The organism is Kitasatospora sp. SC0581 (genome assembly GCF_048159585.1).
Classification (GTDB): domain Bacteria; phylum Actinomycetota; class Actinomycetes; order Streptomycetales; family Streptomycetaceae; genus Kitasatospora.
Window position 1 is genome coordinate 508,313 of the sequence record NZ_JBLRWA010000002.1, and the last position, 55,895, is coordinate 564,207.

51 protein-coding genes and 1 tRNA gene (2 of these 52 running past the window's edge) are annotated in these 55,895 nt (G+C 71.7%); 18 read left to right on the top strand and 34 right to left on the bottom strand.

Going from position 1 to position 55,895, the window contains the following annotated elements; translation table 11 throughout:
• Both ACLWS4_RS05425 and ACLWS4_RS05430 read left to right on the top strand, forming a co-directional pair.
• On the top strand, window positions 1–565 hold the 3' portion of the coding sequence (locus ACLWS4_RS05425; protein WP_380743654.1) for a helix-turn-helix domain-containing protein. It extends 302 nt beyond the left edge of the window; the window shows 565 of its 867 coding nt (coding positions 303–867); its start codon lies off the left edge, out of view; the stop codon is at window positions 563–565.
• A gap of 50 nt (window positions 566–615) precedes the next feature.
• Window positions 616–2,073: an aldehyde dehydrogenase family protein gene (locus tag ACLWS4_RS05430; protein ID WP_416873472.1), complete on the top strand. Its 1,458-nt coding sequence runs from the start codon at window positions 616–618 to the stop codon at window positions 2,071–2,073.
• Window positions 2,074–2,128: 55 nt separating this feature from the next.
• Here ACLWS4_RS05430 and ACLWS4_RS05435 read toward each other — a convergent pair whose 3' ends face one another.
• The 5 genes from ACLWS4_RS05435 to ACLWS4_RS05455 form a co-directional block, all read right to left on the bottom strand.
• Window positions 2,129–2,698: a Uma2 family endonuclease gene (locus tag ACLWS4_RS05435; RefSeq protein ID WP_416873473.1), complete on the bottom strand. Its 570-nt coding sequence runs from the start codon at window positions 2,696–2,698 to the stop codon at window positions 2,129–2,131.
• 76 nt (window positions 2,699–2,774) lie between these two features.
• The gene (locus tag ACLWS4_RS05440) at window positions 2,775–4,610 is read right to left on the bottom strand and encodes a bifunctional metallophosphatase/5'-nucleotidase (RefSeq protein ID WP_049651205.1); all 1,836 of its coding nucleotides are present in this window, start codon (window positions 4,608–4,610) and stop codon (window positions 2,775–2,777) included.
• A 272-nt stretch (window positions 4,611–4,882) separates the two neighbouring features.
• A complete protein-coding gene (locus ACLWS4_RS05445) occupies window positions 4,883–5,437 on the bottom strand; it encodes a hypothetical protein (protein WP_380778190.1) in 555 nt (184 codons plus the stop codon).
• A complete protein-coding gene (locus ACLWS4_RS05450) occupies window positions 5,424–7,079 on the bottom strand; it encodes a VWA domain-containing protein (RefSeq protein WP_416873474.1) in 1,656 nt (551 codons plus the stop codon). Before ACLWS4_RS05450 ends, ACLWS4_RS05445 begins: the two co-directional genes overlap by 14 nt.
• The gene (locus tag ACLWS4_RS05455) at window positions 7,076–8,164 is read right to left on the bottom strand and encodes a hypothetical protein (RefSeq protein ID WP_416873475.1); all 1,089 of its coding nucleotides are present in this window, start codon (window positions 8,162–8,164) and stop codon (window positions 7,076–7,078) included. Before ACLWS4_RS05455 ends, ACLWS4_RS05450 begins: the two co-directional genes overlap by 4 nt.
• A 334-nt stretch (window positions 8,165–8,498) precedes the next feature.
• On the opposite strand from ACLWS4_RS05455, the gene pyk reads away from it, so the two are divergent.
• The gene (pyk, locus tag ACLWS4_RS05460) at window positions 8,499–9,929 is read left to right on the top strand and encodes a pyruvate kinase (protein WP_049651553.1); all 1,431 of its coding nucleotides are present in this window, start codon (window positions 8,499–8,501) and stop codon (window positions 9,927–9,929) included.
• A 155-nt stretch (window positions 9,930–10,084) separates the two neighbouring features.
• Here pyk and ACLWS4_RS05465 read toward each other — a convergent pair whose 3' ends face one another.
• The 3 genes from ACLWS4_RS05465 to ACLWS4_RS05475 all read right to left on the bottom strand — a co-directional run bounded on the left by ACLWS4_RS05465 (window position 10,085) and on the right by ACLWS4_RS05475 (window position 11,847).
• Window positions 10,085–10,858 carry a helix-turn-helix domain-containing protein gene (locus ACLWS4_RS05465; RefSeq protein ID WP_416873476.1) on the bottom strand — a complete coding sequence of 258 codons (774 nt, stop codon included), beginning with the start codon at window positions 10,856–10,858 and terminating at the stop codon, window positions 10,085–10,087.
• A 7-nt stretch (window positions 10,859–10,865) separates the two neighbouring features.
• Entirely contained in the window at window positions 10,866–11,654 is a 789-nt protein-coding gene (locus ACLWS4_RS05470) for a helix-turn-helix domain-containing protein (RefSeq protein WP_416873553.1), read from the bottom strand.
• Window positions 11,655–11,773: 119 nt separating this feature from the next.
• Window positions 11,774–11,847: transfer RNA gene (locus ACLWS4_RS05475), tRNA-Leu, on the bottom strand.
• Window positions 11,848–11,947: 100 nt separating this feature from the next.
• On the opposite strand from ACLWS4_RS05475, the gene ACLWS4_RS05480 reads away from it, so the two are divergent.
• Window positions 11,948–12,604: an ANTAR domain-containing response regulator gene (locus ACLWS4_RS05480; RefSeq protein ID WP_049651556.1), complete on the top strand. Its 657-nt coding sequence runs from the start codon at window positions 11,948–11,950 to the stop codon at window positions 12,602–12,604.
• A 59-nt stretch (window positions 12,605–12,663) separates the two neighbouring features.
• Here ACLWS4_RS05480 and ACLWS4_RS05485 read toward each other — a convergent pair whose 3' ends face one another.
• The 6 genes from ACLWS4_RS05485 to ACLWS4_RS05510 form a co-directional block, all read right to left on the bottom strand.
• Complete coding sequence (locus tag ACLWS4_RS05485) at window positions 12,664–13,380, bottom strand: ABC transporter ATP-binding protein (protein ID WP_049651557.1); 717 nt, start codon at window positions 13,378–13,380, stop codon at window positions 12,664–12,666.
• Window positions 13,377–14,189 (bottom strand): ABC transporter ATP-binding protein, encoded by an 813-nt coding sequence (locus ACLWS4_RS05490; protein WP_049651563.1) that lies wholly within the window; start codon window positions 14,187–14,189, stop codon window positions 13,377–13,379. Before ACLWS4_RS05490 ends, ACLWS4_RS05485 begins: the two co-directional genes overlap by 4 nt.
• Before the next feature lie 8 nt (window positions 14,190–14,197).
• The gene (locus tag ACLWS4_RS05495) at window positions 14,198–16,129 is read right to left on the bottom strand and encodes a branched-chain amino acid ABC transporter permease (RefSeq protein ID WP_388044157.1); all 1,932 of its coding nucleotides are present in this window, start codon (window positions 16,127–16,129) and stop codon (window positions 14,198–14,200) included.
• Between the two features lie 5 nt (window positions 16,130–16,134).
• The gene (locus ACLWS4_RS05500; RefSeq protein ID WP_049651559.1) at window positions 16,135–17,064 is read right to left on the bottom strand and encodes a branched-chain amino acid ABC transporter permease; all 930 of its coding nucleotides are present in this window, start codon (window positions 17,062–17,064) and stop codon (window positions 16,135–16,137) included.
• 177 nt (window positions 17,065–17,241) lie between these two features.
• The gene (locus ACLWS4_RS05505; protein WP_049651560.1) at window positions 17,242–18,468 is read right to left on the bottom strand and encodes a branched-chain amino acid ABC transporter substrate-binding protein; all 1,227 of its coding nucleotides are present in this window, start codon (window positions 18,466–18,468) and stop codon (window positions 17,242–17,244) included.
• A 601-nt stretch (window positions 18,469–19,069) separates the two neighbouring features.
• Window positions 19,070–19,582, bottom strand: a complete 513-nt coding sequence (locus tag ACLWS4_RS05510; RefSeq protein ID WP_416873477.1) for a PaaI family thioesterase — start codon at window positions 19,580–19,582, stop codon at window positions 19,070–19,072.
• Between the two features lie 224 nt (window positions 19,583–19,806).
• Here ACLWS4_RS05510 and polA point away from each other — a divergent pair, with 224 nt between their 5' ends.
• The gene (gene polA / locus ACLWS4_RS05515; RefSeq protein ID WP_416873554.1) at window positions 19,807–22,494 is read left to right on the top strand and encodes a DNA polymerase I; all 2,688 of its coding nucleotides are present in this window, start codon (window positions 19,807–19,809) and stop codon (window positions 22,492–22,494) included.
• Window positions 22,495–22,558: 64 nt separating this feature from the next.
• On the opposite strand, the gene ACLWS4_RS05520 is transcribed toward polA, so the two are convergent.
• Window positions 22,559–23,551, bottom strand: a complete 993-nt coding sequence (locus tag ACLWS4_RS05520) for an Lrp/AsnC family transcriptional regulator (RefSeq protein ID WP_049651562.1) — start codon at window positions 23,549–23,551, stop codon at window positions 22,559–22,561.
• A 204-nt stretch (window positions 23,552–23,755) separates the two neighbouring features.
• On the opposite strand from ACLWS4_RS05520, the gene ACLWS4_RS05525 reads away from it, so the two are divergent.
• Entirely contained in the window at window positions 23,756–25,336 is a 1,581-nt protein-coding gene (locus tag ACLWS4_RS05525; RefSeq protein ID WP_416873555.1) for an MFS transporter, read from the top strand.
• Window positions 25,337–25,523: 187 nt separating this feature from the next.
• On the opposite strand, the gene ACLWS4_RS05530 is transcribed toward ACLWS4_RS05525, so the two are convergent.
• The 6 genes from ACLWS4_RS05530 to ACLWS4_RS05555 form a co-directional block, all read right to left on the bottom strand.
• A complete protein-coding gene (locus tag ACLWS4_RS05530) occupies window positions 25,524–26,255 on the bottom strand; it encodes a hypothetical protein (protein ID WP_416873478.1) in 732 nt (243 codons plus the stop codon).
• 24 nt (window positions 26,256–26,279) lie between these two features.
• Window positions 26,280–26,966 (bottom strand): pentapeptide repeat-containing protein, encoded by a 687-nt coding sequence (locus ACLWS4_RS05535; RefSeq protein ID WP_416873479.1) that lies wholly within the window; start codon window positions 26,964–26,966, stop codon window positions 26,280–26,282.
• Between the two features lie 96 nt (window positions 26,967–27,062).
• A complete protein-coding gene (gene amcA, locus ACLWS4_RS05540; RefSeq protein WP_416873556.1) occupies window positions 27,063–27,284 on the bottom strand; it encodes a multiple cyclophane-containing RiPP AmcA in 222 nt (73 codons plus the stop codon).
• Window positions 27,239–28,477 carry a cyclophane-forming radical SAM peptide maturase AmcB gene (gene amcB / locus ACLWS4_RS05545; RefSeq protein ID WP_416873480.1) on the bottom strand — a complete coding sequence of 413 codons (1,239 nt, stop codon included), beginning with the start codon at window positions 28,475–28,477 and terminating at the stop codon, window positions 27,239–27,241. The genes amcA and amcB overlap by 46 nt, the downstream gene beginning before the upstream one ends.
• Window positions 28,478–28,564: 87 nt before the next feature.
• A complete protein-coding gene (locus tag ACLWS4_RS05550; protein WP_416873481.1) occupies window positions 28,565–29,116 on the bottom strand; it encodes a hypothetical protein in 552 nt (183 codons plus the stop codon).
• A gap of 12 nt (window positions 29,117–29,128) precedes the next feature.
• Window positions 29,129–29,548, bottom strand: coding sequence for an ATP-binding protein (locus ACLWS4_RS05555; protein ID WP_416873482.1), 420 nt, complete (start codon window positions 29,546–29,548; stop codon window positions 29,129–29,131).
• Window positions 29,549–29,839: 291 nt separating this feature from the next.
• Here ACLWS4_RS05555 and ACLWS4_RS05560 point away from each other — a divergent pair, with 291 nt between their 5' ends.
• A complete protein-coding gene (locus tag ACLWS4_RS05560; protein ID WP_416873483.1) occupies window positions 29,840–30,718 on the top strand; it encodes a glycosyltransferase family 2 protein in 879 nt (292 codons plus the stop codon).
• 291 nt (window positions 30,719–31,009) lie between these two features.
• On the opposite strand, the gene ACLWS4_RS05565 is transcribed toward ACLWS4_RS05560, so the two are convergent.
• Entirely contained in the window at window positions 31,010–31,789 is a 780-nt protein-coding gene (locus ACLWS4_RS05565; RefSeq protein ID WP_074000970.1) for a GntR family transcriptional regulator, read from the bottom strand.
• 17 nt (window positions 31,790–31,806) lie between these two features.
• On the opposite strand from ACLWS4_RS05565, the gene ACLWS4_RS05570 reads away from it, so the two are divergent.
• Window positions 31,807–32,268 (top strand): NUDIX hydrolase, encoded by a 462-nt coding sequence (locus ACLWS4_RS05570; protein WP_416873557.1) that lies wholly within the window; start codon window positions 31,807–31,809, stop codon window positions 32,266–32,268.
• Between the two features lie 207 nt (window positions 32,269–32,475).
• Here the strand turns inward: ACLWS4_RS05570 and ACLWS4_RS05575 are convergent, their stop codons facing one another.
• Entirely contained in the window at window positions 32,476–33,144 is a 669-nt protein-coding gene (locus tag ACLWS4_RS05575) for an HAD family hydrolase (protein ID WP_416873484.1), read from the bottom strand.
• Window positions 33,145–33,375: 231 nt separating this feature from the next.
• On the opposite strand from ACLWS4_RS05575, the gene ACLWS4_RS05580 reads away from it, so the two are divergent.
• Complete coding sequence (locus tag ACLWS4_RS05580; RefSeq protein ID WP_416873485.1) at window positions 33,376–34,575, top strand: hypothetical protein; 1,200 nt, start codon at window positions 33,376–33,378, stop codon at window positions 34,573–34,575.
• Window positions 34,576–34,593: 18 nt separating this feature from the next.
• Here ACLWS4_RS05580 and hrpB read toward each other — a convergent pair whose 3' ends face one another.
• On the bottom strand, window positions 34,594–37,110 hold the full coding sequence (gene hrpB, locus ACLWS4_RS05585; protein ID WP_416873486.1) for an ATP-dependent helicase HrpB: 2,517 nt from the start codon (window positions 37,108–37,110) through the stop codon (window positions 34,594–34,596).
• 4 nt (window positions 37,111–37,114) lie between these two features.
• Window positions 37,115–37,990, bottom strand: a complete 876-nt coding sequence (locus tag ACLWS4_RS05590; RefSeq protein WP_117487384.1) for a class I SAM-dependent methyltransferase — start codon at window positions 37,988–37,990, stop codon at window positions 37,115–37,117.
• Between the two features lie 414 nt (window positions 37,991–38,404).
• Between ACLWS4_RS05590 and rpsA the strand changes: the two genes are divergently transcribed.
• Both rpsA and ACLWS4_RS05600 read left to right on the top strand, forming a co-directional pair.
• Complete coding sequence (rpsA, locus tag ACLWS4_RS05595) at window positions 38,405–39,895, top strand: 30S ribosomal protein S1 (RefSeq protein WP_049653883.1); 1,491 nt, start codon at window positions 38,405–38,407, stop codon at window positions 39,893–39,895.
• Between the two features lie 235 nt (window positions 39,896–40,130).
• Window positions 40,131–42,431, top strand: coding sequence for an MMPL family transporter (locus ACLWS4_RS05600; RefSeq protein WP_416873487.1), 2,301 nt, complete (start codon window positions 40,131–40,133; stop codon window positions 42,429–42,431).
• Here the strand turns inward: ACLWS4_RS05600 and ACLWS4_RS05605 are convergent.
• Window positions 42,414–42,845 carry a MarR family winged helix-turn-helix transcriptional regulator gene (locus ACLWS4_RS05605; RefSeq protein WP_117487382.1) on the bottom strand — a complete coding sequence of 144 codons (432 nt, stop codon included), beginning with the start codon at window positions 42,843–42,845 and terminating at the stop codon, window positions 42,414–42,416. The genes ACLWS4_RS05600 and ACLWS4_RS05605 overlap by 18 nt on opposite strands.
• A gap of 62 nt (window positions 42,846–42,907) precedes the next feature.
• Here ACLWS4_RS05605 and ACLWS4_RS05610 point away from each other — a divergent pair, with 62 nt between their 5' ends.
• From ACLWS4_RS05610 to ACLWS4_RS05620, 3 genes are all read left to right on the top strand, one after another.
• Complete coding sequence (locus ACLWS4_RS05610) at window positions 42,908–43,549, top strand: MBL fold metallo-hydrolase (RefSeq protein WP_416873488.1); 642 nt, start codon at window positions 42,908–42,910, stop codon at window positions 43,547–43,549.
• 145 nt (window positions 43,550–43,694) lie between these two features.
• Window positions 43,695–44,294, top strand: a complete 600-nt coding sequence (coaE, locus tag ACLWS4_RS05615; protein ID WP_049659638.1) for a dephospho-CoA kinase — start codon at window positions 43,695–43,697, stop codon at window positions 44,292–44,294.
• A 121-nt stretch (window positions 44,295–44,415) separates the two neighbouring features.
• Window positions 44,416–45,015, top strand: coding sequence for a GNAT family N-acetyltransferase (locus tag ACLWS4_RS05620; RefSeq protein ID WP_416873489.1), 600 nt, complete (start codon window positions 44,416–44,418; stop codon window positions 45,013–45,015).
• Window positions 45,016–45,056: 41 nt separating this feature from the next.
• Here ACLWS4_RS05620 and ACLWS4_RS05625 read toward each other — a convergent pair whose 3' ends face one another.
• Window positions 45,057–45,803 carry a glutamine amidotransferase-related protein gene (locus ACLWS4_RS05625; protein ID WP_416873490.1) on the bottom strand — a complete coding sequence of 249 codons (747 nt, stop codon included), beginning with the start codon at window positions 45,801–45,803 and terminating at the stop codon, window positions 45,057–45,059.
• 70 nt (window positions 45,804–45,873) lie between these two features.
• Between ACLWS4_RS05625 and ACLWS4_RS05630 the strand changes: the two genes are divergently transcribed.
• The 3 genes from ACLWS4_RS05630 (at window position 45,874) to ACLWS4_RS05640 (ending at window position 48,169) form a co-directional block, all read left to right on the top strand.
• Window positions 45,874–46,773, top strand: a complete 900-nt coding sequence (locus ACLWS4_RS05630; protein ID WP_416873491.1) for a LysR family transcriptional regulator — start codon at window positions 45,874–45,876, stop codon at window positions 46,771–46,773.
• Between the two features lie 60 nt (window positions 46,774–46,833).
• Window positions 46,834–47,394, top strand: coding sequence for a GNAT family N-acetyltransferase (locus tag ACLWS4_RS05635; RefSeq protein WP_416873492.1), 561 nt, complete (start codon window positions 46,834–46,836; stop codon window positions 47,392–47,394).
• A gap of 217 nt (window positions 47,395–47,611) precedes the next feature.
• A complete protein-coding gene (locus ACLWS4_RS05640) occupies window positions 47,612–48,169 on the top strand; it encodes a hypothetical protein (RefSeq protein WP_380738762.1) in 558 nt (185 codons plus the stop codon).
• Between the two features lie 89 nt (window positions 48,170–48,258).
• Here ACLWS4_RS05640 and ACLWS4_RS05645 read toward each other — a convergent pair whose 3' ends face one another.
• From ACLWS4_RS05645 to ACLWS4_RS05655, 3 genes are all read right to left on the bottom strand, one after another.
• Window positions 48,259–49,023, bottom strand: a complete 765-nt coding sequence (locus ACLWS4_RS05645; RefSeq protein WP_380738760.1) for a hypothetical protein — start codon at window positions 49,021–49,023, stop codon at window positions 48,259–48,261.
• Window positions 49,024–49,611: 588 nt separating this feature from the next.
• Window positions 49,612–50,871, bottom strand: a complete 1,260-nt coding sequence (locus ACLWS4_RS05650; RefSeq protein WP_380738758.1) for an alpha/beta hydrolase — start codon at window positions 50,869–50,871, stop codon at window positions 49,612–49,614.
• A 36-nt stretch (window positions 50,872–50,907) separates the two neighbouring features.
• Window positions 50,908–51,627, bottom strand: coding sequence for a class I SAM-dependent methyltransferase (locus ACLWS4_RS05655; protein ID WP_416873493.1), 720 nt, complete (start codon window positions 51,625–51,627; stop codon window positions 50,908–50,910).
• Between the two features lie 321 nt (window positions 51,628–51,948).
• Between ACLWS4_RS05655 and ACLWS4_RS05660 the strand changes: the two genes are divergently transcribed.
• Window positions 51,949–52,740, top strand: coding sequence for a hypothetical protein (locus ACLWS4_RS05660; protein WP_416873494.1), 792 nt, complete (start codon window positions 51,949–51,951; stop codon window positions 52,738–52,740).
• A 50-nt stretch (window positions 52,741–52,790) separates the two neighbouring features.
• On the opposite strand, the gene ACLWS4_RS05665 is transcribed toward ACLWS4_RS05660, so the two are convergent.
• From ACLWS4_RS05665 to ACLWS4_RS05680, 4 genes are all read right to left on the bottom strand, one after another.
• Complete coding sequence (locus ACLWS4_RS05665; RefSeq protein WP_416873495.1) at window positions 52,791–53,975, bottom strand: methyltransferase domain-containing protein; 1,185 nt, start codon at window positions 53,973–53,975, stop codon at window positions 52,791–52,793.
• Between the two features lie 368 nt (window positions 53,976–54,343).
• A complete protein-coding gene (locus ACLWS4_RS05670; protein ID WP_416873496.1) occupies window positions 54,344–55,192 on the bottom strand; it encodes a helix-turn-helix domain-containing protein in 849 nt (282 codons plus the stop codon).
• A gap of 29 nt (window positions 55,193–55,221) precedes the next feature.
• Window positions 55,222–55,749 (bottom strand): DUF6879 family protein, encoded by a 528-nt coding sequence (locus tag ACLWS4_RS05675; RefSeq protein WP_416873497.1) that lies wholly within the window; start codon window positions 55,747–55,749, stop codon window positions 55,222–55,224.
• Window positions 55,703–55,895, bottom strand: the 3' portion of a protein-coding gene (locus tag ACLWS4_RS05680) for a hypothetical protein (RefSeq protein WP_380738746.1). 89 nt of this gene lie beyond the right edge of the window; 193 of the gene's 282 nt are visible here — the last part of the coding sequence; its start codon lies beyond the right edge, outside the window; its stop codon occupies window positions 55,703–55,705. The genes ACLWS4_RS05675 and ACLWS4_RS05680 overlap by 47 nt, the downstream gene beginning before the upstream one ends.

The following is a 55,895-nucleotide window of genomic DNA, read 5'->3' on the forward strand; positions in this document are numbered from 1 at the left end:
CTGGTTCCAGAACTACCTGGGACTGGAGGAGGCCGCGGCCGAGATCCGCAGCTACGAGGTCCAGTTCGTCCACGGGCTGCTCCAGACCGCCGACTACGCCCGGGCCGTGGTCACCGCCGGCTGCCACGCCACCGGGCCGGAGGAGATCGAGCGCCGGGTCGACGTACGGCTCAAGCGGCAGGCGGTGCTGACCGGCGAGCGGGCGCCGCGGCTGGTCGCGGTACTGGACGAGGCCGCGCTGCGCCGGCCCTGGGGCGGCGCGGAGCTGATGCGCGGCCAGCTGGACCGGCTGCTGGAGCTGAGCGAACTGCCCAATGTCCGGCTCCAGGTGCTGCCGCTGGGCAACGCCGGGCTGAGCGCCGAGAGCGGGGCGTTCACCGTCCTGGGCTTCGCCGAGGCCGAGCTGTCGGACGTGGTGTACCTGGAGCAGTTCACCACCGCGCTCTACCTGGACAAGCCCGCCGAGGTGGCCGAGTACCGGCACGCGATGGACGACCTGGTCGCCGACAGCCTGAGCCCGGCAATGACCCGTGACCTGCTCCATTCCGTGCGCCAGGAACTGTAATACGTCAGTACGATGATTCCCCATCAGGTCGGGTGCATGAGAGGGATCAGATGTCGTACTTCTCCGAGTTGGCCCTGCAGTACATCGATGGTGAGTGGCGCAGCGGCAGCGGCTCCTGGGACATCGTCGACGTCGACCCCTACACCGGTGACAAGCTCGCCACCATCACCGTCGCCACCGTCGCCGAGGTCGACCTGGCCTACCGCGCCGCCGAGCGCGCCCAGAAGCAGTGGGCCGCCACCAACCCCTACCAGCGGCGGACGGTCTTCGAGCGCGCGCTGCGGCTGCTGGAGGAGTGGGAGCCGGAGATCGTCCAGGCGATCATGGCGGAACTCGGCGGCACCGCGCTGAAGGCGGGCTTCGAACTGTCGCTGGTCAAGGACGTCCTGCGGGAGTGCCTGCACCAGTCGGTGGCCCCCGAGGGTCGGCTGCTGACCTCGCCCGCCCAGGGCCGGGAGAACCGCCTCTACCGGCTGCCGGTCGGCGTGGTCGGCGTGATCAGCCCGTTCAACTTCCCGCTGTTCCTGGCGCTCAAGGCCGTCGCCCCGGCGCTCGCGCTCGGCAACGGCGTCGTCCTCAAGCCGCACCAGGAGACCCCGGTGGTCGGCGGCGGGCTGATCGCCAAGCTCTTCGAGGACGCGGGGCTCCCGCCCGGCCTGCTGAACGTGGTGATCACCGACATCGCCGAGATCGGCGACAGCTTCCTGGAGCACCCGGTGCCCAAGGTGATCTCCTTCACCGGCTCCGACAAGGTCGGCCGGCACGTCGCCACCGTCGCCGCCGGGCACTTCAAGCGCACCGTCCTGGAACTCGGCGGCAACAGCGCGCTGATCGTCCTGGACGACGCCGACGTGGACCACGCCGTCGACGCCGCGGTGTTCAGCCGCTTCGTCCACCAGGGACAGGTCTGCATGGCCGCCAACCGGGTGCTGGTGGACCGGTCCGTCGAGGCCGAGTTCACCGAGAAGTTCGTCGCCAAGGTCGCCTCGCTCACCGTCGGCGACCCGCGGGACCCGGCCACCCACATCGGCCCGCTGATCAACCCCGTCCAGGCCGACGGCCTGCGCGCCCAGGTCGACCAGGCCGTCGCGGCCGGCGCCACCGCGCTGCTGCGCGGCGACACGGTCGGCAGCCTGATGGAGCCGGTGGTCCTCACCGGCCTCGCCGAGGACGCGCCGATCCTGCGGACCGAACTCTTCGGCCCGGTCGTCCTGCTGGTGCCCTTCGACGGCGAGGACGAGGCCGTCCGGCTCGCCAACGCCACGCCCTTCGGCCTCAGCGGCGCGGTGCACACCGGGAACACCGAGCGCGGCGTGAAGCTCGCCCAGCGGATCGAGACCGGCATGATCCACGTCAACGGCGGCACCATAGCCGACGAGCCGGGCGTGCCCTTCGGCGGCGAGAAGAACTCCGGCGTCGGCCGCCTCAACGGCGAGTCCACGGTGGACGCCTTCACCACCCTGAAGTGGATCTCCGTCCAGCACGAGCGCGCGGTCTTCCCCTTCTGACCGGGGGTTCGGACGCGAGGGCCTCCCGGCGGCTGCCGCCGGGAGGCCCGTGGTGTCAGGCGGGGTAGCGGAGCAGGGCGTCGGTGGCGAGCTCGAAGCCGAAGGGGGCCGGGACCGGGACCGGGTCGCCGAACTTGCCGTTCCAGCGCCAGCGGTAGCCGCTGCCGGACGGCTCGGCGTAGAGCGTCAGGTCGCCCTCGCGCGGGTCGATCAGCAGGTACAGCGGGATGGCCATCAGTGGGTAGTCGCGGACCTTGCCGACCAGGTCGTTCTCCGGGTTCGACGGGGAGACGATCTCCACCGCGATGGCCGCCTGCTCGGCGGGGACCTGGTTCCCGCCCTCCTCCAGCGCCGAGAGGGGGATGTAGGTCAGGTCGGGGTTGCGGAGCTTGCCGACGTTCGGGGAGGCGAGGTCGGTGTTCTCGCTCGGCATCGTTTCGGCGGGGCGGTGGGCGTCGAACTGCTCGCGGACGAGCAGCAGGTTGCGCTGGTGGATCACCGAGGGGCCGGCCATCATGATGATCTCGTCGCCGGAGATCTCGATCTTCCACCCGGTCGGAGGCGTCAGGCTCTCCGCGTAGGCCAGCAGCCTCGCGTGGCGCTCGGGGATCTGGAACTCGCTCATGGCGCCATTCTTCCACCGGACAGGCCGAAAGGCCGTCGCCGGACGGGGCGACGGCCTTTCGCTCGGGGAGTGCGGATCAGAAGACCGGCTGGCCGGCGCGGACCAGGCGCCAGGAGTCGGTGAAGAAGTCGGCGGGGTCGATGACGCCCTTGGCCTTCACCCAGGCGATCATGGTGTTGCGGATCTCGTCGGAGTTCGACCAGACCATCTTGGCCTTGGCGACGTGCGGGAAGTTGCCGCCGCCGTTGGCACGGTAGTTGTTGACGGCCAGGACGAACTCCGCGGCCGGGTCGATCGGCTTGCCCTGGAAGGACAGGTTGACGATCCGCGAGCCCTTCGGCTGGGCGATGTCGATGTCGTAGCTCAGGCCGTAGAGCGAGTCGTAGTTGTAGTCCGGGGTGGCCTCGGCGCCGGTCAGCTTGTCCTTGTCGACCGGGGCGCCCGGGGCGAGCTGGTTGTAGTACTTGACCGAGTACTCCAGGTAGTCCTTGAGCTGGGCGCCCGTCAGGATGCGGGCCTCCAGGGTGTTCTCGTAGATGTAGAGGCCCGCGGCGTCGCGCAGCTTCACCTGGCCGGACGGGATCAGGGCGGTGCGGTTGAACGGGGCGGCCTGGGCCAGCACCGGGAGGTTGGCGTACTGCCCGCCCGCCAGCGCGGCCTTGACGGCGTCGGCCTGGACCCGGCCGATCAGGTCGATGATCGGGGTGGCCTTGAAGGGGGCGTCGGCGATCGACAGCGCGATCTTGCTGGTGCCGATGTTCTGGTTGACGTACGCGACGACCTTCTTGTGCTGCCCGGCGATCGCGTCGGTGATCTCCGGGTTCTCCGGCACGGTGTTGGAGTTCAGCAGCCGGGAGGAGACCGAGGCGACCTTCCAGGCGCCGCCGGTGAACTCGACCTCGAAGTCGAAGCAGGTCAGCCGCTGGCCGTAGCAGAGCGGCTCGGAGAGGACGACCGTGCGGCCGGTCTTCTTGTTGACGACCAGGCGCTGCGGGACCTCCTTGTGGGCGTGGCCCACCAGCACCGCGTCGATGTCCGGGACGGTCTCCGCCAGCGCGACCGAGACGTTCTCGGCCCACGGCAGCTGGTCGCCCCAGGTGGTCGCCTCGTCGCAGCCGGAGTGCGCCGAGACCACGATGACGTCCGCGCCCGCGGCCTTCATCTTCGGCACCCAGGTGGCGGCGGTCTCCACGATGCCCGGGAAGACCATCTTGCCGCTGACGTTGGCCTTGTCCCAGATCGCGATGCCCGGGTTGGTCAGGCCGAGGATGCCGACCCGCACCGGACGGCCGCCGCCCAGGCGCAGCTCCTTGATCACGTACGGCTTGAAGGCCGGCTTCTCGTTCTTCGCGTTCAGCGCGTTGGCGCCCAGCAGCGGGAACTCCAGCTGCTCCTCGTAGGCCTTCAGGAGCGGGATGCCGTAGTTGAACTCGTGGTTGCCGAGCGCGGCGGCGTCGTACTCCATGAGGTTCATGGCGACAGCCATCGGGTGGTCCGGCACGGTGTTGGCCTCGGTGTCGATCGACTCGATCCGGGCGTAGTAGTAGGACAGCTGGGTGCCCTGGATGGTGTCGCCGGAGTCGATCAGCAGGCAGCGGTCCCAGCCCTTCTCCTCGCGCACCTGGTTGGCCAGCGTGGAGATCTTGGCGAGGCCGACCGCGTTGTGGGCCTTGTCGGTGTACTCGGCGTCGGTGAAGTAGTCCCAGTTGAGCACCCGGCCGTGCAGGTCGGTGGTGCCCATGACGGTGAAGGCCTGCGTGCGCGGCTTGCGCTGCTGGCCCTTGGCGGCCGCCGCGTCCGGCTGGGCGGCCGCGGCGGAGGGGGCGGCGGCCAGGGCGGCGCCGCCGGCCAGGGCTGCGCCGGCGGCGGTGGCGGCGGACCGGGTGACGAAGTCACGGCGGTTCAGGGTCATGGACGACTCTCCCGAGTGGGACGACGGCGGATGGACCGTCAACTGGTGTTCGTGAACAAAAGTGTGCGTGCACGCGTCGACGCGCGTAGAGGGACGCGCGTAGAAGTGTGCCGTGCGAGCCGGGGTGCTGAATAGCCCCCTGACCTGTCCAGGAGGTGAGATCTTGGCGACTCGTTCGTGACGGGCGTGGGGGAGACGTGGGGTGGTACGGAGGCGCGGAGGTCTGAGGTGCGGAGGTGCGGGGTGGCCGGCGCGGGCCGGCCGACGCCCGGTCAGGCCAGCTCGCCCGCCAACCGGTCGACCTCGCGGCCCAGTTGGACCGCCGGGTCCGGATCGTCCGGCCCCGCCCAGGGCTGCCAGGTCCGCGCCCGCAGGTAGCCGGCCACCGCGACCGGCAGCCGGTCCCGGACGATCCGCTCCGCCACCGGGCCCGGGCCGGCCGCGCGCAGCGCCGCCAGCAGGCCGTCCACCCCGGCGGAGGGCGGCAGCGGCACGGTGTCCAGGTAGGCGGCCAGCGCCACCAGCTCCGGGTCGGGCGCGGGGGCGGGCTCCGGTGCGGGGACCGGCTCCGGCTTGGGGGCCGGAGGAGCGGAGACCTCGGGCGGCTGCGGCTCCGGCCGCGGCGGGAGCGGCGGCCGGGGCTTCGGGGCGGGCGTCAGCAGCGCGCCCACCCCGTACAGCCCCGCCACGACCCCCGGCCACCAGACCCCGCCCAGCCCGGCGAAGTGCAGCCCCAGGCCGACCGCGCCGCCCGCGCAGCCGACCAGGTTGCGGGCCGACTCCAGGTAGCGCAGCGCCCGGGGGCCGAACCCGTTACTGGTAGCCACGGATCTCCTCGAACACCCCGTCCAGCGAGCCCGTCCCGTCGAACAGCTTGCCGCCGCTCAGGTCCGCGATCCCCTGGAGCTGGTTCACCGCCGCCTCCCCGAACCTGATCGGGAACACCGGGATCGCCTTCTCCCCGGCCGGCAGCGCGTCGTGGAAGCGCTTGAAGTCGCCGTCCGTCGCACCGGCGTTGCTCTCCCCGTCGGTCATCAGCACGATCGAGGTGAACCGGTCGTCGCCGGCCGCGGCCTGCTGGCGCTCGATCACCCGGTACGCCTCCTCCAGCGAGGAGTACACCGCCGTCCCGCCGGAGGCGGCCAGCGACTGCACGTCCGCGTCGATCGAGGCCAGCTCCGCCTCCGGGCCCGGAGTCCCGCCGGTGGCCGGCACCACGTGGGTCCTGGTCCACTTCACCGCGGAGGCGAAGGAGAGCAGCGTGATCTCCTCGCGGTCCCGGAAGCGGCGCACCCCGCGGGTGTCGTCCGACCCGGTCAGCCGGCCCAGCGCGCTCTTCAGCGCGGCGATCCGCGAGCCCTCCATCGAGCCCGAGGTGTCCAGCACGTACACCGTCCGGGACGGGCGGCGCAGCTCGTTCTGGTACGAGGCCAGCAGGCCGTCCGCGACCGCCCTGGTGCCCGGGAACGGCAGCTCCCGGCGGCGGTCCGCGGGCAGCCCGGCGGCCGGGGCCGCGCCCGCCGTCACCGGGCGGCGCAGCGTCAGCTCGGAGATGCGCTTCTGCACGTCCTCCTTGAGCAGGTACGTGGTCAGCCGCTGGAAGGAGTCGCGCTGCTCCTGCGCGGCGGAGGACATCAGCGAGAGCGGGTAGTCCGCCGACACCACGCCGTCCACCGGCCGCACCACGGTCAGCTGCTGCTGCGGCGACAGCGTCCGGTTCAGCGACAGCAGCACCGACTCGTAGTTCACCAGCGCGCCCACCACGCCCGACTCGGCCCGGGTGTACGCCTGCGCCAGCCAGCCGGACGAACCGGAGGTCAGCTTCTGGCCCTTGAAGAACTCCTTCAGCTGCGGGGCGGCCTTCTGCACGTCCGCGTCGGTCAGCGCCGCGCCCGCGCCGGAGAAGGCCGAAGCCACCGCGACGAGGGTGGAGAAGCCCGAGTTGGAGCGGGACGGGTCGGCCATCCCGTACGGCAGCTTGCCGGCCGAGGCCGCGGCGCCGACCTGCGCCCAGGTGACCTTCGAGCCGTCGCCCCAGCCGAGTTCGCCGAGCGCCGAGGAGCGCACCCCGATCGCCACCGGCGACACCATCACCGGGGTCTCCGAGACCAGCTTGGACTTCCCGGCCGGATCGAGCCGCAGGTACTGGTTGGACGGGAACCACACGGCGTCGTACTTGCCGTCGGCCCGGCCCGAGGCGACGGTGTCCGCGCCGTCCAGGGTGCCCGTCCAGGAGAACTGCACGGTCACCCCGGTGGCCTTCCGGGCGTCCTCCAGGACCGGTGCCAGGTCCTGGAGTTCACTGCCGGCCAGGACGCGCAGTACCCCGGGGCGGGCCGTCTCGGCGGGCGGGTCGGTGGGCTTCGGGGCGGGGTCGCCGCCGCCGGTGGAGGTGCAGGCGGTGGCCGCGGCGAGCACGGCGGCCAGCGCGGCCGTGAGCCAGCCGCGGCGTTTCGTCGGGTTGGTCACTTGGTCCCCTTCGCCGCGGCGGTCAGCTTCTGCAGGTTGTCCAGCGAGGGCAGGGTCGCCTGCTTGATCCTGGCGGCGGTCAGATCGGGTGCGAAGGTCGGTTTCTTCTCCCGCATCAGGTTCGCGAAGGCCTCCGGCTTGGCCTGCGGCCGCAGGCCGAACCGGGCCTCCAGGTTGCGCAGCACCTCGTCGTTCTGGAGGACGTCGGCGAGCTTGCGGCCGCTGTCGGTGTGGGCCACGAGGGTGTGGTCCGAGTAGACCGTGGTGTCCGGGTACAGCACCACCATGTCCCCGGTCGGCTTGTTCTGCAGCGCCAGGGTGGCGGCCTGCGACTCGTACGCGAAGATCAGCGGGTTGCCGATCCCCGCGCCGAAGTCCCGGAACGGCTCGTCGCTGCTGCTCTTCTGGATGCCCTGCAGGGCGTTCGCCGTGTGCAGGACGTCCTTGACGGCGGCGACGCCGGCGTCGTCCGACACCACCTGGTGGTTGTTGGCGACGTAGGAGAGCAGCGCGAGGTACATCGCGCCGGAGGACGAACTCTCCGGGTCGGTGGTGGTCACGAAGAGCTGGCCGGACAGCTCGGGGTGCTTGTCGGCGCCGGACAGGCCCTCCCATCTGCGGCCGCCCTTCAGGGCGTTGACGTACTCGTCCATCCGGAAGGTCCAGACGCCGCTGACGGGGTCCAGCTCGGCCAGCTTGTTGTCCTGCAGGACCTCGGCCACCGACGGGTGGGCCACGATCACCAGCGGCGAGTAGAACGGCACCAGCGGGGAGTCCTGCAGCTTCCAGATGCGCTGGATCTCCCGGGCCGGTGCCGCGCTCGCCGGGAAGGCGAAGTCCAGCCCCGGGGTCTTGGCCGCCTGGTCGCTCATCGTCCAGGAGCCGGTCGAGTCCGCCCGGACCAGCAGGCCCTGCTTCGCCAACTCGGCCTTGACCTCGTCGTTCTCGAAGAAGGCGCGCTTCTCCGAGCCGATCAGGCCGGTGACGGTGACCGTCTTGGTGTCCGGTCCGTTGTGGTCGATCAGCGCGTAGCCGACCCCGCCCAGCAGGACCAGGGCCGCGACCACCCCCAGTGCGCGTCGCATACCGAACGCCTCCCCCTCGCCCGCTCCTTCGTCCGGGTGGTGGCCCGGACGCCCGGGCCGCGACCCGGGGGTGACGAGCGTCCCGCCGGGCGGGGAGCGGGGGCGGAAGCGGCGATGAACCAGGGGTGAACAGGCCTTCACGGAATCGCATCGACATCGCGGCGGCGGGCGGCGCGGGAGGCGTGCGGAGGGAGCGCGGGAGGGGCGTGGGGAAGGGTGTTCGCACAGCGGTCCGAGGATGTGTCAGATTGTTCAACTCGCCTTACGGCAACGGTCATCCCGCAGTCCGGACCCGCGTCGAGGTTACGCGTCGGTAATGCCTAGTCTCAGCACTATGCGCCGAGCAAAAATCGTCTGTACCCTCGGGCCCGCCACCGACTCGTACGACCAGATCAAATCCCTGGTCGACGCCGGGATGGACATCGCCCGACTGAACCTCAGCCACGGCCTGCACGCCGAGCACGAGGAACGCTACCGCCGCGTCCGCAAGGCCGCCGACGAGACCGGCCGCAGCGTCGGCGTCCTCGTCGACCTTCAAGGCCCGAAGATCCGGCTCGACACCTTCGCCCACGGGCCGGTACTTCTCGAACGCGGCGACGAGTTCACCATCTCCACCGACAAGGACGTCGTGGGGGACAAGGACCGCTGCGGAACCACCTACTCCGGGCTCGCCGGGGACGTCGGCCGCGGGGAGCGCATCCTGGTCGACGACGGCCGGGTCACCCTGGAGGTCGTCGCCGTCGACGGGCCGCACGTACGGTGCCTCGTCATCGAGGGCGGCCTGGTCTCCGACCACAAGGGCCTCAACCTCCCCGGCGTCTCCGTCTCCGTCCCCGCACTCAGCGACAAGGACGTCGCCGACCTGCGGTGGGCACTGCGGACCGGGGCCGACCTCATCGCGCTCTCGTTCGTCCGCAGCGGACGGGACATCGAGGACGTCCACCGGATCATGGCGGAGGAGGGGCGGCACGTCCCGGTCATCGCCAAGATCGAGAAGCCGCAGGCGGTGGACAACCTGGAGTCCGTCGTCGACGCCTTCGACGGGATCATGGTGGCCCGCGGCGACCTGGGCGTGGAGATGCCCCTCGAACAGGTCCCGCTGGTCCAGAAGCGCGCCATCAAACTCGCCCGCCGCAACGCCAAGCCGGTCATCGTCGCGACCCAGATGCTCGACTCGATGATCAACACCTCCCGGCCGACCCGCGCCGAGGCCTCCGACGTCGCCAACGCCGTCCTCGACGGGACGGACGCGGTGATGCTCTCCGGCGAGACCTCCGTCGGCAAGTACCCCGTCGAGACGGTCAAGACCATGGCCCGGATCGTCGAGGCCGCCGAGAACGACATCCTGGCCGCCGGCCTCCCGCCGCTCACCACCGGCAACAAGCCGCGCACCCAGGGCGGCGCCGTCGCCCGCGCGGCCGCCGAGATCGGCGACTTCCTGCACGCCAAGTACCTGATCGCCTTCACCCAGTCCGGCGACACCGCCCGCCGGCTCACCCGCTACCGCTCGCCCATCCCCGTCCTCGCCTTCACCTACGAACCGGCCGTACGCAGCCAACTCGCCCTCACCTGGGGCGTGGAGACCTTCCTCGGCCCGTTCGCCCCGACCACCGACCAGATGGTCGAACAGGTCGACGCGGCCCTCCTCTCCCTCGGCCGCTGCCAGAAGGGCGACATCGTCGTCATCACCGCCGGCTCACCCCCCGGCCTGGCCGGCTCCACCAACCTCGTCCGCGTCCACCACGTGGGGACGTTGGACGCCTGAGGCCCCTCGGCGGCGCGGCCCCGCGGGGCCGCGCCGCCCCCCCGGCCCCACCCCCCGCCGGGGCCGCCTCCACCCCCCGCCGCCGCGGCCCCCCGGTGGGGAGGTGGGCCGCCGGCGGCCCCGCGGGGGCGCGGCCCCGGGGGGCCGCGCCGCCGTCAGTGCTTGGGGCCGATGCGGGCGTCCATGAGGGCGACGGAGTCCCTGCGGGCGACGGAGACGTTGAATCCTCCGTTGGACCGGGAACCGGGCTTCCAGCGGACGCCGACGGCGTCGAGGGTGGCGGTGAAGAGGCCGATAATGTCGGCTGAGGTGTTCGTGAAGAAGTAACGAGGGTACTCGTAGCGCTTCTTGACGCCGCCGACCGTTCGGGTTGCCCAATTGGTGATGCGGCAGCCGTCGGAATGGATCAGGCCGCGCAAGAACTCCCAGGGGTGGGCGTCCACGATCTCCTGCTGCCAGGGCGCGAGGGAGATGCGCCGCAGATGCTTCGGCCCTGGGCCGTGTTGGGGGAAGAGGCAGGGCCAGTGCTTGCTGGTGCTGACGACGCTGGTGCAGCCGGGGGCACGGACACGGTTGACCTTGTTGTGCGGCATGACGGCCGAGACGGCTCGCTCGCACTCGTCGATGAGGCCGGGCCACCCGTCGCAGCAGGCGATGCGGAGGGCGTAGACCTCGCGGCGGCCCGCGCTGATGCAGCCGTCGCCGAGGTAGAGACCGAGCAGGTAGGCGTAGTTCGAGGGCGGGTGAGAGGGGCCGAGCCGGCCGTCTCGGAGCGGGCACTCGGCGGTCATGCGCGGGCTGGGTACGGCGCCGGAGGCCCACTCGCGGATCGAGGACCGGGATATGCCGGTCGCTCGGCTGACCTGGCTGAAGGTCAGCCCGGACGCGTGGAGGTCGAGCGCGCGCTGCCGCGTGGCGAGGTCGTACATGTCGCCGTCAGTGCTTGGGGCCGATGTGGGCGTCCATCAGGGCGACGGAGTCCCGGCGGGCGACGGAGATGTTGACCTGGCCGGTGGGGCGGGGGATCGAGGCCTTCCACTGGACGCCGACGGTGTCGAGGGTGGCGGTGAAGAGGCCGATGATGTCGGTCGAGGTGTTGGTGAAAAAGTAGCGGGGGTACTCGTAGCGGCTGGCGACGCCGTTCTTGGTGCGGGTGGCCCAGTTGGTGATGCGGCACCCGTCGGAGTAGATCAGGCCGCGCAGGAACTCCCAGGGGTGGGCATCGACGATCTCCTGCTGCCAGGGCTCCAAGGCTATGGTGCGTTCGTGCTTCTTGCCGGGGCCGTGCTGGGGGAAGTGACAGGTCAGGTGATTCGAATAGACCTTGACGTCATGGCATCCGGTGCGTCGTATCCGGCAAGGCTTGTTGTTGGGAAGGACCTGGTGCATGGCCTGTTCGACGGATTCCATGATGCCGGGCCACTTGTCGTCGCAGGTGATCTGGAGGCTCTGGGTCCTTCGGTACTCGTTTGGGAGAAGGATGTGGCCGTCGCCGAGGTAGAGGCCCAGCAGGTAGGCATATGCGGGGCGGTTGAGCTGATCGCCATAGCAATGCATACACGCGGATCGCTTGCGGCCGGGGAGGTTGTTGCGCTTGGCGAGGTCTTGGTGCTTCCACCACGAGACCGTGCCTGTCGGGACGCCGAGACGGCGAGATACCTCGGAGTTGCGGACACCTTGGCGGAGCAGGAGAACGGCTTCCGCACGTGTGGATCGAACGGCCATACGGGTGATCTTGGGCACCATGTGCTGAACATGCAGGGGAACGCGATGGATTCCACTCGAATGAATGAAGATCACAAATGATTAGGCTGGCCTAAGTGGCTTGCGAATCGAAGGAAAAGTACCCCGGGTGGGATTCGAACCCACGCTGTCGGCGGTTTGAGCGCCGTGCCTCTCACCTCTGGGCTACCGGGGCATCCACAGATTCGAAGGTTGCCCCCCGACCCTGCTGGGTTCAAACATACCGTGTCTAGGTACCCTCGTGCATGCAGTACCCCGCCGGAACTAGGAGCCCCGTGAGCACCGCCGACGAGCAGGCGCAGCCGCTTGAGACCGATACGCCCCAGATCACCCGGATTGTGATCGCCGAGGACGAGGCGCTGATCCGTCTCGATCTGAAGGAGATGCTGGAGGAGGAGGGGTACACCGTCGTCGGTGAGGCCGGCGACGGGGAGACGGCGGTGCGCCTCGTGGAGGAGCTGAAGCCGGATCTGGCGATCTTCGACGTGAAGATGCCGGTGCTGGACGGGTTGTCCGCGGCCGAGCAGATCCACGACAAGCACCTGGCGCCGGTGCTGATGCTGACGGCGTTCTCGCAGCGGGAGCTGGTGGACCGGGCGCGGGACGCGGGGGCGATGGCGTACATCGTCAAGCCGTTCTCGAAGTCGGACCTGGTGCCGGCGATCGAGATGGCGGTGTCCCGGTACGCCGAGATGCGGGCGCTGGAGAAGGAGATCGGGGATCTCAGCCAGCGGTTGGAGACCCGGAAGCTGGTGGACCGGGCGAAGGGCGTGCTGCAGACCAAGTTCGGGCTGAACGAGCCGGCGGCCTTCCGGTGGATCCAGAAGACGTCGATGGACCGTCGGATGACGATGGCGGCGGTGGCCGAGGCGGTCATCGAGGAGGGCGAGGCCCAGGACCGCAAGAAGGCGGAAGAGGCCAAGCCCGAGTAGGCGTGCGGGAAGGGCCCGGCAGAAGAACGTTTCTGCCGGGCCCTTTCGCGTGCAGGGGCTCAGTCCTCGCCGAGGTAGGCCTTGCGGACGGACTCGTCGTGCAGGAGGTCGGCGCCCGTCCCGGAGAGGACGATGCGGCCGGTCTCCATGACGTAGCCGCGGTCGGAGAGGGAGAGGGCTGCCTGGGCGTTCTGCTCGACCAGGAGGATGGTCGTACCGGAGGACTTCAGTTCCACGATGGTGGACATGATCTTCTGCATCATCAGCGGGGAGAGCCCCATGGAGGGCTCGTCCAGCATGAGCAGCTTGGGCCGGGACATCAGGGCCCGCCCCATCGCGAGCATCTGCTGCTCGCCGCCGGAGAGCGTGCCGGCGGCCTGGCGGCGGCGTTCGCCGAGGATCGGGAACAGGGTGTAGGCCCGTTCGACGTCCGCGGTGATGCCGGCCGCGTCGGTGCGCAGGAAGGCGCCGAGGAGGAGGTTCTCCTCGATGGTCATCCGGGGGAATATGTGCCGTCCCTCGGGGGAGTGGGCGAGGCCGAGGGCGACGATCCTGTGGGCGGGGACGGCCGAGAGGTCCTGGCCGTCGAACGTGATCCGTCCGGCGGTGGGCTTGAGCAGGCCGGACAGGGTGCGCAGGGTGGTGGTCTTGCCGGCGCCGTTGGTGCCGATGAGGGTGGTGACCTCGCCCTGTTCGACGGTGAAGCTGATGCCCTTGACGGCTTCGATCTTGCCGTAGGCGACGCGGAGGTCCTCGACCTCGAGAAGTGCGGTCACTGGTCGGACTCCGTAACGGCGGGGGTGGTGCCTTCGAGCGGGGCGCCCAGGTAGGCGGTGATGACGCGTTCGTCGTTCTGGACGGTCTCGCGGTCGCCCTCGACGATCTTCTGGCCCTGGACGAGCACCGCGGTGCGGTCGCAGAGGTTGAAGATGAAGCGCATGTCGTGCTCGATGACGAGGACGGAGATCCCCTTGTCGCGGATCGCGAAGACGAGTTCCTCGGCGGCCCGGGTCTCCTGGGGGTTCATGCCGGCGGTGGGTTCGTCGAGCAGCAGCAGGCCGGGTTCGGAGGCGAGGGCGCGGGCGATCTCCAGCTTGCGCTGCTCGCCGTACGGGAGGTTGCGGGCGAGGTGGTCGGCCTTCTCGGCGAGGCCGGTGAACATCAGGAGTTCCATGGCCTTCTCGCGGCTCTCGGCCTCGGCGCGATGGTAGCCGGGGCCGCGCAGGATGGCGGAGAAGATGCCCTCCTTGGTGCGGGTGTGCCGGCCGACCAGGACGTTCTCCAGGACGGTCATGTTGGCGAACAGCCGGATGTTCTGGAAGGTGCGGGCGATGCCGGCCTGGGTGACGAGGTGGGGCTTGGGCGGCAGCAGGGTGTCGCGGTAGCGGACGGCGCCCTCGGTGGGGACGTACAGGCCGGTGAGGCAGTTGAAGAAGGTGGTCTTGCCGGCGCCGTTGGGGCCGATCAGACCGATGATCTCGCCCTCTCCGACGGTCAGGGAGACGTCGTTGACCGCGGTGAGGCCGCCGAAGCGCATGGTGACGCCGGTGACTTCGAGCAGGGGTGCGGCGGTGGTGGTGGTCATCGGGTCGGTCACGCCCCTGACTTGGTGAGTGCGGTCGGCTCGCCGGCGGCCTGGGCCGGGACGGCGGCCTCGTGGAACTCCAGCTGGCGGCGCCGGTTGGGGATGAGGCCCTCGGGGCGGACCCGCATCAGGACGATGAGGGCGGCACCGAAGGCGAGGAGCTGGTAGTCGGCGAGGAACTCGAGCTTCTTCGGGATGAGGAAGAGCAGGGTGGCGCCGGCCAGCGGGCCGCTGATGGTGCCCATGCCGCCGAGGATGACGGCGGCGAGCAGGAAGGCGGAGTTCGGCGGGAGGGCCTCGGCGAAGGTGTACTGGTCGGGGGTGACGGTGTAGCTGACGTGGGCCTGGACGGTGCCGGCCAGGCCGGCCAGCAGGGCGCCGAGGGCGAAGGCGAGCAGCTTGAGCCGGAAGCCGTTGATGCCCATGGCCTCGGCGGCGGTCTCGTCCTCGCGGATGGCGACCCAGGCGCGGCCGATGCGGGAGTTGCCGACCCGGGCGAAGACCAGCACGACCAGGGCGGTGACCAGCAGCATCAGCAGGTAGTAGTTTGAGAAGCGGCCGAGTTCGACGCCGGCCACGGTGTGCGGTTTGCCGAGGTCGAAGCCGAGGATCTGCAGGTCCGGGATGCGCGGGATGCCGTTGGAGCCGTTGGTGACCTTGGGGCCGGTGGTGCCGTTGAGGTTGAGCATGGTGATGCGGAAGATCTCGCCGAACCCGAGGGTGACGATGGCGAGGTAGTCGCCGCGCAGCCGCAGGGTGGGGGCGCCGATCAGGACGCCGAAGACCATCGAGACGACGGCGCCGGTGAGCATCGCGGCCCAGAACGGGAACTGGACGTGGATGGGCGAGGCGGGGGAGCCGGAGACCAGGGCGGCGGCGTAGGCGCCGACGCCGAGGAAGGCGACGTACCCGAGGTCGAGCAGGCCGGCCAGGCCGACGACGATGTTGAGGCCGAGGGCGACGGTGGCGAAGATCAGGATGTTGGTGGCGACCGAGGTGTACTGGTCGCTGGTCTGGGTGAACGGGAAGCCGGCGGCGGCGGCGAAGGCGGCGCCGGTGGTGACCGGGCGGTGCTTGACGGTCAGCGCGCGCAGCCGGGCGAGCAGGCCGGACCTGGTCAGGGCGGGGACGGCGAGGGCGACGAACAGCAGGTAGCCGGTGAAGAGTTCGCCGTACTCGGTGTCGATGCCGAAGGTGATCGCGAACAGTCCGGTCCCGAAGGCGAGGACGATCAGCAGCACCTCGACCCAGGAGGGGAGGGCCCGCGGCGCGGCCAGCGGGCGGTCGATCCGGCCCAGCCGCAGCCCGCTGTTGGCGAGGTGGCCGAGCTGGAGCAGCAGGACGACGGCGGCCGCGATGGCGAGGCCGCCGGACAGGGCGGTCATGACCGGGGCCACCGGCTTGTCGCCGGGGATGGCGTGGGCGCCGAACCAGGCGGCGGGGGCGACCGGGACGAGCAGGAAGAGGCGCCTGTCGAGGATCCGCAGCGGGACGGCGGTGCGGCGGTCGAGGGGCAGGCCGAGGGCGCCGAGGACGGCGAGCAGGCCGCCCGCGGCGAGCACCCAGCCGCCGGGTTCGAGGTTGGTGGTGCCGCCGAGCTCGGAGGAGATGGCGGCGACCGCGTAGACGGCGACGGTGAGGGCGCCGGTGGCGGCGTACAGGACGGCGTTGTTGCTGCGGGTGGGGGCGGCCCAGCGCAGGCCGGGGACGCCCTGGGCGGCGAGCAGCAGGACCAGGGTGAGCAGGCCGGCGGCGAGGGCGAGCCACTGGAGGCCGGCCGGGGAGCCGTAGTAGGTGAGGTCGCCGGGGAAGTCGGAGGTCCAGGTCCAGGACATGGCGGCGGAGGCGGCGGTGGCGAGGGCGCCGAGTCCGGTGACGGCGGCGGCGGCGCGGGCCGGCAGCGGGATGACCGGGGTCGTCTCGGTGTGGGTGGTGGTCATGGTGGTCACGCCCTGTCCGCGACGCGCTCGCCGAGCAGGCCCTGGGGCCGGATCAGGAGGACGAGGATGAGGAGAACGAAGGCCCAGACGTCCTTCCAGGCGCCGCCCCCGAAGAGGTGCATGCCGGGCAGGTGCTGGATGTAGCCGGTGGCGAGGGCTTCGGCGAGGCCGAGGGCGAGGCCGCCGAGCATGGCGCCGTAGATGTTGCCGATGCCGCCGAGGACGGCGGCGGTGAAGGCCTTGAGGCCGAGGATGAAGCCCATCCGGAAGTCGACCTGGCCGCTGCGCAGCCCGTACGCGACGGCGGCGACGGCGGCGAACGCGGCGCCGATGGCGAAGGCCATGACGATGATGCGGTCGGTGTCGATGCCCATCAGCTTGGCGGTGTCCGGGTCCTGGCTGGTGGCCTGCATGGCGCGCCCGGAGCGGGTGCGGGTGACGAACCAGCCGAGGGCGAGCATGCACAGCGGGGCGGCGATGATCAGGAAGAGGTCGCTGCGCTGGATGGTGACGGAGCCGAGGCTGAACGGGTCGCCGGGGATCTTGGGGAAGACCCGGGCCTTCTTGGCGTCCGGGTAGAAGGAGAAGACGAGCTGCTGGAGCAGGATGGACAGCCCGATCGCGGTGATCAGCGGGGCGAGCCGTGGGGCGTTGCGCAGCGGGCGGTAGGCGAAGCGCTCGGCGGCGACGGCGGTGAGGGTGGAGACCAGGATGCCGGCGATCAGCATGAGCGGCAGGGCCAGCCACAGGGTGGTGCCGCCGGGGAGGGCGAGGTAGGCGGTCAGGGCGCCGAAGCCGCCGACCATGACGATCTCGCCGTGGGCGAAGTTGATGAGCTGGACGATGCCGTAGACCATCGTGTAGCCGATCGCGACGAGCCCGTAGAGGGCTCCGAGGATCAGGCCGTTGGCCAGCTGCTGCGGTAGGTCGTGCACCGCTGGGCCTCCGTAGTGCGTTCGGGGTGTCCGCGTGGGTGGTGGATGTGGGTGCGCGCGGGGGCACTCGTGGCGCCCCCGCGCGTGGTGGTGGTGAAGTGGCGCCGGCGGTGCCGGTGGTGACTGGGCGTCAGTCGGTAGGGCGGTTCTTCGGCCAGTCCCTGAACCGGCCCTGGATCAGCCCTTGAAGGTGCCGGACTTCTCCACGGCCCACTTGCCGTCCTTGACGGTGTAGACGGTGAGCTGCTTGTTGGTGGTGTCGCCGAACTCGTCGAAGGAGACGGTGCCGGTCACGCCGGCGAAGCTGACCTTCTGGACGGCGTCGCGGACGGCCTTGCGGTCGGGGACCTTGCCGTTGTTGTCCTTCACGGCCTGCTTGACGCCCTGGATGATGGCCCAGGCGCTGTCGTACGAGTAGCCGCCGTAGGTCTCGTAGGCGTCCTTGTAGCCGGCCGCCTTGTAGTCGGCGATGAACTTCTTGGCGGTGTCCAGGCTCTCGACCGGCAGGCCGACGGCGGTGGCGTAGTCGCCCTGGCTCTTGGGGTTGAGCTTGATGAAGTCGCCGCTCTGGATGCCGTCGCCGCCCATCAGCGGGATGTTGACGTTGGCCTCCTTGAGCTGGAGGGAGAGCGGGCCGGCCGCGGGGTACTCGCCGCCGTAGTAGACGGCTTCGGCGCCGGAGCTCTTGACTTTGGTGACGATGGCGGCGAAGTCGCGGTCGTCGGGGTTGACGTGCTCCTCGCCGACGAGCTGGCCGCCGAGCTTGGTGAACTCGCCCTTGAAGGTGCCGGCCAGGCCCGCGCCGTAGGTCTTCTGGTCGTCGATCAGGAAGACCTTGGTCTTCTTGGCGTCGTTGTAGAGGAACTGGGCGGCGAACGGGCCCTGGACGGCATCGGTGGTGGCGGTGCGGAAGTAGGACGTGAACGGGCGCTTCTTCTCGCCGCTGGCCCACTTCTCGCCCTGGCTGAGGGCGACGCCGGTGTTGGCGGGGGAGACCTGGACCAGGCTGGCGTCGTCGAAGATCTGCTGCATCGACTGCGACACACTGGAGTTGAGCGGGCCGACGACGCCGAGGACCTTGGGGTCGCCGACCAGCTGGGTGGCGTTCTGCTGGCCGGGGGCGGGCTTGCCGGTGTCGTCGAGGGCCTTGATCTCGAACTTGACGCCGGGGACCTCGTTGGTCTCGTTGGCCTTCTTGATCGCGAGGTCGGCGGAGTTGCGGATGCCGAGGCCGAGGGCGGAGAGGTCGCCGGTGAGCGGGGAGTCGACGCCGATGACGACGGTGGTGGAGCCGGAGTTGGAGTTGCCGCCGTCGGCCTTCTTCTCTCCGCGGGAGCCGCAGGCGCTGAGGCTGAGGGCACCGATAACGGCAATGCTCACGACAACTGCTGAACGGTGACGCACGAGGGTCCCCTTCGGTTCAGGAGGCGCCCGCGCCGGAGTGGCGGGAGCCGGAGTGCGCGGAGGGCCTGGCCCAATCGAATGGCGCGGTGACTGGCCGTGACTCTAGATGCCCTTGGGCGACTCGGGCAGTACTGGGCGCAGGCTGTGATTCTCTTGTTATGAGCACACGGAGTATTTGTCTCACCATGTGGTCGTTCCGGTTCGATCGATCCCGAGATGGCGGGCGTTTACGCGCTGGTAGGGCGATGTAAGGCCCAGAAATGGGGGTTGCAGCTGGCAGCGCCGATTATCGGACGCTCGTGTCCGATGCCCTGCTTCCGACCTTGAGCGTCCGCATTGCGGACAACGGGGGCGCGGCCGAGTGGTCCCGGGGCGCCTGAAGGCCTCGGAACCGGCAATTGATCGGATTTCCTACTTGTTACGCAGCGTTACGAGCGCGGGATGTGTGCCGACCGCGCCCGGACATGTGAACGCCCCCTTGTCCAGACCAACGCCTGCCCAAGGTGGCGGAAGGTCAAACAAGGGGGCGGAAAAGGGACTTGATGTTGTCCGGAGTGAACTCCGGTCCGCTGTGCGGACGTTGTCACGCCTCGGAGTTCGGTCAGAGGTCGCGCAGCATGCAGGTCAGCCGGCAGCTGGTGATCCGCCGGCCGGTGTCGTCGGTGATCACGATCTCGTAGGTGGCGGCGGTGCGGCCCTTGAACACGGCCGTCGCCACCCCGGTCACCAGCCCGGAGGTGGCCGAGCGGTGGTGGGTGGCGTTGAGGTCCACGCCGACCGCGTAGCGGCCGGGGCCGGCGTGCAGCATCGCCCCGATCGAGCCCAGCGTCTCGGCCAGCGCCGCCGACGCGCCGCCGTGCAGCAGCCCGTACGGCTGCTGGTTGCCCTCCACCGGCATGGTGCCGACCACGCGGTCGCCGGAGGCCTCGACGATCCGGATGCCGAGCTTCTCGCCGAGGTGGCCGCCGGAGAAGGTCTGCGCGTTCACGCCGAGCTTGGCGAAGTGGTCCAGCACGTCCTGCGGGACGTTCAGGACGGGCGTGCCGTCGTGCGCGCTGTCGGGGGCGGTGCCGGGGACGGTCTCGGGGGCGGTGTCGGGGACCGCGTCGGTCATGGGGGAACTCCTGCCGCTCGGGGGTGTGCCGCCTGTGATCGTACGACCGTCCTACTCATAGGTAGCAGCGGTGGCCGGACCGGCGCGGCGTCCTTTTTGTCGGTGCCGGGCCATAGGATCGGTGGCCGGTAGTGGAATCGGCAGGAACGGACGTTGACGTGGCTACGCAGAGTACGGACAAGGGCGCGACGGGTGGCGGCGGGGCCGGCCCGCGGCCCCGGCTGATGCTGCTCGACGGGCACTCGATGGCCTACCGGGCCTTCTACGCCCTGCCCGTGGAGAACTTCAACACCTCCACCGGCCAGCCCACCAACGCGGTCTACGGCTTCGCCTCGATGCTCGCCAACACCGTCCGGGACGAGCAGCCCACCCACCTCGCCGTCGCCTTCGACCTCTCCCGGCAGACGTTCCGCTCCGTCGAGTTCCCCGACTACAAGGCCAACCGCGCCAAGACGCCGGACGAGTTCAAGAGCCAGGTCGGCCTGATCGGCGAACTGCTCGACGCCATGCACGTCCCCCGGCTGACGGCCGAGGGCTTCGAGGCCGACGACATCATCGCCACCCTGGCCACCGCCGCCGAGGCGGCCGGCTACGACGTCGACATCGTCACCGGGGACCGCGACTCGCTCCAGCTGGTCACCGACCACGTCACCGTGCTCTACCCGACCAAGGGCGTCTCCGAGCTCACCCGTTACACCCCGGAGAAGGTCGCCGAGAAGTACGGCGTCACCCCGCGCCAGTACCCGGACCTCGCCGCCCTGCGCGGCGACCCGTCCGACAACCTGCCCGGCATCCCCGGCGTCGGCGAGAAGACGGCCGCCAAGTGGGTCAACCAGTTCGGCTCCTTCGACGAACTCGTCGCCCGCGCCGACGAGGTCAAGGGCAAGATCGGCGAGAAGCTGCGCGACCACCTCGACTCGGTCAAGCGCAACCGGGTGCTCACCGAGCTGGTCCGCGACGTCGAACTCCCGCTCGGCGTCACCGACCTGGACCGCAAGCCGTTCGACAAGGACGCCGTCGGCACCCTGATGGAGTCGCTGGAGTTCCGCAACGCCAACTTCCGCGACCGCGTCTTCGGCATCGACCCGTCCACCAGCTCGGACACCGCCGAGGCCGAACTCGCCCCCGGCGTCGAGGTGGACGGCGAACTCCTCACCGACCCGGGCACCCTGGCCGCCTGGCTGGCCGAGCACGCCTCCGACGGCAAGACCACCGTCGCCCTCGCCGCCGTCTACCAGTGGGCGCTCGGCACCGGCGAGGTCACCGAAGTCGCCCTCGCCGCGGGGGAGACGGCCGCCTGGTTCGACCCGGCGCTGCTCGCCGAGGAGGACGAGCGGGCCTTCGCCGGCTGGCTCGCCGACGCCGCCGCCCCCAAGGCCCTGCACATCGCCAAGCAGGTCATGCGCGCCTTCGCCGAGCGCGGCTGGACGATCGACGGCGTCGTCGCCGACACCGCGCTCGCCGCCTACCTGATCAAGCCCGGCCGCCGCACCTTCACCCTGGAGGTGCTCGCCGAGGAGTACCTGGGCCGCTCGCTCACCCCGGCCCCCGCCACCGAGAGCGGCCAACTCTCCTTCGACGCACCGGAGGAGGACGAGACGGCCGCCGCCCGGTCGCTGATGCTCCAGGCCCGCGCCGTGCTCGACCTCGCCGCGCTCTTCGACACCCGCCTCGCCGAGGTCGGCGCCGTCGAGCTGACGCGCGACATGGAACTGCCCATCGCCGCCCTGCTCGCCCGCATGGAGCGCTACGGCATCGCCGCCGACCGCGAGTGGCTCACCCGGCTGGAGGCGCAGTTCGCCGCCGAGATCCAGCGCGTGGTGGAGGAGGCGCACGCCGCCGCCGGCCGCGAGTTCAACCTCGGCTCGCCCAAGCAGCTCCAGGAGATCCTCTTCGGCGAGCTCGCGCTCCCCAAGACCAAGAAGATCAAGACCGGCTACACCACCGACGCCGACGCGCTCACCTGGCTGGCCACCCAGACCGACAACGAACTGCCGGTCATCCTGCTGCGCCACCGCGACCAGGCCAAGCTGCGCACCACCGTCGAGGGCCTGCTCAAGACCGTCTCGCCCAAGGGCCGGATCCACACCACCTTCAACCAGATGGTCGCCGCCACCGGCCGGCTCTCCTCGCAGGACCCGAACCTGCAGAACATCCCGGTCCGCACCGAGGAGGGCCGGGCGATCCGCCGCGCCTTCATCGTCGGCGAGGGCTACGAGTCGCTGCTCACCGCCGACTACTCGCAGATCGAACTGCGGATCATGGCGCACCTGTCCGAGGACGAGGCGCTGCTGGAGGCCTTCGCCTCCGGCGAGGACCTGCACACCACCGTCGCCTCCCAGGTCTTCGAGGTGCCGGGCGCGGCGGTGGACGCCGAGATGCGCCGCAAGATCAAGGCGATGTCCTACGGCCTGGCGTACGGGCTGTCCGCGTACGGGCTCTCGCAGCAGCTCGGCATCAAGCCGACCGAGGCCCAGGGCCTGATGGACACCTACTTCGAGCGCTTCGGCGGCGTCCGGGACTACCTGCGCCGGGTCGTCGACGAGGCCCGGGCCACCGGCTACACCGAGACCCTCCTCGGCCGCCGCCGCTACCTGCCGGACCTCAACAGCGACAACCGCCAGCGCCGCGAGATGGCCGAGCGGATGGCCCTCAACGCCCCGATCCAGGGCTCGGCCGCCGACATCGTCAAGATCGCCATGCTCCGGGTCGACGAGGCGCTGCGCGCGGCCGGCCTCACCTCCCGGATGCTGCTCCAGGTGCACGACGAAATCGTGCTGGAGCTGGCCCCCGGCGAGCGCGAGCGGGTCGAGGCCGTCGTCCGCGAGCAGATGGCGGGCGCCTACCCGCTGCGCGCCCCGCTGGACGTCTCGGTCGGCGTCGGCCCGAACTGGGAGGCCGCCGCGCACTGACGGGTGGCCTTCGGGCGGGTCCGGGCGCGCGAGGCGTCCGGGCCCGTTCCTCGGTGCGCCCGCGTCAGCCCAGCGGGGGGTGGATCAGCCGTCCGTGGTGGATCAGGGACACGGACTGCTTGAGGCGGCGGACGCGGATGCTGATCTCGTAGCCCCTGATGCCCTCGATGCGGGCCAGGCGGCCGCTGAGGTAGCGGTAGAAGTCGGGGGTGTCCCGGCAGATGACGACGGCCATGAGGTTGTGCCTGCCACTGGTCGCCGCGACGAAGGCGCATTCCTCGTGCCGGCCGAGCTCCTCGCCGATCCGGTCGAGTCCGGGCAGGTCGACCTGGAGCCAGAGGACGGCGTTGAGCTCGTAGCCGAGGCGCTCCGGCAGGATGTCGATGCCGTAGGCGAGGGAGCCGGAGGCCTCCAGGGCCTCCAGCCGGCGGGCGACCCGGGGCGTGGACCAGCCGGTGACCTCCGCCAGGCGGGTGTGGGAGGCGCGGCCGTCCTCCGCCAGGGCCTCGAAGAGCGGGAGGTCCTCGTCGGCCGGGGCGAGCGGCGGCCCGGCGGCCACGGGGCGCTCCGCCGTCAGCAGTCGCACCTGCTCGTCGGTCAGGGAGCGCTCCCCGCCGGCCCAGCCGACCGCGTCCGGGGCGCCGAACGCGTGCAGGAGGAGGTCGACGCTCATGTCGAGGACCGAGGCGGCGCGCGGGAGCTGCCGCAGCAGGACGTCGTCGCGCCCGGTGCCGGCGGCCGAGCGGATGGTGCAGATGATCTCCGACCCGCCGGAGGCGATGCTGGCGTAGCCGACCTCGGGCCTGCGGGCCAGGGAGTCGGCGACGGGCCCCACGGCCTCCGGGCGGCAGCGCAGCCGCGCGACCCACTCCGCCTGCCCGTGGGCGGACGGGCTCCGCTGCCCGATGACGCGCAGGATCCCGCCGCGCCGCAGCGCGTTGTAGCGGCGGGCCACGGTCTGTTCGGACACCCCCACGACCTCGCCGAGGCGGCGGAACGAGACCCGGGGGGCGCTGTAGAGCCCGTGGATGATTTTGCGGTCCAGATCGTCAGGCACGGAGGAATCCTGACACAGGCGCGGGCCGGAACGGAGGTTCCGGTACGTCTGCCGGGATCGCTTGGGGATTCCCCGCCCGTGGGGCCGAAGCTTTGCGGTGCCCCAGCAACCGGTGCCCGCGCGGCATCCCGCAGTCGAAGGAACCACCCCGTGAACTCCGCAACGGTGCAGCGCCCCGTGGCCGGACGAGGCGTCACGCTCGTCATGGCCTGCCTGGGCGTCTTCGTCGCCTACCTTCCCGTGACCACCGTGTCCGTGAGCCTGCCGGCGCTCCAGCGGGTGCTGGGCGCCTCGACCTCCCAACTGTCCTGGGTCTCGGACGCGTTCGTGCTGCCGATGGCCGCGCTGATCCTGACCACCGGGGTGTGGGGCGACGTCCACGGCCGCAAGCGGGTGTTCCAGGCGGGCATGGCCTTCTGCGCCCTGGGCGCGGCCGTCTCGCTGACCGCGGACTCGGTGCAGCTGCTGTGGGTCGGGCAGGCGGCCTCCGGACTGGGTGCGGCTGCCCTGCTGCCCACCACGCTGGCCCTGATCAGCCACGCCGTCCCCGACCACCGGGAGCGCGGGAGGTTCATCGGCCTGTGGGCGATGTCCATGCTGGCCTCGCTGGCCATGGGACCGCTGATCGCCGGGCTGCTGCAGCAGCACGTCGCGGTGCGCTGGATCTTCCTCCTGCCGATCCCGGTGTCCCTGGTCGTACTGGTCGTCGCGGCCTTCCTGCTGCCCGACTCCCGGGCGCCGCACGGCCGGCGGCTCGACTGGCCCGGGCAGATCAGCGCGGCCGTCACGGTCACCGCCGTCGTCTACGGCGTGATCGAGGGCGGCGCCGACGGCTTCGGCACGCCCTCCGTGGTGGCGGCCCTGGTGATCGGTGCCGTGAGCGCCGTCGCGTTCGTCCTCGTGGAGCGCCGCAGCGACAGCCCGATGCTCGACCTGGCCCTGTTCCGCAGCCCCGCCTTCGCCGCCACGTCACTGGTCGCCATGATCAGCTTCCTGGGGCTGATCGGCTTCTTCTTCGTCCTGAGCCTGTACTTCGGCCTGGTGCAGCACCTGAGCACGTGGGAGGCCGGACTGCGGATGGTCCTGGTGTCCGGGACGTCCCTGGTCGCGGGCGTCCCCGTCGGACGGCTGATGCACCGGGTGTCCCCCCGAGTCATGATCACCACCGGTCTGGTGGTGATGGCGGGCTCGCTGCTGTCGCTGACCGGCGTCGACGCGGGCACCTCGTACGGGTCGCTCACCTGGCGCCTGGTCCTGCTCGGCCTCGGCATCGGCGCCGTCCTCACCCCGATGACGGCCTCCGCCGTCTCCTCCGTACCGCACCACCTGGCCGGCATGGCCGCGGCGGGCAACAACGCCTTCCGCCAGCTCGGCGGCGCCCTCGGCCCCGCCGTCCTCGGCACCCTCCTCACCACCCGCGCCCTCGACGCCCTGCCCGGCCGCCTCACCGACGCCGGCGTGCCCACGGAGACCGGCGGCCACGTCCTCGCCGTCGCCCGGGAACAGGGCCTCGGCGCCGTCGCCGGGCTCGACCTCGGCCCCGCCACCAGGCCGGCCCTGAGCGCGCTCAGCGGCTCCTTCCTCGACGGCCTCCAGCTCTGTCTGGTCGTGTCGGCCTCGCTCGCCCTGCTGGCGGCCCTCGCCTGCGCCGTCCTCCTGCGGCCCGCTGCGCCCGCCGCGCCCGGCCGCCCTGGCACCGGAGCCCCGGCGCCGCGGACCGCCGCCGGCCCCGTCCTCGTCACCGCGGGCAGCGCGTCCACCCAGGGGCCGCAGCGCACCCCGTGACAGCGGGTGGCTAGGCCGACCGGCGCTCCGGGGCGATCCCCGTGGTGCGGTGGCCGCCCTTCGCCGTCCGGACCGCCCCAACACGTGCGCAGGAAGTCGGCCCCGCCGACTTCCTGCGCACGTGTGCTCCCGCCGACGGCGGCGGTCCGCGGTGTCACCCGTCGCAGCCGGCCTCGTGTCCGGTCGGTCAGATCAGGGAGGGGAACGCCCCGATCGGCCAGTGGTCGAGCCAGAACGCGGCGGTGGAGGGCTCGGGGAGGTCCGTTGTGGAGCCGTCGTGGGGCAGTAGTTCGGTGGGGGCGAGGTACCCCTCGCCGGGGTCGATCCGCAGTCGCAGGCAGCGGAGCGGATGCCCGGCGCGCACGTAGGCGCGGATGTCGTCGGTGTGCGGGTGGTGCGCCGGGTCGTCCCTGCCGAGGCGCCGGCAGATGGCCGACACGTCGGTGTTGCCGATGAGGAGGTAGCGGGAGCCCGGGCCCGCGTTGAAGCACAGTCTGCGGCGGGACAACCGGCGTCGGGCGTACGGGAGCCGGTCCCAGTTGTCGAGGTGGATGCCGAGCCGCTTTCCGTTCGCGGGGTTCACCGTGACGGTGAGGTCGCCTGCGGGGCTGGTGGCGTGGTTGGCGTAGCGGGTGCGCGGTGTGGGGGTGAATGGCGGGCGGACCGTCCACCAGGGGGCGTCCGTGGTCTCCGGCGGGCGCGGGGCGGGGAAGGCGACGAGTTCTACGGCCTGGGCTTCCGGGGCGTTGCGTGGTGCGCGCAGGAGTTCGGCCTCGGTGGGGCCGATGGGTGTCCACGGGCCGGCCGGGACCACAGCCCCCTCCTCGTGGGCCGGACGGCCGTACGCGACCGCCACGGTGGCGATCTCGCAGCGGTCGCGGAGCTCGGCGTAGTCGGTGAAGACGATGAACGGCCTCACATGGGCTCTCCCTTCGCGTGGTGGTCAGCGGCTCTGCGGCAGGTCCTCGCTGTAGGTGACGTTCAGTTCGGCGAGGAGGGCGTCGGTGATCTGGAGCTGCTGGGCGCGGCTGACGACGGCTTCCCGCAGGTTGCCGACGCCGCGAACGGCGGACAGGTCGCTGCCGCTGAGGTCGAGGCCCTTGTACGTGCCGGTCCCGAACGCGGTGGCGAGCAGCGTGCAGTCGCGCAGCACCACGTCGGTGAGGTCGCAGCCGGTGAAGGCGGCCTCGGTGAGCACGCACCGGTCGAAGACCAGCGGGCCGCTCGCGCGGATCCGGTCGAAGGTGGCGTAGTCGAGGCGGCAGTTCTCGAACAGGACGTTGTCCAGGACGGCGCCCGTGATGGCTGAGCCCATGAGCCGGCAGCCGCGGAACAGGGTGCGGGAAGCCTTGCTGCCGCTCAGGTGGAGCGCGCCGAGGTCGCAGGCGGTGATCTGTACGGAGCTGAAGCGGACGTTCTCGATGGTGGTGCGCTGGGTGGAGACGTTGTGCAGGATGCCGTTGCGCAGATCGGCCTCGGTGAGGTCGAGGTCCCGGATGTCCTGATCCGTGTAGCGGAACTCGGTGACGGTGCTGCCGGGCCTGGGCGGGGAGGCGATGACGCCCAGGTAGGGGTCGTCGTCCAAGTCCGGGAGGGTGATGGTGGTACGGCCGTAGTGGCGGGTGGGCACGCGGTTCTCCGGTCGATGATCGGGCGCCGACCCGCTGCCCCGGGAGGCGGCGGGCCGACGGGGTGGGAGGAGGGCCCCATTGTGCTGCCGGTACTGTCAGCGGTTGGACCAGTCGGACCAGGACGGCCCGTTGTTCCAGTTGTCCCAAGGGGCGCTCTGCCAGTTGTCCCAGGACGGGGCGTTGTCCCAGGGGCCTCCGCCGCTGTTGTCCCAGGTCGGCTGGTTGCCCCACTCGATCGTGGGCGTCCCGTCCGACGTAATGACGGCGGCGATCAGATCCGCGACGGCGGGGGCGTCGTCGGCGGCGAGCTGTTCCAGAACGGTCGCGTGGCTTGCTCCTCGCGTACGGTGTCGGCCAGTGCCAGGACCGGGGCCTGCTCGGTGACGCGGCAGTAGTCGGTCTCGGCGACGGCGAAGGTCTGGTGCTCGAAGTAGCGGTTCCCGGCCTGTGAGCCCCGGCAGTAGTCGAAGAACTCGCAGGTGGACTCGCACTCCTCCAGGCCGGTCAGGAACTCGCCCACGTAGGTCAGTCGGTGTGCCTGGCCCAGGATGGCGCCGATCGACTGTTCGAGGATGTTCCCGGCCCGGAAGTCGTTGTAGGCGGGTGCGGTGACACCCGCCAGTTCGGGTGACAGCAGGAACACGTCGCCGTTCTTGGCGATGGTCGGCAGCGGGTCCGCGCGGCTCAGGTGCGTACGGTCGGGCCGCTGGGCGCGGCTCATCCGCAGGTACCGGCCGAGGCGTTCCAGTTCCCGTACCGGGGCGGTGCCGCCCGGCTGACGGCGCGACCAGGCAAGGACCTTGCGCCAGAACTCGACGGCCTGTTCGCGGGTGGGCGGGTGCCGCTCGGTGTTGACGCCCTCCGACTCCTCGATGTTGAGGCCGATACTGACCGGCCGGAGTGCGGCGAGGAAGTCGAGGAGCCGATCGGGATGGGTGATGGTCTCCCGGCTGACGACGGCGATCAACGAGAAGGGGACACCGTGGCGCCGCAGTCGCTCGATTCCCTTCATGATCCGGTCGAACGCCGGGCGGCCCTTGCGGTCGATGCGTCGCGCCGTCAGGTCCGCAGGGCCGTCGACGCTGACACCGACCCGGAACCCGTACTCGGTCAGGAGGTCGCACCACTCGTCGTTGAGCAGGGTGGCGTTCCTCTGGACGGCGTGCTCCAGCAGGCCCTTGCGGCGTAGTTCCTCGAACGGCCGGAGCAGTTCCGTGAACCGCCGCCGCCCGAGTGCCAGCGGCTCTCCGGCGTGCCAGATCAGCCCGAGGGGCTTTCGGGAGTGGCCGCCCATCAACTCGCCCACCAGCTCGCTCTCCGACCGTGCGACGGCTTCGGCGACCGCTGTCGGCATGGGTGCCTTGGCATCGCGGTCGGGCAGGTAGCAGTACGTGCAGTCCAGATTGCAGAAGCCGGTCGGCTGGATCACCAGGTTTCGGGGAACGCCGTGGATCCGGTGTCGGTAGCGGCGCAGCAGGGCGGTCTCCTGCGGGACTGTCGCGGGGTTCACAGTTGGCCCTCTCCGTTCTGCGTGATTCCGGGGCTGGGCTGTTGCGTAGGAAGTCGGACCGGCCGACTTCCTGTGCACGGTGGGGGGTCAGGTGCGGGCGGCTTGGGTGCGGCAGTGGGTGAGGGCGTACTTGATGCGGGTCTCGGAGTGGTGGGTGGTGGTGAGGAGTTCGCCGGCGGTGGTGAGGGCGGTCCAGTAGAGGGTGGGGTTGCCGGTGCGGGGCATGGGGTGAGTGGTGGTGAGGGAGAGGTAGGCGGTGGTGAGGTTGCCGGTGGTGAACCAGCGGGTGAGGCCGTGGTGGTGGCCGGGGCGGAGGCTGCCGTGGGCGTCGATGGCGGTGAGGAGGTGGTCGACGATGGCGAGTTCGGTGTCGGTGAGGGACTTGGGGATGTCGAAGACGCCGAGGGCTTCGAGGAGTTCGCCGGTGTCGGTTTCGGTGCCGGGGGTGGGGTTCGCGAGGAGGGCGTCGTAGCAGTCGTTCAGGCGGCGGGTGGTTTCGGCGTGGGGGATGGTGAGGGCGAGGCAGACGGCGCGGGCGGAGGGGAGGGGCTTGCGGGTGCGGCGGGCGAGGAGGGCGTAGGTGTCGGCGGGGGTGCGGCCGCGGGAGAGGGCGTGGCGGGCCAGGGTCGTGAGGTGCATGGGGGCGGGCTTTCAGATGGTGGTGGCGGGGGCGATGTGGGCCCAGATGAACTTGCCGATGCCGCAGGGGCGCGGGGTGCAGCCCCAGCGTTCGGCGAGTTCGTTGACGAGGAAGAGCCCGCGCCCGTGCTCGTCGGAGGGCGCGGCAGCTCGGAGGGTGGGGTGGCCGCTGCCGGCGTCGTGGACCTCCAGCCGGAGGCGGGAGTCGATCAGAGCGAAGCGGATCTCGATGTGACGGTCGTCGGGGGCGTCGGAGTGCTGGACGGCGTTGGCGAAGAGTTCGCCGAGGAGCAGTTCGGCGGTGTCGCGGTAGCGGTCTCCCGAGGGCAGCCCGGAGAGGTATGCCCGGAGCAAGTACCGTGCCAGGGGCGTGGATTCGGTGCGGGAGTCGAGCCGGGCGGCGAACGCGCGGGGGCGGCGGGACGTGGGCATGGGGATACCTCGGAAGGGGCGTGCGAATGGGGGAGCACCGTGGATTGGGCGCGCTTGAGGTGACCTCGCTCTGATGCCGGGAGCGATGCCATGAATGAAGTCGGCACCCTCCCTACGGGCGAATCAGAGGCTTTTGGGCGCCAGTGGGAGCGGGGGCTGTGGGAGGGTGACCGGGATATCCGGGCCGGTGGCCCGGGAGCCGGTCCGTCTCGGCTGCCACGCGCACCGACGCGCCCCCGAGGAACGGCGCCGGCAAGATCGGCAAGGGTCTCTCATGTTGGGGTCGGTGTTATGGGCGTCACGCTGGGCGTGGTGGTGCTGACGATGGGAAACCGGCCGGCGGAGCTGACGGCTTTGCTGGACTCGGTGCGGGCCCAGGATGGCGGCAGCGACGGCGTGCGGACCGTGCTGCTCGGGCAGGGCGTGGAGCTGCCCGAACTGCCGGACTGGGTGGACCCCGTGGAACTGCCGGAGAACCTCGGCATCCCCGGCGGCCGCAACGCCGGCGTCGAGCGGCTGCGCGAACTGGGCGATACGGACGTGCTGGTCGTCCTGGACGACGACGGCCTGTTGCCCCGCACCGACACCTTCCGGTTGGTCCGGGAAGCCTTCGAGCAGGACCCGCAGCTCGGGATCGTGTCCTTCCGCATCGCGGACGAGACCGGGTTCACCCAGCGCCGGCACGTTCCCCGCCTCGGTGCCAGTGACCCGATGCGGTCCGGGCCGGTGACCACGTTCCTGGGCGGCGGCCACGCCATCCGGATGAGCGTGATCGACCAGGTCGGGCTGTTCCCCGGCGCGTTCTTCTACGCCCACGAGGAGACCGACTTCGCCTGGCGCGCCCTGGACGCGGGCTGGCACATTGACTACCGCGCCGACATGGTGCTCCAGCACCCCCGCACTGACCCGGCCAGGCACGCCACCTACTACCGGCTGACGGCCCGCAACCGGGTCTGGCTGGCCAAGCGCCACCTGCCGGCCATCCTGGTGCCGGTCTACCTCACCTCCTGGGCGGCCTACACGGTGGTCCGCCGGCCGCCGCTGTCCGGTCTCAAGGCGTGGTGGTCCGGCTTCTTCGAGGGCGTGCGCACGCCCTGTCCGCCACGACGGCCGATGCGGTGGAGCACGGTGTGGCGGATGGCGAAGTTGGGTCGGCCGCCGGTGTTCTGACAGCCGACCCAGGAGCTCGTGTGGGCGTCGGCGGGGGCGATAGCAGGTTTTGACCATGGCGAAGTACCCCAAGGGAACCAGTGTGTGCGGATGGAGAGACTCGTCGTGCCTCACGTTCCTGCTGCGACGCCATCCAGCGGCCGGGTGGCACGACTCGGCCATCTCCTGTAAATGAGACCACACCATGCACTTATGTACATGAGTAGCGAATAGAAGAGTGCCCTACTCCTGTGCATGAGTCAACCCGTCGCGAGAAGAATCTCGCGACGGGTTGAGGGAGTTGATGGCTAGTCAGTCATGCGCGGGGAACCGGTAGTCGAGAACGAACTGGTCGGCGGCCATGACGGTGTCGCATACCTCCACTACCCGGCCATCTGTAGTGATGGCATCGCGAACGAGATGGATCACTGGCGCGCCGGGGCTCAGGGTGAGCGCTCTGGTCTCGGGCTTGGTCGCGAGCCGGGCCCGAACGGACTCGGTGAACTCGGCCAGAGAGTAGCCGTGCTCTTCGAGACGGGCGTAGATGCCGCCGCCGCCAGGGTTCTCGGCGAAGACTTCAGGGATGTCCTTGGCCACATCCCACGGCAGGTACGACGTGGCTTCCTCGGTTGGTGTCCCATCGCGGAAGTACCGGCGCTTGCGAGCCAGTACCTGGGTGCCGGTGGGAAGGCCCAATCGATCGGCGATCTCAGGAGGCGCTTCTGTCGGGCCCACGAACAGCACGGTCACGGATGGGATGCCGCCAGAGGTCTCAGCCTCGGCGAGGTACGCGGCCTTGCCGGCCTTGCGATGGGCGCGGCGGAATCGGTCTGCGGACTTCCGCTGTACCGGCGGGCGGGACCGGACGAACGAGCCTCGACCGTGGTGCGTCTCGATGAGTTGAGCTGTTCGGAGTTCGGCGACAGCCTTGCGTGCTGTCCCGGACGCGACTCCGTATCGCTGCATGAGTTCGGCCTCGCTCGGCACGATCGCGCCGGGAGGCAGGGCACCCGACTTGATCTGTGCGGCGAGGTCGGCCGCTATCTGTAGGTACTTCGCTGTGGCCGACGAGGCCACCTCACCACTCGCCATAGTCCTTCAGGGCTCCTATTCTCCTGCACATGAGTAACAGTGCAGGGAAGGCCCGGTCAATGCCACTCCACTCGGTGTCCGTCGCCGGAGTGGTGGTGCGCGAGGACGGCTGCGTGCTGGCGATTCGTCGGGCTGACAACGGAACTTGGGAACCCCCGGGTGGCGTGCTGGAACTGGGCGAGACCATCGAGGACGGCGTGCGCCGCGAGATCTACGAGGAGACCGGGATCAAGGTCGGCGTGGAGCGGCTGACCGGCGTCTACAAGAACGTGAGCCGAGGGATCGTCGCCCTCGTCCTTCGCTGCCGACCGGAGAGCGAGGCGATGCGGCTCTCGGAGGAGTCGGTCGAGGTCGCTTGGCTCTCGCCGGCCGAGGTCTCCGAACGCATGGCCGAGGTCTATGCCGTACGTGTCCTGGACGGGCTTCGGGGCGACGCTGCGCCAAGTGTCCGGGCTCATGACGGTCGTCACCTGCTGTGACAGGCCAGGCGGCGGAGGTGGTGGGCCATGTCCAGGCGTGTCTAGGAGGGTGCCCCGGACGCTCCGCGGCGGACTCACTGGTTTTGGCCGCTTCCATGGTCGTCCCGACATCCGGAAGCGGTTGGCTGACTGGCGCTCCGGGGCGATTCTCGTGGTGCGCCAGCCACTGTTCGTTGTTCGGCCGCAGGTCCAACGCGCTGTGAAGGCTCAGAGCTCGGCAGGGAATCCCAGCAGAGCTGCGATCCGGGCGGGAGTGCCAGGCTGCCCGTCGGCGAGGACGGTGGTGATGCCGAGTTCCTCGGCCGGGGGCAGGTTCCTCGGGTGGTCGTCCACGAACAGGCAGGCCTCGCCGGGCAGTTCGAGTCGGTCCAGGGTGAGCCGGTAGATCGCCGGATCGGGCTTGGCCACACCCTCCCGCTCGGAGATCACCGTCACGTCGAACAACTCCCACACGCCCAGGGCCTCGTACGGGTCGTACGGATCGAGGCCGAAGGAGTTGGAGAGCAGCGCGACCTTGAGGCCGGCCCGCCGTGCCGAGCGGGCGAGCGTGATCATGTCGTCGGCGGGCCGGACGCCCGACCATGCCCGGCCCATCAGGTTCTCGTGCTCCGGCACGCCGAGGATGGGAGCCACCCGCCGGTTCCACTCCGCCTGGCTCAGCCGTCCGGCTTCGAGCTCGGTGTACAGGCGGCTGGCTTCCGGCTCGTAACCGAGCGTCTGCCGCCACGCCCCGGCGTCGAGGCCCTGGGCGAGGCACCACTCGCCGTGTGCGGGGCCGGCGTTGGCGGTCAGTACGCCGACGAAGTCCAGGATCAGAGCTGCGAAGGGGAGTCCGGCCTCGCCGGGACGGGTGGCGGTCGGGGCGGTCAGTGCCATCTGGGTGTCGTCCTCCGGGTGAGTGGCCTCCTCGGGACCGTACCCGCCGCCAGGCAGGGGGATGGCACTGTATCCGGCTGTCGGACAGGCAGCCGGAGCGGAACGGTCAGGATGCCTCCGCCGGTATCCCGTTCACCGAGCAGGGGTGTCCTACAGTTCATCGGAACAGAGCCCATGGTGCCGCTGGGTGCGGCACGCTTGGCTCCTGCCTGGAAGTACCGAAGGAGCATCGTGCCCAGCGCGCCCGTGGCAGATGACCAGCCCGCCCCATCCTCCAGTGTCGAGCAGTGGCGACGGGTGCGCGGCTTCCTGAACGACCAGCGTCACGCGTTGACCGGGCGGCTGCTGGTAGAGAGCACGCCCGGGAGTCTCATCCCGGGGACACCCCTTCTGGCCCGACAGCACTGGATTCCGGAACAGCCGGTGCCGCTGGAGCACGTCCGGCTGAGCTGGAAGCCGGACGCGCCCGCGGCACCGTTGGACGGCGGTGAGCCCGAGCTCGATCACATCAGACCGCACCGGGAGGACGGGACCCTCTACCGTACGTACGCGGACGCGGTCCGGGATCTCGCCAAGCCGAGGCTCTTCGAGAACCGAAACTGCTATCGCCTGCTCGACGTCGAGGGATCAACCACGGGTCCGAGGCTGACCTTCGGTCGGGGCCGGTACTTCGACGTGATCAACATCTGCGAGGCTGCCGCGCACGAATACGCCGCGGCAGCCCTGGCGAGCCCGGACACGCCGGTGGATCCTGTGGCAACGCCCTTCCGCGCGTCCATCGCCGATCCGACCGACCTCCTGCATCGGCCCGTCATGGCGGCAACGAGCACGCTCACCATCCGGAACGATCGGGCAGCCGGCGAGGCCGAGTTCGTGCTGCACTGGCGCGACCCCGAGAAGGTCGCCAGCGGTGGAGGCCTCTACCAGGTCATGCCGGTCGGGATGTTCCAGGCGTCCCACGACGCACCATGGAACGAGGGGAACGACTTCGATCTCTGGCGGGCGATCCTCAGGGAGCTGAGCGAGGAACTGCTCGGTGACACCGAGGACTACGGAAGCGACCGGGCGCCCATCGACTACGCGGCCTGGCCGCTCAACAAGACGCTCACCACTGCTCGCGAACACGGGAGACTGCGGGTCTTCTGGCTGGGCCTGGGCATGGATCCGCTGACGTTCGTCACCGACATGCTGACCGTGGCCGTGTTCGACGCCGACCTGTTCGATGAGACGTTCCAGCGGATCGTCTCGACCAACGACGAAGGCCATCGGGTCGGACCGGAGGACGCGACCGGGTGCTCGGTCGGGATTCCGTTCGTTGCCGAGCAGGTGGACCGCCTCACGGGCACCGAACCGATGCAGCCCGCCGGTGCGGCCCTTCTGCGGCTTGCCTGGCAGCACCGGGAGGCTCTGCTGGGAGAGGCCTTCCGGTAGGAACCCGCTGGGTGTCTGTCACTTCCGGGCGTTGAGGCGGCGGGTGGGTTCGGCGGTGGTGGGGTCTTCGGGCCAGGGGTGGCGGGGGTAGCGGCCCCTGAGGTCGGCGCGGACGGCGCGGTAGCCCTCGCGCCAGAAGGACTCCAGGTCGCCGGTGACGGCGGCGGGGCGGCCGGCGGGGGAGAGGAGGTGGATGGTGAGGGGCACACGGCCAGCGGCCAGGGTGGGGGTCTTGGTCCAGCCGAAGAGTTCTTGCAACTTGGCGGCCAGCACTGGGCGTTCGGTCGTGTAGTCGACTCTTATCTTCGATCCGCTGGGCACCGTGATGCGCTCGGGGGCCAGCTCGTCCAGGCGGCCGGCTTCACCGGTGGCCCAGGGGAGGAGGCGCTGGAGGGCAGCGGTCGTGTCGATCCTCGCGAGGTCGGTGCGGCGGCGGGCGCGGGAGAGTTCGGGCTCCAGCCACTCGTCGGCACGGTCGAGGAGGGCCTCGTCGCTGACGTCCGGCCAGGGGGCGCCGATGGCACTGTGGAGGAAGGCGAGGCGCTCACGCAGGTTCGACCGGAACGTCAGCAGGGTGCTCACTCCCTCGCGGGCGAGGCCTTCGAGGAGGGCAGACCGGACGAGCAAAGGGTCGGGGCGGTCGAGCGGCTTCTCGGCCAGCTCGATGGCGCCCAGCGATTCCACCCGGCGGGAGACGACCTCGCCCCGCCGGGTGTCCCAGTGGACCTCCGCACGGTTGCTGACCAGCGCCGCCCCGGCGGCCAGGGCGGTGGCCTCGTCGAGCGCCGCCGCGTGCAGGATGCGCGCCGAGTGCGACCCCGCCGGGCGGTCGGCGACGGCGACGGCGAGCCAGGGCAGGGCGCCGAGCACGGTGCCGGGGGCGAGTTCGGCGGCCGTGCCGGAGGCCATCAGGTACGGGCTGCGTTCGCCGGGGGCGGGCCGTTCGACGCGGGCGCGGGCGATCCGCTCCGGGAAGGCGAGGGCGACGACGAGTCCGGCGGCGGCCGCGTCGGGCAGGTCGGTGGCGGGTTCGTCGGAGGTGGCGCGGAGCAGGCGGCGGACTTCGTCGCGCCAGCGGCCGGCGTACGGGTCCTTCGCGGACCGGACGGTCCGCCAGACCGCGCCGAGGTCGTCGCCCAGGGCCCGCGGTGGCTCCTCGGAGAGCAGCGCGACGACCTCGGCTGCCCGCCGCGCTCCGACCGCCGCCGCCCCGTCGACGAGGGCGCGCCCCAGTCGGGGGTGCAGTCCGGTGCGGGCGAGCCGGACGCCGCGCGGTGTGGCCCGTCCGTCCGGGGAGACCGCGCCGAGGGCGGTGAGGGTCTGTCGGGCGGCGGCCATCGCCCCGGCGGGCGGGGCGTCGGGCAGGGCGAGGCCGGTGGCGTCCGGGTCGCCCCAGCAGGCGGCCTGGAGGGCGAAGGGGGTGAGGTCGGCGAGCGCGATCTCGGGGGTGGGGAAGCGGGCGGCGAGGGCGTCCTCGGCTTCGTTCCAGCAGCGGTAGACGGTGCCGGGGGCTTCGCGCCCGGCGCGGCCGGCGCGTTGGCGGGCGGCGGCGAGCGAGGCGCGGACGGTGACCAGTCCGGCCAGACCGCGGGCGTGGTCGGTGCGGGGTTCGCGGGCCAGTCCGGCGTCCACGACGACCCGGACGCCGGGCACGGTGAGCGAGGACTCGGCGACGGCGGTGGTGAGCACGACCCGCCGTGAAGGGGACGGGGTGAGCGCGGCGTCCTGGACGGCCTGCGGGGCGCGGCCGTGCAGCTGGAGGACATCAACGGAAGGCAGGCCGCCCAGCTGCCCGGCGACCCGGGAGATCTCGCCGACGCCGGGCAGGAAGCAGAGCACGTCCCCGTCCCGCTCGCTCAGCGCTCGCCGCACCACCGCCGCGACGTGGTCGAGCAGCGCCGGGTCGACCCGGGTGCCGTGGGCGGGCCGGACGGCGCGCGGCGGCGGTGCCCAGACCACCTCGACCGGGTGGGAGGTCCCGTGCGCCTCCACCACCGGGGCGCCGCCGAGGAGTTCGGCCCAGGCCTCGGTGTCGGAGGTGGCGGAGGCGCAGACCAGGCGCAGTTCGGGCCGCAGCGCCGCCCGGACGTCCAGCAGGAAGGCGAGCGCGGTGTCGGCGTCGAGGTGCCGTTCGTGGCACTCGTCCAGGACGACGACGTCCACACCGGGCAACTCCTGGTCCCGCTGGAGGCGTTGCAGCAGGACGCCGGTGGTGACCACCTCGACGACCGTGTCCGGCCCGGTGCGGCGCTCGCCGCGCACCGTGTACCCGACCTCGCGGCCCACGGACGAGCCGAGCAGCCAGGCCATCCGCCGGGCGGCGGCCCGTACGGCGAGCCGGCGCGGTTCGGCGACGAGCACCCGCCGTGCGGGCCGGCCGTCGGCGAGCAGTCCGGCCAGGGCGAGCGGCACCAGGGTGGTCTTGCCGGTGCCGGGCGGCGCGGCGAGGACGGCGGTGCCGGTCCCGTCCAGCGCGTCGTGCAGGGCGGGCAGGGCGGTGCGGACGGGCAGTTCGCGCCAGGCCGGGTTCAGCAAGACATCAGCCCCGTTCGGCGACGAAGATCGCGGTCCCGGGGATCAGCCGCCCGCGCAGCGGGGACCAGCCGCCCCACTCCTGCTCCAGGCCGGCCGGCCACTCGGGCTCGACCAGGTCGACCAGCCGGAAGCCGGCGGCGACGAGTTCGCGGACCCGGTCGCCGACGGTGCGGTGGTGCTCGACGTAGGTGGCCCGGCCCTGTTCGTCCTGCTCGACGTAGGGGGTGCGGTCGAAGTAGGAGGAGGCCGCGGTGAGGCCCTCGACGCCGGGCTCGTCCGGGAAGGCCCAGCGGATCGGGTGGGTCACCGAGAACACCCAGCGCCCGCCGGGCCGCAGGACCCGGTGGACCTCGCGCATCAGGGCGGCGGTGTCGGCGCTGAACGGGACGGCGCCGTAGGCGGAGCAGGCGAGGTCGAAGGAGGCGTCGGCGAAGGGGAGGACGGCGGCGTCGGCCTGGACGACGGCGACGGGCGTGGTGCCGCGGCCGAGGTCGATCCGGCGGGAGTGCTGGAGCTGGCGGTAGGAGATGTCGAGGGCGACCGGCCGGGCGTCCCGGGCGGCCAGCCAGCGGGAGCACTGGGCGGCGCCGGCGCCGATCTCCAGCACGTCGCGGCCGGCGACGTCGCCGAGCAGGCGGGCGTCGGCCTCGTCCAGGCCCTCGGGGCACCAGGTGAAGCGGTCGTCGCCGAGGAACTCGCCGTGCTCGTCCTGGTACTCGTCGGCGTTGCGGTCCCACCAGTGCCGGCTGGCCCGGCTGCTCTCCCCGGTGCCGGCCGCGCGGCGCACCGCGTCGTCGCCCTCTTCCTCGACCCGCGCGGCGGAGGTGTCAAGATCGTGCAGGTCTGCTTGGGGGGTGGTGGCCACGGTGACAATGCCCATCGCGTAGGGTATGGAGTGCGGAAGCGCCGCTGCCGCGAACCGGCCCGTCAGGGTCCGGATCCTGGCGGTGGCATCCGGGGACGTGGCCCCTTCGGGCGCCGCCGCGAGGCGCGCATTCGGAGGATATGGCCTGATCCGTACCGGGCTCCACCGTCTTGCCGTCCTTCGGCATTGACCGTGCCTGGCCGTCCCCGTATGCTACAAGTTGCGCTGCGGGCCTGCGCGCCTCGGACGGAGCAGGTCGCGCTCGCATCTGTCGAAGACCCCACGGTCGCAAGACGGACGCCGGTTCTCGTTGTTACGGGACCACCGGTGTGCCGTGTTCTTGGCTGTCCGGCTTTCGGTGGGAGCGATACGGGCCCTCCGCGTGGCATTACCTACGACTTTCATGTCCGTACCGGAGCCCTTTTCCTAATGACGAGCCCCACCGACTCCTCCCTCAGCACCACCCCGCAGGTCGCGGTCAACGACATCGGCGACGCGGAGGCCTTCCTCGCCGCCATCGACGAGACCATCAAGTACTTCAACGATGGCGACATCGTCGAGGGCGTCATCGTGAAGGTCGACCGTGACGAGGTCCTCCTCGACATCGGTTACAAGACCGAGGGCGTCATCCCGTCCCGCGAGCTCTCGATCAAGCACGACGTTGACCCGCACGAGGTCGTCGCCGTCGGTGACAACATCGAGGCCCTGGTTCTCCAGAAGGAGGACAAGGAGGGTCGTCTCATCCTGTCCAAGAAGCGCGCTCAGTACGAGCGTGCCTGGGGCACGATCGAGAAGATCAAGGAAGAGGACGGCATCGTCACCGGTACCGTCATCGAGGTCGTCAAGGGTGGTCTCATCCTCGACATCGGCCTCCGTGGCTTCCTTCCGGCCTCGCTCGTCGAGATGCGCCGCGTCCGCGACCTCCAGCCCTACGTGGGCAAGGAGCTCGAGGCCAAGATCATCGAGCTGGACAAGAACCGCAACAACGTGGTCCTGTCCCGCCGTGCCTGGCTGGAGCAGACCCAGAGCGAGGTCCGCCAGACCTTCCTCACCACCCTGCAGAAGGGCCAGGTGCGCTCCGGCGTCGTCTCCTCGATCGTCAACTTCGGTGCCTTCGTGGACCTGGGTGGCGTCGACGGCCTGGTGCACGTCTCCGAGCTGTCCTGGAAGCACATCGACCACCCGTCCGAGGTTGTCGAGGTCGGCCAGGAGGTCACCGTCGAGGTTCTCGACGTTGACATGGACCGCGAGCGCGTCTCCCTGTCGCTGAAGGCGACCCAGGAGGACCCGTGGCAGCAGTTCGCCCGTACCCACCAGATCGGCCAGGTCGTTCCGGGTAAGGTCACCAAGCTGGTTCCGTTCGGTGCGTTCGTCCGCGTGGACGAGGGCATCGAGGGTCTGGTCCACATCTCCGAGCTGGCCGAGCGCCACGTCGAGATCCCGGAGCAGGTCGTCCAGGTCGGCGACGAGATCTTCGTCAAGGTCATCGACATCGACCTCGAGCGTCGCCGCATCAGCCTGTCGCTCAAGCAGGCCAACGAGGCCCTGGGTGCCAACCCGGCCGAGGTCGAGTTCGACCCGACCCTGTACGGCATGGCCGCCTCGTACGACGACCAGGGCAACTACATCTACCCGGAGGGCTTCGACCCCGAGGCGAACGACTGGCTGCCCGGCTTCGAGAAGCAGCGCGAGGAGTGGGAGCGCCAGTACGCCGAGGCGCAGTCGCGCTTCGAGCAGCACCAGGCGCAGGTCATCAAGAGCCGCGAGGCCGACGCCCAGGCCGCCGAGGAGGGTGGCGACGCCGTCGCCGCTGCCGCCGGTGGTTCCTACTCGTCCAGCAGCGACGAGGGCTCGGGCGCCCTGGCCTCCGACGAGGCCCTGGCCGCTCTGCGCGAGAAGCTGGCCGGCGGCCAGAGCTGAGGCTCTCGCTTCCCGCTAGCCGATAGCTAGACGGTGGGCCCCACCCGGATTTCCGGGTGGGGCCCATTTGTTTTTCCCCATGCGCTTTCCGTCATTTGCTTTTCGCCATGACTTATCACGCCCTGACTTATGTGTGGTTTATGTGAAGGAAAGTGTGAGATGGGGCTCATTGCCCATCTATAGGCCGTAGTTCGGGTTGCCCCTAGATTGAGGGGAGCCGCCCGAAAGGCTCCTCATGCGCACTCCCTCTCCCGCCGCCCCCACCGCCGTGGTCGGCGGCAGGCTCGCGGCCGTCGGCCGGTTCTGCTTCCGCCACCGCCGCTGGGTGCTCGGCCTGTGGGCCGTCGTCCTGGTGGTCGGCGTCCTGATCGGGGGCCGGGTCTTCGAGGGCTCGGTGGCCGGGGCCTCCTCCGCCAGCGCCGAGGCCGACCGGGGCGGTGCGGTGGTCGCCGCGGCCGACCCGGCCAAGGGCACCGTCACCGCCGTGGTGGACGGCCGGCCGGTGGACGATCCGCAGGTGAGGGCCGCCGTCGAGCGGGCCATCGCCGAGATCGCCGCCCTGCCCGGGGTCTCCTCCGCCCTCGACGCGTACGGCACCGGACCGGCGCCGGCCGCGCTGCGCTCCGCCGACGGGACGGCGAGCCTGGTCACCGTACGGATGGCCGACACCGCGAGCACCGCCCAGACCGACGCCGTCACCCAGCGGCTCGCCGCGCTGAACGGGGAGGGCGGCGCCCACGTCACGGTCGGCGGGGACCTGGTGCTCCAGCAGGAGGTCAAGAAGCAGACCGAGAAGGACACCCGGTTCGGCGAGCTGGTGACGCTGCCGCTCACGCTGATCGTCATGGTGCTGGTCTTCGGCGGGCTGGCGGCGGCCGCGCTGCCGGCGATCGGGGCGGTCGCCTCGGTGGGCGGCGCGCTGCTGGCGATGTTCGGGTTCAGCCGGATCATGGACATCGACACCAGCGTGCTGCCGATCGCCACGGTGCTGGGGCTCGGCCTCTCGATCGACTACGCGCTGCTCATGGTGAATCGTTTCCGCGAGGAACGCGGCCACGGCGCGGACATCGCCGCCGCCGTCGAACGGACCGCGGCGACCGCCGGACGCACCGTGGCCTTCTCCGGACTGACCGTCGCCGTCGCCCTCTCCGGCCTGTTCGTCTTCACCAGCCCGGTGCTCGGCGCGGTGGCCGCGGCCGGGGTGAGCGTGGTGGTGATCGCCGTCGCCGCCGCGCTGACCCTGATCCCCGCCCTGCTCGGCTTCGCCGGCGCGCGGATCAAGGCGCCCGCGGCGCCCGTGGCCGACGAGGGGTTCTTCAGCCGGACCGTGCGCCGGGTGCGCAAGCGGGCGGTCCTGGTCACGCTCGCCTCGGTGGCGCTGCTGCTGGCGGCCGGGGCGCCGTTCCTCCACGCCGAGATGCGCAGCTCCGGCGCCGCCGTCCTGCCCGCCTCCTCGGCCGGACGGCAGGTCGCCGAGACGATCGACCAGCGCTTCCCGCAGGCCTCGGCCGCGCCGATCACCGTGGTGGTCGAGGGCGGGGCGCCGGTGGCGCAGGCGTACGCGGACGAGGTGGTCGCCAAGCTGCCCGGGGTGAGCGGGGTGCGGGCCGTGTCGCCGGTGGGCGACGCGGTCTCCACGATCGACGTCCTCGTGCCCGGGGACCCGCAGGGCGGGCAGGCCAGGCAGGTGGTCGAGGAGCTGCGGGCCGACCGCGGCGGGCTGACCACCTACGTCACCGGCGGCGCGGCCTCGGTGGTGGACTTCCAGGACGAGCTGCTCTCGCGCGGACCGTGGGCGCTGGGCCTGGTCGCGGCCGGGACGCTGGTGCTGCTCTTCCTGATGACCGGCTCGGTGGTGATGCCGGTCAAGGCGCTGCTGATGAACCTGCTCTCGCTGGGCGCCTCGCTCGGCGCGCTCACCCTGGTGTTCCAGGACGGCTGGTTCAGCGGGCTGCTCGGGTTCAGCCCGACCGGCGGGCTGGAGACCTTCATACCGGTGCTGGTCTTCGCCTTCGCCTTCGGGCTGTCGATGGACTACGAGGTGTTCCTGCTCGCCCGGATCAGGGAGCTGACCCTGCGCGGGCACGACTGCGTCCGGGCGGTGGAGCTGGGCGTGCAGCGCAGCGGTCGGATCATCACCTCGGCGGCGCTGCTGATGGTGATCGTCTTCGCCGGGTTCGCGCTCGGGGACATGCTGATGGTCAAGCAGATGGGCATCGCGCTGGCCGTCGCCGTCGCGGTGGACGCCACCCTGGTGCGGTGCCTGCTGGTGCCCGCCGCGATGAGCCTGTTCGGCGAGTTCAACTGGTGGGCGCCCGCCCCGCTGCGGCGGCTGCACCGGCGGTTCGGGCTGAGCGAGCACGTCGACCTGCCGGAGATCGGGGCGGCGGATGTCCCGGTGCCGCGGCCGGTGGTGCCGGCGGCGGAGAGCGGGTCGGTGCCGGAGATCGGGGCGGCGGTGGTCCCGGCGCCGCGGCCGGCCGACGGGGAGGCGGCGGCCCGCGACGGCCTGGTGGGCTCAGCCCAGCCGGCGTAGCAGGTCGACCGCGGCGCGGAGCCGCTCCCGTTCGGCGGGGTCGAGGCGGGACTCGATGGCGGTGGCGATCCGGTGTTCGCGGCGGGCGCGCTGGTCGAGCAGGGCGGTGCGGCCGGCTCCGGTGGCGGTGACGAGCAGCTTGCGGCCGTCGGTGGGGTGGGGCTGCTGGACGACCAGTCCGGCCTCGGTCATCAGCGCGACGGTGCGGGCCATCGACTGGTGGCGGACCCGCTGGAGGGCGGCGAGTTCGGCGACCGTGCAGGAGCGTTCGTCGCGGACCAGCAGGCCGAGGACGGCGGCCTGGTTCTGCGGCAGTTCGTCGCTGTCGCGCAGGGAGCGGACCAGGCTGCCGAGGGCGGCGCGCAGGTCGGCGGCGAGTTCCAGGGTGTCCGGGTGCGGGGCTTCGCTGGTCATGGGGGAAGTCTATCGGCAAAATGTCCAGCACTGCTGTACAGCCTTGCTGTAGGGTTTCGAGCATGCGAATCACCAAGTTCGGACATGCCTGCGTACGCGTCGAGCACGGCGGCAGCACGGTCGTCGTCGACCCCGGGAGCTTCACCGACCCCGCCGCCCTGGCCGGGGCGGACGCCGTCCTGATCACCCACGAGCACATGGACCACTTCGAGGAGTCCCGGCTGCGCGCCGCGCTGGAGGCCGACCCGGCGCTGCGGGTGTGGACCAACCGGGCCGTCGCCGACCAGCTGGACGGCGTGGCGCAGCGGGTCGGCGTGGTCGGCGAGGGCGACGCCTTCGAGATCGGCGGGCTCGGCGTCTCGGTGCACGGCGAGTGGCACGCGGAGATCCACCGGGACCTCCCGCCGGTGCGGAACATCGGCTTCCTCTTCGACGGCCGGCTGTTCCACCCCGGCGACGCGTTCACCGTGCCGCCGCACGCCGTGGAGACCCTGCTGCTGCCGATCGCGGCCCCGTGGAGCAAGGCCTCCGAGGTGGTCGACTACGTCCGGGAAGCCTCGCCGCGCCGTGCGGTGCCGGTGCACGAGGCGGTGCTCAGCCCGATCGGGCTCGCCGTGCAGACCCGGCTGGTCGGGCCGGACGGGCCGGGGACGGGTGCGGAGCTGTTGGTGCTGGGGGAGGGCGAGAGCCTGGAGCTGGGCTGACCGGGCCTGTGCTCGACCGGATCCGGGCTTCGCCGGGCCTGTTCGGATCGGAGCCGGGCCTGTTCGGGTCGGAGCCGGGCCGACCGGGCCTGGGCCGGCCGGGCCTCTGCTGACGGGTTCGAGGGGGCACCGGTAGCCTGACGCCATGCTGAAGATCGGACTGACGGGCGGCATCGGTGCGGGCAAGAGCGAGGTGTCCCGGCTGTTCGCCGCGCATGGCGCGGTGATCGTGGACTCCGACGTGATCGCCCGCGAGGTGGTCGCCCCCGGAACGGACGGTCTGGCGGCCGTGGTCGCCGAGTTCGGACCGGGGGTGCTGCGGGAGGACGGCTCGCTGGACCGTCCGGCGCTCGGCGCGGTCGTGTTCGCCGACCCGGAGCGGCTGAAGGCGCTGAACGCGATCGTCCACCCGCTGGTGCGGACCCGATCCGCCGAGCTGGAGGCGGCGGCCGCGCCGGACGCGGTCGTGGTGCACGACGTGCCGCTGCTGGCCGAGAACGGCCTGGCGCCGCTGTTCGACCTGGTCGTGGTGGTGGACGCGGCCGACGACGTGCGGCTGGACCGGCTGGTGCGGCTGCGCGGGATGGCCGAGGAGGAGGCCCGGGCCCGGATGGCCGCGCAGGCTTCCCGGGACGGGCGGCTGGCGATCGCGGACCTGGTGATCGACAACGGCGGCGGCCTGGCGGAGCTGGAGGCGCGGGTGGCCGAGGTCTGGGCGGAGCTGGTGCGGCGCGCGGCGGCCTGACGCCGGGTCGGCCCCCGGCGGCCGATCGGGGCGGCCGGCGGCCGTCGGCCCGAGCAGTCGTCGGACCGAGTGGCCGGGAAGGGACTGGTGGAAGGCTCCGGGGGGAGGGGAGCATGGCGGGATGGATGATCGTTTCTCGCCCGCGCCGCCGCTCGCCGGACAGCCTCCCGCCGGACAGTCTCCCGCCGAACAGCCGCTCGTCGGAGCGCCCGTGGTCGAACGGCTCGCGCAGTACGGCCGCGCCGAGCAGGCTGAGATCCTCGGCCCCGGGGACGACCCGTACGGCGTCGCGTACACGGGGCTGACCTTCCGCCCCAAGGAGATCCATTTCGGCATCCGGGCCGCGGACGGCCGGCTCGTCGCCCACACCGGACTGGTGCCGCTGCCGCTCACCGTGGGCGGCACCGACCTCGCCGTGATGGGCGTCGGCGGGGTCTGCGTCGCGCCCGACCGGCGCCACGGAGGCCTCGCGCAGGCCGTGGTCGGGGCCGCCCTCGACCACGCGCGCACGCTCGGCCACCGGTACGCGCTGCTGTTCTGCCGCCCGCCGCTGGCCGCGTTCTACCGGGGGCTCGGCTTCCGGGAGGTGGCCGAGGGCGTGACGGTGGAGCAGCCGGAGGGGCGGCTGGCGGAGATGCCGCTGCGCACCATGTGGGCGCCGCTGGCCGTCGGGGCCGGGTGGCCGGAGGGGCCGGTGCGCCTGCGGTCGCTGCCGATGTGAGACGCGCTCGCGCATGAGGCGCGCTCAGGTGCGGGGCTTGATCAGGCCGTTGTGACCGTCGCGGCCGGGGTGCCCGCGTCCGCGTCCGCGTGCGCCACGGCGGCGCCGGCCAGGGCACGGACCATGGGGTGCGCCCGGGTGCCGTCGCCGGACAGCTCGGGCTGGAAGAGCGAGGCCAGGAAGAACGGGTGGCCGGGCAGCTCCAGGACGCGCACCTCGCCCGACTCGTCCGCGCCGCTGAACCGCAGGCCGTGCGCGGCCAGCCGCTCCAGGTAGGCGCCGTTGAGTCCGTACGCGCAGTGGTAGCGCTCCAGGGTGCGGGTGGCGCCGAGGACCCGCTCGGCGAGGCTCCCCGGGGTGACGGTGACGGCCCCCTCGTGGCCGACCAGCGAACAGGCCAGCGGGACGATCACCTGCTGCTCCGCGTCCGGGTGGTCCTCGCCGTTCACGGCCCCGGCCAGGCCGCAGACGTTCCGGGCGTACTCCAGCACCGCGTGCTGGAACCCGGCGCAGGTGCCGAGGAAGGGGATGCCGCGCTCGCGGGCGGTCCGGACGGCGGCCAGCGCGCCGGCCTCGCTGCGGTACGGGCTGCCGGGCAGCAGCCAGACCGCGTCGAAGCCGTCCAGGGCGCCGGGCGCGGCGGCGTCCCCGGTCGGGATCCAGTAGGCGTCCAGGACGAGGTGGTCGTGCTCGGCGAGGGCGTCCAGCAGGCCGGGGATCCGGGCGTGCGAGCGGACGGCGGGGGAGCGGTCGCCGACGAGGGCGACCCGCGGGGTCTGATGCGTCATGCGGCTATCCTGACCCCGCACCCGAGATCAGCGCCAACGATGATTCCTTAAGCTTCGATCAGAATGGTTGATGTCCACCGTGGACCCGCAGCAGCTGCGCACCTTCGTCACCGTCGCCCGCCTCGCCTCCTTCTCGGAAGCGGCCCGGGAGCTCGGCTACACCCAGTCCGCGGTCTCCCAGCAGATCGCCGCGCTGGAGGCGGACCTCGGGACCGCGCTGCTGCTCCGCCGCCCGGTCGGCCCGACCGGGGCCGGGCAGCGGCTGCTGGAGCACGCCGCACCGCTGCTGGTCCGGCTGGAGGCGGCGCGCGCCGACGTCGCACGCCTGGCGGGCGCGCCGAACACCCGGCTGGTGCTCGGGGCCACCGCGCTGGCGGTCGGTGCGGCACTGGGGCGCGCGCTCGGCGAGGTGCGCCGCGCGTACCCGCGGGTGGAACCGGTGGTCCGGGTCCTCGCCCAGGACGTGCTGCCCGCCCAGGTCGCCACCGGCGAGGTCGACCTCGCCCTGGTCGACGGACTGGCCGCACCCAGCGACCCGCTGCCGCTGCCCGACGTCGGCCCGCTGCGCACCGTCGCGGTGGCCGAGCGGCCGGTCGCCGTCGCGCTGCCCGTCGGCCACCCGCTGGCCGGGCGCGCCGGCCTCGCGCTCGCCGACCTCTCCGCCGCCCGCTGGCTGGACGCCCCCGACCTCACCCCGCCCGCGGCCCGGCTGCGCGCGGCCGCGGGCGTCGACGGCTTCCGGCCGGCCACCCGCTACCAGGGCACCGACCTGCACGGACTGCTCGCGCTGGTGGCGGCCGGGCACGGGCTCACCCTGCTGCCCGAGCCGGTGCTCGCGGCGGCGCCCGGGGTCGGGTACGCGCCGATCGCCGCGCCCCGGCTGGTGCACCGCACCGAACTCGTCCACGGCAGCCTGCCGGAGGGGCCGGCGGCGCTGCTGGCGCGGCTGCTGGAGTCGTCCCGGGGCTAGAGGTCTGCGGCCTTGGAAATCGGTTGCGCGGGCCAATGGTGCCGATGGAATGATCAGGCGATGAGCACCGGAATCATCATCAGACAGGTACGGGTCGAGGACTGGCAGCGGGCCCGGGACCTCCGCCTCGACGCGCTGCGGGACCCGGTCGCGGCCGTGGCCTTCCTGGAGGTCTACGAGCAGGCCGTCACCAAGCCCGACGAGTTCTGGCAGGACCGCACGACCCGGGCGGCGACGGACCCGCACGCGGCGCAGTTCATCGCGGAGGCCGAGGACGGGCGCTGGCTCGGCAGCATGACCGGGGTGGTCGAGCCGGCCGGCGGGAACGGCGCCCTGGAGGGCGACGTCGTCGAGGTCGACCAGGTGCACGTGGTCGGGGTGTTCGTCCGCGCGGAGGCGCGGGGCACCGGGCTGGCGCTCGACCTGATCCGGACCCTCCAGGAGTGGGCGTGGTCGCTCACCGGGCCCAGGATCGAGCGGGTGCGGCTGTTCGTCCACGAGGACAACCCCCGGGCCGAGGCGATGTACCGGAAGGCCGGCTTCGAGCCCTCCGGGGTGACGCTGCCGGCGCCCGGCGGCCTGGCCGGCCGGGAGGTCGAGCTGGCGGTCCTGCGGGGCTGACCGCACGGCCGGGAGACGGGGGCCGGGAGACGGGGGCGGGGAGACGGGGGCGGGGCGCTCGCGCGGGGTCTTCGCGCGGGGCGCTCGTCGGGGCGCGGTTGTGGAGACGCGGTCACCAGGCGTTCACGTCACGGATCTGACGGTGGTCGGCCGGGTGGTGCTGTCATGAGCACAGTCGCCCGGCGAGAGGCCGGGCCGGACCAGGAGTGCTTCCCCCATGATGCTCCGTCACCGTCTCACCGTCACCGCCTCGGCGGCCGCCCTCGCCGCCGCCGGGCTCGCCGCCGGCACCGCGCAGGCCGCCGCCCCGGCCCACGGCACCGCCCAGAAGGCCCGTACGCTCGCGGCGAGTTGTTCGCAGGCGTACCTGCCGCTGCCCGACCCGTCCTGCACCCCCGGTGCGTACAACCCGGACGTCACCCAGGCGACCATCGGCCAGACCATCTGCGTCTCCGGCTGGACCGCCACCGTCCGCCCGCCGAGCAGCTACACCAACGCGCTGAAGGTGCAGCAGATCGCGGCCTACGGCTACGCGGACACCAGCACGGCGGACTACGAGGAGGACCACCTCGTCCCGCTGGAGCTCGGCGGCGCCCCGCGCGACCCGGCCAACCTGTGGCCCGAGCCGCGCTACGGCAGCCAGCCGGCGCAGAGCAAGGACTCCGTCGAGACCAAGCTCAAGAACGCGGTCTGCGGCGGCCGGGCCGGCCTCGACGACGCGCGCGCCGCGATCGCGAAGGACTGGACCACCGCGCTCAGCGTCCTGGGGCTGTGAGCCCGGGCCTGATCTGATCGGGCCGCCCGGTCCGTCCGCCCCGTTCCCGTCCTCGGGAGGGGTCGGGCGGACCGGGCGCGCGCCGGACGTCAGCGCCCGTCGCAGCCGGGGAGCGCCTCGCACATCGCCGCCGTCATGCCGGTGCCGACGGCCTTGTCCTCGGGGGCCTTCCAGGCGTCCTTGGGCTGGGCACCGGCCTTGGTGGTGGCCCAGACGGCCAGCTCGCTGACCGTACCGCCGTCGCCGACCACGTACTCGTGCAGGGTGACGGTGCCGCCGTCGGCCTGCGGGACGGTCAGGACGGCGGCGAAGTACGGCGCGTCCGGGGCGCTTTCGACCTTCACGGTGGCGCCGGGCGCGGTCTTGGCACAGGACTTGAGCGCCTCCGCCAGGCGGGCCTCGGCCATGTTGGTGGACTGCTTGGCGGCGCTGCTGTGGACCGGGTCGCCGTGGAACAGCAGGGTCTGCTGGGCCGCCCAGCGGTCCCCGCCGAAGCCGACCTCGGACTTCGCGGCGGCGGTGCCCGTGAACAGCGGCTCGTCGTCCTTGGCGATCGCGGCGCGGCACAGCTCCAGGCCCTTGAACTGGACCGGCCCGGAGACCTGCTTGGCGTTGGCCGCCAGCGGCGTGTAGTGGTAACTCTCGTCCATCGGGATGTTCTTGGTGTCCATCCAGGCCTTGTCCGGGATGCCCTTGTCGGAGCCGGCGGGCTTGGTGGGGTTGGTGCTGGGCGTGGGGGCCGCGGCGGGGAGGGCGGTCTGGCCGCCGTCCCCGCTGTCGGGCCCGCAGGCGCTGAGCGCGCCCAGGCAGACGAGGGCGGCGGCGGTGGCGGTGACGACTCTGGTGGTGCGCAACTGACTGTTCCTCGGGTGTCCGGTGGCGTGGAACGGGGTCGGCCGCGCACCGCCCTGCCGTTGGGGGCGAAGGGCGGGGTCGGCCGCGGGCCGCTGGTGCGCGGCGCCGGCCGTCCGTCCTCGCCGCCCGCGCGACGCGCGGTCGCGGGCACTCGGCATGGCGGGCCTCCCCCTGTGCGTTAGGGCCGTCGGCTCCTCGGCCCGCCGCCCGCCTCGGAGATGAGGGGCGGTCAGGGTCGTGGCGGCGCATCGGCGGCGGTCGAAACCTATGCCACCGAACGGCCGCTCGCAAAGCCGGGTTCCGGCCGGAGGCCCGGATTCCCTTTGGGGTTGGTGGGTCCTGCGGGGCGGGTGGGGTCGGGTGGCGGACGGCGTGCGGGGGATCCCAGGGGCGCGCGACCGGCACCGCGCGCGGGCCGGGTGCGGCGCATCCGGGCTGGTGGGGGCGGGTGTGCCGGGACCGGCGACCGGCGGCGGAGGGGTGCGCGACGTCAGCACCCGGAGCTGAACCGCGCGACGGGCGGCGGCCGTCGAACGGGGAGGAGGGAGCGCGCCGTAGTGCGGGTGAGCCGTTACGCGTGGGTGCCGTTACGCATGGGTGCCCGGGACGCCGAGCTGCTGGGCGAGCCAGGGGAGGGCCTGGGCGAAGGACGCGGCGCCGGTCTGCCAGGTGTGCCTGCCGGAGCCGACCACGTTCACGGTGCGGATGCCGTCCTTCCGGGCCGCCGCCTCCAGGGCCTTGGCGGAGTCGATCTGGCCGTGCTCCTCGTCGCCCTGGGCGAAGTAGCCGGAGACGCCCTGGTACTTGGGGTGGTGGGCGAGCACGGTCAGCGGGTCGTGGGCGGCCCAGGCCGCGGCGTCGCCCCCGTACAGCTCCTGGACGGTGTGGTCCTTGTCGCCGGTGGACGGGCCCTTGTCACCGGAGAAGTCGCCGAAGTGGGTGAAGACGTTCGGATGCTCGACGGTGAGGTCGACGGCGCAGGTGCCGCCCATCGACCAGCCGGCCACGCCCCACTTGTGCGGGTCGGTGGCGGCGTTGAAGGTCTTCTGGACGAACGGCGGGACGTCCTTGAGCAGATGGCTCTCGGCCTGGCCGTGCGGGCCGTCCACGCACTCGGTGTCCACCCGGAAGCCGCCGGTGGCGTCCACGAACACCAGGATCGGGGCGAAGCCGTTGTGCCGGGCGGCGAAGGCGTCGGCGGTCTTCACGGCGTTGCCCGAGCGGATCCAGTTGTCGGGCGCCGCGAACTCGCCGCCGATCATCTCCAGGACGGGCAACTTGGGCCGGGTCTGGCTGCGGAACCAGGCGGGCGGCAGGTAGACCAGCTCCTGGCGGTGGGCGAAGCCGCTGGCGGTGTCCGGTATGTCGACCTGGACGATGCGGCCCGTGCCCGTCCGGCCGTGGATCGACTTCAGCTCGTCCAGGGTGATCTGCTCCGGCAGCGGCTGCCCGCCGAGCTCGCCGATCGCGTCGTCCAGCGTCGGGTAGTAGCCGGTGGCGATGTTCACGCTGTTCGCCGCGCAGAACAGCGCCAGCAGCACGGTCGGTGCCACCAGCGCCCGGCGCCACCACCGCGCGCCGCGCCAGCCGAAGCCGAGCACGCACAGCGCCGCGACCGCCACCCCGCTCCACAGCCAGACCCCGAACGGGACCGGGTCGGTGATCCCGCCCAGCGTCAGCACGGCGACGGCGCCGGCCGCGGTGAGCGCCAGCGCCGTCCCGAGCGCGACCGGCCCCCGCCTCCGCAGCCACGCCCGCTCCCGTCGGGCGGCGGTGGCCAGGAGCAGCGCGAGGGCCGCGGCCTGGACCGTCCACGGGAACCAGCCGTCGAGCAGGGAGACGTTCATAGGGCCGGAGGCTAGGGGCGGAGGATGAGAGGCTGGTTAGAGGCTGGCAGTTCGCTGGAAGAGTGCTGTGAGGAGGAAGGGGACGCCGAAGGCCTCGGAAACCGGGCCGTGCGCCGCCATCGGGCGGATCTCCAGCGGCTCGAACTCGCGGAACAGCGAGCGCAGTTCGGCCGGCGAGTAGGCCAGCCCGCCCTCCAGCGAGCCGAGCCGGTAGAGCTCCTCGTCGGGCCGCTCGGAGCCCATCGCCCCGGCCGCGAAGGCGGTGACGGCGAAGTGCCCGCCCGGGGCGAGGGCGCGGTCCAGGAGGGCCAGGTAGCCGACCCGGCGATGCGGCGGCAGGTGGTGCAGGCAGCCGGAGTCGTAGACCAGGTCGTAGGATTCGCAAGGGAGTTGGACCTCGAAGATGCTCGCCCGGTGGAAGCGCGGGCGGGCTCCGGGGCCGGCCTCGCGGGCGCGCTCCTCGGCCCAGGCGAGGGCGGTGGCGGAGAGGTCGACGGCGTCCACCTCGAAGCCGAGCGAGGCCAGGTGGATCGCGTTGCGGCCGGTGCCGCAGCCCAGGTCGAGCACCCGGCCGGGGGCCGGCGGCAGCAGGCCGCGGTCCAGGTAGGAGACCAGGTTCTCGTCCGGCTTCGGCGCGAAGAACGGGCGCTCGGCGGACCGGTCCTCGTAGAACCGGTCCCAGAACGGTTCGGCCGGCCGGAAGAAGCCGTCGAGGAGGGCGAGGACGTCTTCGGTGGTGCGGATCGTACGGTTCATACGGCCGAGCGTAGGACGCTCGGAGGGTGGGCGCGATCGCGGCAAAAGCCGCTGGGTGGTGGGCTGTTGGGGGCACTCTGGCTCTGGTGTGGACGGGTGCCTCGGGGGCGTGGAGGAGGGCGGCGTCGCTGTCGCCGGAGGCCGGGACGGGCCGTTTCCGGCGGGCGGGGAGAGGCCCCGGGGAGGGGGCCGACATCACGCTTCGATCAAGGATTCCCGGCAGGGATTCCCAGGCTTCCGCCAGTGAGGTGGTGTACGTACGAAAAGTTTTGCCCGCTCGAAGTTCCGTCCGCCATGCCCGCCGCTCACCCGGAAGACCAAGTGCCTGCTGTGATACAGCCGACGACCGCCCAGACCCACGAAGCCCGACCGACCCGCCCCTCCGGCCGGAGGCGGGCGACCGCCCTCGCCGCCGCGGCGCTGGCCGCCACCCTCCTCGCGGCCGGGTGCAAGGCCTCGGCCGACGAAACGTCGTCGGCGGCGACGCCGATTCCGATCCCGAGTGTGGTCGGAATGCACGGGGACAAGGCCAAGGACACCCTCCAGCAGCCGGACGCCCGGGCCGCCAAGACCGTGACGTTCCAGGACGTCCACGCGGGCGAGTCCCACACGCGGTCGGTCCTCATGCCCAGCCACTGGAAGGTCTGCTCCCAGCAGCCGGCCGCCGGGGAACCCTCGGCGAAGGACACGACGGTGACGCTGTCCGTGGTGAAGAACGAGGAGGACTGCCCGGGAGGCGCCGCGCCCGCCCCGGCGGACCCCGCCCCTGCCCCGGCCCCGGCCTCCCCGACCGCGACCGCACCGGCCGATCCGGCGGCGCCGAGCGCCCCTCCGGCGGCCCCCGCCCCGGCCGCCCCTGTGGCCCCAGCTCCTGCCGCCCCTGCTGCCCCCGCTCCTGCCGCCCCGCCCGCCCCGGCCCCGACGCACGCCCCGCCGGCGCCGCAGCCCGCCGCACCCTCGGAGCACCAGGCGTCAGCCTGCACCACGGATTCCAAGGGCAACTGCATAGTCCGGGGTCGCATCTGCCCCAACAGCGCCCACGGCGACACCGGCAGCGACGCCAACGGCCGTGCTCTCACCTGCCGGGACAACAACGGCTGGCGCTGGGAGTAGCCACCCGACCAGCCGGGGCGGTTTGTCGGCCGCCCCGGCTCGGTCGCGCGCTACGGCACGTGGCCGATGACCGCGGTCGACTCGTCGAGGAAGACGAGCTGTTCCTCGCCGGTGATGCGGAGCCCGAACCGGTCCGGTCCCGGCCGGTTCTGCTTCTCCCACCAGGCGTGGGCGTCCTCGATCTCGGTCCAGAGGCGGCGCGGGCCGTACTGCCGGACGGCGAAGCGGTCCTCCTGCCGGTCGTCGTGGTCGACGGCGGCCCACGAGCGCGCGTCCGTCGTGGCCACCCAGAGCCGGGAGGCCACTCCTTCGGCATCAGGCTCGTGCTGCCAGGCCGTCCACACGTCGCCGAGCTTCAGCCCGAGGGCGAACCGCGCGTCCAGGTCCTCGCCGCTCACCTGCCACGGTGAGAGCCGGGTGGTGGACTCCTCGGGTTCGTGGTTGTCGCGGACCACGTCCCGGAAGATGCGCAGGTCGATCCGCTGGCCGCGCATCAGCATGAACGAGGCGTCCGGGCTGAACCTCCCGGTCGCGCGCCCGCCTTCGACGGTGAGGGTGAGCAGTCCCCAGGAGAGCATCGGGCTCTCCCACGGCGTCACGATGGTGCCGCCGGGGCGGGTCTGCTCGATCCACGCCGTCGGCACCCGGCTGACCGAGCAGGTGGAGACGACCCGGTCGTACGGCTGCCGCCGGGCCCAACCAAGGGCTCCGTCCCCGCAGGCGACCTCCACGTCCACGCCCGCCGCGTTCAGGGACGAGTGGGCCCGCCAGGTGACCGCGGGGTCGATCTCGATCGAGACGACACGGCCGGGACCGGCCCGGTGCGCGAGCAGAGCCGCGTTCCAGCCGGTGCCGGTGCCGACCTCCAGGACGGTCTGGCCGGGGCGGACATCGAGTGCTTCGAGCATTCGCACGACCATCGCTGGTGAGGACGCTGAGGACGACGGCCAGGCGTCGGAGCCGTCGGTCGGCTCCTCGCCGTCATTGACCTGGGTGACGACCGGAGCGTTGTCGTAGGCGGCCGCGAACCAGCGGTCGGGCTCGGAGCGGATGTCGCACGGTTCGAGGTCGCCGCTGTCGTCGGAGAGCCAGATCCGCTCCGGGAGGAAGCGGTGGCGCGGGACCGCCGTGATGGCGTCCTTCCACTCCGACGGGACGGGACGACCGAGCTCTTCGCTGATGGCCCGCAGCAGGCCGCGCGAGGCGGCCTGCTGCGGGTGGAGGCTCTCCGTCACTTGTCCTTCTTCTCGTGCTTCGGGGCGGGCGCCGGGCGCGAGGTGTCCTTCGACGGCTTGTCCTTGCCCGGGTCCTGGTCGCCCGCGTGCTTCCCGGCCATCCCGATCGCGGGTCCTTGATGGCTGCTGCTGCGGGTGTGCGGCCCGGTGGGCCGGTACCGGTCCGGCGGACGCGGTGTCGTCGGCCTGGGCTCGGACTTCGGGTTCGGCTGCGGTGGGTCGGTGACCTGCAAGGCACTGCTCCGCTCAGCTCGTAGGAGTGACAAGGCCTCTCCTTGCGCTCGTGGACGCTCCGCATGGCGGAGCACTCATGACGCTACGGAGCAACAGATCGCTCTTTCAAAGAAGTTGCGCCATCTTGCGCCGATTCACCCGAGTGCGTCGATCGCCGAGGTGATGACCTGCCGAGCCTTCGTGCTGTAGACGGCCATTCCTGCCAGTGCGGTGTAGGTGCGCAGGTAATCGGCGATCTCGCGAGGTCGTGTGATGCGCAGATACCCGGAGGTCAGTTCGACGGCGACCTCGGCCTCGTCGAACATGTAGAAGTCCTCGACCGGAAGTTGGGATCGGTGGCAACCGGTGGGGATGATGCCCAGGCTGACGAAGGGGCTGGCGGACGCAGTGATGAGGTGGTCGAGTTGGTCCGCCATCGTCCTGGCGTCGCACACTGCGGCGCGGAGCACGTACTCTTCGACCAGCAGCCCGAATCGATGCCGGCCGGAGAACAGCATGCGCTGGCGGTCCAGCCGCGCCGCCACGGCCTCCTCGACGTCATCGACGGGCACTCGGTCGCGTTGGATCGAGCGCAGTACGGCAGCGGTGTAGTCGGTTGTCTGCACCATGCCGGGAATGACCCGGCTCGCGTACACACGGAAGACCTCGGTGCGCTGGTAGAGCGTGCCGACGGACTCCTGCGCGGCCCGCAGCCCGGCGTGCTCCATCCGACGCCACTCGGTGTACATCGATTCGACGGCGCGGGCGGTGGCGATGACGTCAGGGAGCTGCTCCTCGGCATCGCATGCAGTGCACCAGGCGCGGAGATCGTCCTCGGAGGGTGCGGACTTGCCGCTCTGGATACGACTGGTCTTGGCAGGGTGCCACCCGCACCGGGCAGAGAGCTCGTCGCCGGTGAGCCCGGCGTCCTTGCGGATCTCGGTCAGTCGATTGGCGAGGGCTTTGCGGGCCTCGACGACACTGGACGACGGGGACGACGACATGTGATGGACTGCCCGGTGCCGATGGTGAGTCAGACGGGATACCGCGCGTGTGGCGTAGCGCGATCCCACACCGCTTCGAACGCGGCGGTGACCTGCTTCACCGTGGCCGGGTCTTCGGTGAACTCGTGGCCGGCCCAGTCGCCGTCGCCGGTGAACCAGTGGAAGAGGACCAGGCGGTCATCGATCAGCCAAAGATCATTTCCAGGCAGTGAGAGATCGGACGCCAGGCGGCGGGGGAGCCAGCGCACGTGCTCGCCGAGGGCGATGTTGTGCCGTTCTGTGATGGCGTGTTCCCAACGGATGTAGTCGGTGACGGGTTCGGAGACGATCCGGGCACGACGCATGATCACGCCCCGGGCCACGGTCTCCTTCACCAGCTCAGCCCAGGCCTGGTACTCCTCGGGAAGCTCGTAGGCGTTGGGGCGGTCGACCGGTAGCCCCGCGCGCCAGTCGGCGAAGACCGGGTCGTCCGCATAGGAGTCCCGCATCTCCAGGTGGACTGCCGAGCGCTCAGCGCTCCGCAGCAGGGCGCCAAAGTCCGGCACGTTCTGCGTCATCGCACACCTTCCGCAAAGCCGGAATCATCCGAACAGGGATACGGACGACGCCCTCGTGGTCCGGGATGCCGACGGGGTGATCAGGAACCCACTCGGTCTCGCTGATGGTGCGGAGCGTGTCCGTGGAGGGGAGCAGCCCCTGTACG

Coding starts and splice junctions, on each gene's coding strand:
- ACLWS4_RS05430 (WP_416873472.1), top strand. CDS start 616: ATGTCGTACTTCTCCGAGTTGGCCCTGCAGTACATCGATGGTGAGTGG.
- ACLWS4_RS05435 (WP_416873473.1), bottom strand. CDS start 2,698: ATGAGCGAGTTCCAGATCCCCGAGCGCCACGCGAGGCTGCTGGCCTAC.
- ACLWS4_RS05440 (WP_049651205.1), bottom strand. CDS start 4,610: ATGACCCTGAACCGCCGTGACTTCGTCACCCGGTCCGCCGCCACCGCC.
- ACLWS4_RS05455 (WP_416873475.1), bottom strand. CDS start 8,164: ATGCGACGCGCACTGGGGGTGGTCGCGGCCCTGGTCCTGCTGGGCGGG.
- pyk (WP_049651553.1), top strand. CDS start 8,499: ATGCGCCGAGCAAAAATCGTCTGTACCCTCGGGCCCGCCACCGACTCG.
- ACLWS4_RS05465 (WP_416873476.1), bottom strand. CDS start 10,858: ATGTACGACCTCGCCACGCGGCAGCGCGCGCTCGACCTCCACGCGTCC.
- ACLWS4_RS05470 (WP_416873553.1), bottom strand. CDS start 11,654: ATGGCCGTTCGATCCACACGTGCGGAAGCCGTTCTCCTGCTCCGCCAA.
- ACLWS4_RS05490 (WP_049651563.1), bottom strand. CDS start 14,189: ATGACCACCACCACCGCCGCACCCCTGCTCGAAGTCACCGGCGTCACC.
- ACLWS4_RS05495 (WP_388044157.1), bottom strand. CDS start 16,129: ATGACCACCACCCACACCGAGACGACCCCGGTCATCCCGCTGCCGGCC.
- ACLWS4_RS05510 (WP_416873477.1), bottom strand. CDS start 19,582: ATGACCGACGCGGTCCCCGACACCGCCCCCGAGACCGTCCCCGGCACC.
- polA (WP_416873554.1), top strand. CDS start 19,807: ATGCTGCTCGACGGGCACTCGATGGCCTACCGGGCCTTCTACGCCCTG.
- ACLWS4_RS05525 (WP_416873555.1), top strand. CDS start 23,756: ATGGCCTGCCTGGGCGTCTTCGTCGCCTACCTTCCCGTGACCACCGTG.
- ACLWS4_RS05550 (WP_416873481.1), bottom strand. CDS start 29,116: ATGCACCTCACGACCCTGGCCCGCCACGCCCTCTCCCGCGGCCGCACC.
- ACLWS4_RS05555 (WP_416873482.1), bottom strand. CDS start 29,548: ATGCCCACGTCCCGCCGCCCCCGCGCGTTCGCCGCCCGGCTCGACTCC.
- ACLWS4_RS05560 (WP_416873483.1), top strand. CDS start 29,840: ATGGGCGTCACGCTGGGCGTGGTGGTGCTGACGATGGGAAACCGGCCG.
- ACLWS4_RS05565 (WP_074000970.1), bottom strand. CDS start 31,789: ATGGCGAGTGGTGAGGTGGCCTCGTCGGCCACAGCGAAGTACCTACAG.
- ACLWS4_RS05575 (WP_416873484.1), bottom strand. CDS start 33,144: ATGGCACTGACCGCCCCGACCGCCACCCGTCCCGGCGAGGCCGGACTC.
- ACLWS4_RS05590 (WP_117487384.1), bottom strand. CDS start 37,990: ATGGGCATTGTCACCGTGGCCACCACCCCCCAAGCAGACCTGCACGAT.
- rpsA (WP_049653883.1), top strand. CDS start 38,405: ATGACGAGCCCCACCGACTCCTCCCTCAGCACCACCCCGCAGGTCGCG.
- ACLWS4_RS05600 (WP_416873487.1), top strand. CDS start 40,131: ATGCGCACTCCCTCTCCCGCCGCCCCCACCGCCGTGGTCGGCGGCAGG.
- ACLWS4_RS05605 (WP_117487382.1), bottom strand. CDS start 42,845: ATGACCAGCGAAGCCCCGCACCCGGACACCCTGGAACTCGCCGCCGAC.
- ACLWS4_RS05610 (WP_416873488.1), top strand. CDS start 42,908: ATGCGAATCACCAAGTTCGGACATGCCTGCGTACGCGTCGAGCACGGC.
- coaE (WP_049659638.1), top strand. CDS start 43,695: ATGCTGAAGATCGGACTGACGGGCGGCATCGGTGCGGGCAAGAGCGAG.
- ACLWS4_RS05620 (WP_416873489.1), top strand. CDS start 44,416: ATGGATGATCGTTTCTCGCCCGCGCCGCCGCTCGCCGGACAGCCTCCC.
- ACLWS4_RS05625 (WP_416873490.1), bottom strand. CDS start 45,803: ATGACGCATCAGACCCCGCGGGTCGCCCTCGTCGGCGACCGCTCCCCC.
- ACLWS4_RS05630 (WP_416873491.1), top strand. CDS start 45,874: ATGTCCACCGTGGACCCGCAGCAGCTGCGCACCTTCGTCACCGTCGCC.
- ACLWS4_RS05635 (WP_416873492.1), top strand. CDS start 46,834: ATGAGCACCGGAATCATCATCAGACAGGTACGGGTCGAGGACTGGCAG.
- ACLWS4_RS05640 (WP_380738762.1), top strand. CDS start 47,612: ATGATGCTCCGTCACCGTCTCACCGTCACCGCCTCGGCGGCCGCCCTC.
- ACLWS4_RS05650 (WP_380738758.1), bottom strand. CDS start 50,871: ATGAACGTCTCCCTGCTCGACGGCTGGTTCCCGTGGACGGTCCAGGCC.
- ACLWS4_RS05655 (WP_416873493.1), bottom strand. CDS start 51,627: ATGAACCGTACGATCCGCACCACCGAAGACGTCCTCGCCCTCCTCGAC.
- ACLWS4_RS05670 (WP_416873496.1), bottom strand. CDS start 55,192: ATGTCGTCGTCCCCGTCGTCCAGTGTCGTCGAGGCCCGCAAAGCCCTC.
- ACLWS4_RS05675 (WP_416873497.1), bottom strand. CDS start 55,749: ATGACGCAGAACGTGCCGGACTTTGGCGCCCTGCTGCGGAGCGCTGAG.